We start from the raw sequence: 48,425 nt of genomic DNA on the forward strand, positions 1-48,425 counted from the left end.
TAAGGGCAAGAAGCGTATTGACGAAAACAAGCTTCATGCCATGACCATGACTGCCTTGCGGGTTGCTCATGGTGAGGAACAGAGACTGGAAGTTGAACATGACTTCAAGGAGCGGTTTCCCCGTATTTCTGCTAATGAGTTGTCCGAATGTCGGCGAATCGCTATTGCCAATTACGAGAGCTATTTGGCCCTGCGCGCCAAGAAGTGGAGGAAAGCCTCCCGACCTGCAGAGACCAACAGCGAAAAGCGGATACCTCGTATGATGTACATCCCTCGGAGAGCGAAACTCGTTGAGCATGACACAACGATTGCACGGCTGTGGCTGGATATCCGTGATTCCTTGGACTCAGTGCAAGAGGGCCGGAGGATTCATGATAGGCTCCGCATCCCCTTGAAGATCGCTCCCTTTCATCTTGAAGAACTGGCGAGAGGGAAGCCAAAGGCTGTACAGGTATTCGCCGACCGACATGGTAAGTGGTGGACTGGTATAATTGTTCGCCTTACTACTGTCGAAAAAAGAAAGGACGCTGAGCTACCGCCTGCTATCCTTGGGATTGACCTGGGTATCAATTGCGCGGCATGCACGACGCTGCTTACTCAGCACAAGGTATCCAAAACCCGTTATTTCAAGCAGAAAGAGAAACATCAGGTGTTTCTTCGATATGAGGAGCGAATAGCAGACCTTCAACATGACCTTGATACGAGAAGAAGCAATGGGAAGAACTGTGATGGGTTGATCCGTAAACTTAAGGAACTCAAGACAAAACGAGCCGATGCGGCTAAGACCTATGATCGGGCCCTGGTCAGCAATCTCCTGTCGTATATCGAAAAGCTAAGCCAACGGTATCAGCTCTATGTTGGTATCGGGAGGCTCAAGGGTATCCGGAATGCCGCCAGACGTGGAAATTACAAAGGCCCTACGTTCAGAGGCATGGTACACAGATGGAGCTTCTCGCGGATCACTGAGGGGCTCAAACACGGGCTCGAACAGCTCGGGTGGGAAGTGGAAGGCAAGGATAGCCGCTTCCATGCGGTACCCGAGAACTGGACCTCGATCATGTGCTGGAAGTGTGGCAACAAGGGAGTGCGCCCCAAGCAATCGTTGTTTGTATGCCACACGTGCGGCTTCCGCACCAATGCCGACCGCAATGGCTCCCTCAACATCGCACGTCGTTTACTTACACTCATTCCTTCACTTAAGGATGAGACCGGACTAGGGCGGTGGGCCACCCCCGAACGGGGGAACGGTTCAGCCCCGAAGGCTGCAAGGCGGACACGTTCCGCTAAGCAGAAGTCCTCACTCTCCAAACAAGGGACATCATCAGCCCCTGGAGAGTCCGCGGTTGTTCGCTTTGTCCAACTGGACCTGTCTGGTTTCGGCGACGAGACTGGGCGGAGCGATAATAACCCCGCCGTGGCAAAAGCTGTGGAAAACCTCGCTGCCCCCGGGCGTGATGTGCCTGGAACCGGGCAGGAGACAGAAGCCGAGACCGCAAGAGGGACTGTGTCCTGCTGATGGTGGTCAAAGTCCTTGCTTAGCCGGGGGTAGCGCCCTGGTGTAGTGGTGACACTGGGCAAGGAAAGGGTGGAACATAGGAGTTTCATCAGTTGGGTTCACTCACCCAACCGCGAAAACAGGTTATCCAGGAAGTCGCGTGTTCAAATCACGCTCGGTCCACCACTTTCCTTTTTTCGTCCATGTTTCAGTTCTCAAGGATTGCGTAGTTATGAGCTGTCAATAGGTCAGACTGTAACTTCTTTACAACTATTGAAAGGTGATTGAAATGAGTGAAGACATGAAGCTGATTTTCCGGAGTAACGTTACAGGCTCTGGGGTACCAGTTGTGCATTATCAGTGCGATTTTCTGGATAAAGGAGGTCATACGGACCCGACAAAAGGAGCGAAATGGATGCCCCAGGATACCACACCACTGTTGTTCTCCGCAGAGAAAGCCGCTGAGGAGCTTGGTTGCCAGCTAATGGTTGTCGATGTCAATGGGCTTGGATTCATGGAGAAACTGAAAGAGCGGCTGTCTGGAAACCCCATTCCACGGCTTGTGATTGGATCTCGTACAGTAACAGGATTTCCTACGAAGAAGGAAATCGTAAAGATATATCGAGAAGTCTGCAAGTAACGGTATCGCCCCCTCTCTTTGGAATGTCATCTCCGTTGGTAATCCAACATGTTGCTATTCGTTTCCTATGCCGAGTCACCTATAAGTGCGGGTTAGCCGGACAACCACGAGGGGGATATCAGTCCTCAGAGGTCACCACCAAAAAGGGCTCTTCTCCTCAGAGTCAGAAAGTATAATTGGAGTCTTTAGTTTGATAGAACAGTCACATGATTCTTTAGCCACAGGTGACAATACCATGAGTCCTGATACCAACAAGCCGAAAGCTGCCGTCTTCTGGGATGCTGAAAATGTTACTTCCGTACGAGACGAGCGCATAGCAGAAGGTTTCAAGAATTGGCTTGATGAGGTATACGACGCCGAAGTCAAATACGCATTTGCTGATTGGAACGGTCCGTATCAGGATGTGGGAAAGCGCCTGTATCGCATTGATTTTGATCTTATTCACGTTCCAGATGATTTGAAGGATAGTGCCGATTGTCAGATGGCCACCTATGTTGTGGACTGGCTCGTGCGCTCGCCTGAAACGGAATCGTTCATCTTGGTTTCATCAGATGCTGTGTTTGAGCCTCTGATGATTGCACTTCAGAAGCAAGGAAAGGACGTTGTTGTTGTCAGCAGTCCAATGATCACACGCCCCGAAACAGTGATTCGGTCAGATGAATACTTGGACATTGATTCGTTCCGTCCAGTTGCCTATGATTTAGAAGTAATCGGCGAGGAACACACAAAACAGCGTTCTCCCGAAGAACTACGAGCTATCGGCTTTAGGAGATTGCAGGAAACCATTGTCAGAATCAAAAAGCTGGGAAAGGCAACCTATCCCCGATATGTAGAAGCAGTAGTCAAGCATCTTAATCCAGAAATAGACATCACTCGATTGGGCTTCGACGACTGGGGACAGCTCATTTCACAGGCTCTCATTGAGGAGCTTGTTGTGAAAGAAGGAGAGAAACCATATGCAGAGCTGAAGCTTCGGAAGTCGGTTGCTAAGCTGACCGAGGATCAGACTGATACGCTAGATGCAACCTTCGAGAGATTTAGAGAGCTTGTAGAATCAATGGCCAGCCAAAGTGATTACATGGGCATGGAACGAGTTGTCCAAAAAGTCCGAAACGCTGGTATCGATTTCACAAAGCATGGCTACGATAAATTCGGTGATTTCGTGAGAGCAGCTGAAAGCCGCAATCTTGTACGCATAGAGCCTCAGGAAGGAAAACCTCCTGCAGTTAAACCAGTATATAGTGTGGAGCAAATGAAGAACTGGTACGAAAACAATGTCAAAGATTACTTTGGGTCGGGTGCGAAAGTTCCCCGTGATCGATATATCCAGCGAACTATCCAAATGCTCTACAAATATGATGTGAGTATCCATGAGATGGAGAAGTACTTGAAGGATAGCAACATTCAGCGTAAATATCAGCGCATCCTCAAAGCAAGTGGCCTGTCATTCATCCCACCGTATGAGCAGATAATAGTGAGCATACTATTTGGCAAGGGCTGGAGTTGTGAGGACGTTATTGATGTCGTCAACTCAGAATTGGAACCGCTAGGATACGCTGTTGAGTGTCCCTAGGAAACATTCATAACTCTCGTTTAGTTTCATAATTGTATTAGTTCGTTTTAGAACAGAAGATGTCAGGGCCCGCGGAGCGAATAAGAGAAAGTAGGTTCCAACGGAGGCATCAAGCTTCCGCGGAGGTATTCGCGTGGTTAGGAGGGGAGATATGATTCTGCTCCGCATTGGGCCCCGTATGACCTAACAGAGAAATTTGATATAAGACACACGTTGCCGGAAACGAAAGAATCTGATTTCCTAGTTCCACGTGACCAAGCAATAAGGCATATCATCTGAGAGAAGGGTTTTGACTCAAATCAATAACCCCATTCCTGACCCAATCTTTGTCTGTACCAACGCCTGCCTTTCTTAGTCAATGTATATTGATTCCCAGAATTCCTAATGAGCCCCCTGTCTTCCATAGTTTGGAGAGCACCAAACAGGCTATCTTCTGAAGCATTTGTGGCGTTCACTAGGCTGGAGAAGTCCATTGAGCCGTTGCGCTTGAGACGCTGAGCGATTTCGAACTTCCCTACCGATCTGGTTTCCTTACGGACGATGATATGACCGCAGTTGGTACAAAGAAGTTCACCCTTTCTTGAATCGTGAGCGACTTCTTTGCATCCGCAGATTGGGCAGGTTGCCTTGCTAAATCTTAGGCCTCGTTTATCTGCCATCTTTGGAACCAATTGTTTCACGTTTGGTTCCCTTGATAAAATTAGTGGATGCACACTATTTGCCGATATCTGTTTTTGTCAGCTTTCTGAAGAACGACTCATAGTCTATTTCGGAAGCCACTCTGTATCCTGGCCGAACCTTCTGATTTTCATCATCAAGCTGGGCGAAATCCAATTTTTCCAATTCACGCAAATCGGATTTTACACTGCGGAGCGACTTCTTCCTGAATTTCTTCACGCGTTGTATCGATACCCATCCCCCCTCTTGATAGGTAAGCGTCAGAACGACAAGAAGAGTGGCTGCCAGACGGTCGGGCAAATGTCCTTCAGTTATGGGAACTTCGATGTTCTCCTTTATGTCAATGTAGAAGACGTGATGGATTGGGTCGTGCTTAATCTGCAAACCAAGTTTCGTTAGTTGTCGTTCCAGCTGACCAAGCTTCTTGAATAGAATGCTTCTGCCAGTCTCGTCGGGAAGTCCCATGCCATCCAGCATGTCTTGTACACCAGCTCCTTTGGGAACACCTGGTTGCGTGAGAAGTCTCATCAGGACCGCGAACTCATTCACCGTTCTTCTATCTCCGTTTTTCTTACTTTCTCGCCATCGTACCCTAGAAGACCCCTTGATATCAAAAGAACTACGTAGAGAAATCTCCTGAGGAATTCATCCATGTTTGGGCTAGCAAGCAGCTCCTGTAAGCCAATTGGTTGATTTTCCGGGATTTTCTTCAGAAACTGGTTCAAATCTTCAATAGTTACTGAGTCTTCCATTTCCATTTTCTTGTCTTCTGGTTCTGTAATTGAAGGTACTTGCTCTTCCTGTAGCATGCTTTCCTTCCTTGCTGCCATCATGTCTTGGATTCGCGAGAATGATTCCTGCATACAATCCACATCAAGCTGCGAATAAGTCACTGGCTGTCTGTATGAAATCAGCTTCGCCAGTTTCATCGGTTTGAGTATTTTTATTCGGTTTACATAAACCTCAGGCGAAGCAAGAATCCTAGCAAGCTCCTGGATTCTGGTTGTTTTGTTTTCAAGTAATGTATTCAGGGTTTCATCAACATCGATTTTTCGGGCAACAGCTGCTTCTAACTCTCGGAGACTTCTATAGGGCTTCTCTAGATTGATGGCTAGCGGATCTTGTTCGCCTATCTCTACTTGACTGGCTAATTTCTGAACTGTTTTTTCGAGTTCGTCTATACCGGCCATGTCTAAGCCACCTTCGGCTCATGGGATTTTAGAAATTCTGGCCCCTCAATGATAACGGATGGTTCTGTCCCCTTTGGGGATACGACTCCAATTCTCTTGTCTGCATGTTTCAGAAGATAAGTAGTTTTGGCTGGTGTGAAGAGAATGAACTGGCTACGCCTAGATGAGTCATAAAGAAGTTCACTGATCATCTCAGTATTGGTGGCATCAAGAAAGGTATCCACCTCATCTAAGGCATACACTGGACCTGGATTAAGGTCTTGAAGTGCCAGTATAAGGGCAAGAGCAATCAGAGAACGCTCACCACCAGATCCCGCACTCAGGCTTCTGAACTCTCCCTCCCTGATTCGAGTCTGAAAGGATACTCCGTAGTCCTCTCCGTCTTCGAGTGAGAACCTTACCTGACCAGCGAAAGAAACCGTTGAGAGAATGCTGTGGATTTTGCTTTCAATCTGCCGAAGCACATCTTTCATGCCTTCCTCATATTGAGCCCGAATAGCAGAAACTGTTTCTTCGGCTTCCTTCAAGTCAGATTTCGTTTCATGTACGCGAGCCTCCAGTGCATCAAGTCGTTTTCGTAGCTTCGATTCAGTATGAGCTACCGCCTCGGATACATCCTCATAATCATCAAGCCGATGTCGAGTCTTCACAAGCTCCTCGGTCACAGTTTCATAATCTCTTAGCACATCTGGCTTGACTGATTCGGTAAGCTGTTTCTTGGCTTCTTTGAGCTCATCTCTCATGTTTTGTAGATGTCTCTTACTCTGCATCGTCTCTAGTTTGCTATCTCTGATTTGAAGATTGAGCTCTACAAGCCTCTCCCCAACCTCCTGTTGCTTATCTCTTGCTTCCTTAAGAGATGTCATGGTTGTTTTGTGTTTTTGCTCTAGTTCGCTTTTTCTTGCTCTCATCGCTTCTACTTTTTCTAGGAGCCCGGTTGTTTCCCTTTCAGACTCTGCAATTTCGTCTTTCAGCTGTTCTATACTCTCGGAATAGATGTTCCTATCATGATTCAGCTGCTCAAGTTCCTTTTGTAGCCCATCTGCTTTGTGTTGAGCTCGTTTCAATCTTGCATGGATGTCATTGATTTCCTTTCTTGTCCTTCTTCTCTTGCTTCTAAGAGCTGAACGCTGCGCCATCAGATTGCTCCGACCCGGAGGCTGGTTCAATTCAAGCTCCTTCAGTTCTCTCTCACTTTCTTTCAGGTCTGTTTGTATTTCGGCTTTTTCTTCTTCTACTGCCGCTATCCTTTCTTCGAGATCCTGGATATTCTCTCTCAGTTCATTCCGCTTTTCCCAGGTATTTCCCCACATGTGGACCTGCTCTATGAAGTCTACAATTTGGTCTCTTTGTTTCTTGAGTTCCTCGGACTCTTGTTCAAGCTGGACAAGCTTAGCATCCTTCTCTTGCAGTTCATCACGTAACAACTCTAATCGATCTTTCAACGGTGCCGTTGAAAGCAAACCTCTGTTCTCTTTTCGGGGGTAACTGATAACAGCATCAGTTTCAACATCGAAGAAACTGCCGTTCTGCGATACTGCTCCTACTTTCTGCTGAGATGCAACTTCTGATGCTGATTCCATATCACGGGTTACTGCGTAGCTACCGAATGCTCTACGGAATCTCCACAGCATATCATCAGATAGTCCAAGAAGTTCCCAGAGTTCTCCAAGTACCTGATCCGTACCATCAAATTCTATCTCAATAAGATCCTCTTGATTTTCAATATGTATGAGAGGAGCTGGTGCATTTGATTGCTCCCGGATTTTCTGTAGAAGCTGATAATCAGTTCGTTCTTCCACAATGAACGCAAATGGCATATCTCCATGAAGAACCGAATCGAGTATTGTTGAAAACTCCTCTTCTGGTCGCAGGATTTCTATTATCGGACCAAAAACCTTCTCCAAACCATGTTTCTCAACGGATTGCTTGAATCTCCTGATAGAAGCTGGTATCCTCGCCGAGAACTCTGCAAGCTGAGTTTCTATACCATCAATCTCTTTCCGGATTGTGGCTGATTTGCTTCTAGTTTCAAACTGTTTCTCCTTGAGCTGATTGATTCTTGCTTCGATTAATCTTCTTTCCTTCCGAAGCCCCTCTTCATCTGTTTTCTCAAGCTTCGCCCATACTTCTTTCCATTTCTTCTCAATGCTATCCAATTCTGCTTTCTCAACTTGTAGGCGTTCCATTAGACTCCTTGAGAGAACGTCCTTACCTTTGAGTTCAGTTTTTAGCGTTTTATACTCTCCATGTACTCTTGCTCTCTTAGCATTCCATTCCGCGTATGCTGCCAATTTCTCTTCGATTTTATCTTGTTCAGATTCGATTTCATCGAGAGACTGTCGAAGCTCTTCTTCTCTGCTTTCATAGCTTTCAATGACGAGATTCTGATTGTCGAGCTGTTGTTCTACTGTATGCGCACGACTATTGCTTTTCTTGATTCGCTCTCTTAGTTCCTGAATCTCCTCAAGATTACTTTGGTTCTCCCCGTGGACCGCCTCCAATCGGTCCTCCTCTTGGTCAATTCGTGCTTCTAGTCTGGCCATCTCCATTTTCATATCATCTGTTTGCTCAGTCAAAGTACTTACTTTCTCGTCCAGACCTTCCTTTGTCTCCTTCATAATCTCTGACTGTTTAATCACCTTGCTTAGAGATGCATTCTTCTCTTCAAGGTCTCCTTGAAGTGACGCTATTTCTTCTTCCAAATGTTCAATTTTTGCCCAATTCAGCTCTTCCTGCAGTCTTCTCTTCTTCTTGAGCAAAACCCTCTTCTTTTCAAGCCTGTCGAGGTCATAACTAAGAAGATGGAGCTCATTTCGCACGGTTTCCGATTCACTCACTGCGGTCTCAAGTTTCTCTTTTGTTACTGATAGCCTTGAAACCTCTGCTTCAATTTTCTGTCGGAGCCTATTGAGCCCCGTTCCCTCTTCTATGAGCTTACGAACCTCAACGGGATTCATGTTTCGTAGAGCATTGATACGCTCCTGTGGCATGAACACCAAATTGCTGTCCACATCAATATCGAAAGAATCCACGAGCATTCTGAGTTCTGAGGCTTTCACACGTTTCCCATCGATGTATGCTCTAGGAACTCTCCCCCTCGAAATTTTCCGAGTGAGAGTTCGTTTCTCTTTTCCAGAATCAACAGTGATTTCAACCTGCGCTGTTCTCGCACCATGACGAATGAAGTCACTCCACTTACTGTATCTTTTCTCTCTTTGATTGGAGCCCAGAGCAAATTTCATGGCATGGAATATGGAGGTCTTCCCTGCCCCATTCGGTCCTACAACGACATTGAGTCCTGGATCAAGTTCTACCTCTCCCTCATAGAAGCTGAGGAAGTTCTTGATAGATACCGAATGAATTCTCACCTCATCAGACAATGCTTCTCAATGACCTCCTATCTTCCTAACACTCTGCTTAATCGATCGCGTGTTTTCTTAGCCCTCAGAAGTCTGGTTAGTCTGTCCTCTGCTTCTCCTTGAAGCAGGAACGGATACTTGTTCAGAAATTGTTGTTCATCAGCTGAAAGTGGCATGCCTTTGTTCAGGTTTTCAATCACTTCTTGAGTCCGTACGTAATTATCTCCCACGGCCATCAAGTAGAGCTGATCCAGCAAGGAGTTGGGGTAAACTTCTTCTACATCCTCTAGCTGGGGCCTATACCCCCCCTCAATCTCTTTGAAGACAGCTTCTACCATCTGCGGTTGTCCCACTGGCAAAATTCTTGCTGCTTCGATTTTTCCCTCAAGCGTCACAGGGGCTTCTTGATTTTCTTCGCCTGGTTTTCTCAGAAGGAAGTATCCCACCAGATGCCGCAAATCCGAATAGCTCCAGCCTTCCGTAGCCTCAGCCACCGACTTAGGATCCAGATCTTCACGTTCGGCAAGCGTTGCTTCTAGGAATCTGATTCTATCTTCGGTTGTTGTTCTCTCAAATGTGTATGTTCTGTCAACAGAAGCTCTGATTTTCTTGTCAAGACGCCGTGGCATTGTTGTGCTACCAATGAATACAACTCTGTCTTGTGCCCAGTCAATTCGCGATAGCTGAGCGTTCAGGAGCGCGGCCTTATTTGTGGTATCTTCAGCAAAAATTTCCAGTTGCTCCAGAAAAATCAGACTGGGTTTGTTTCGAGCTGCAAATTCGAACAGCGTTCTCAGTACTAAGGGAATGTTAGCTTCCTTTGACAGAGCCTGAGAAAGCCTGAGGCTCACAATATTGGCCTCGATATTTAGAGCCACATTCTCAGCGAAACCTAGGAAATCCGTTCCTTCTCTTCCAATCAATAGTGCGGAGCCGGAAAACACCTTCACTCTGCGATTCAGGTCTTTTCCGATTCTTTGGTATTCTTTCAAACTGGTAATGAAGTCCTGAGATTCTTGAACTACGCTATACTGGCGAATCCTTTCGGAATCCACTTCTTCGTTTGGTAGGAAATCAATGACTTCGCCAATATCTTCTGTGCTCATAATACATACCCGGCGCTAACTCTTTTTGAACTCTCTCGCTGTATACTTAATACCTTTGTAAATGGGTTGTCTTTTCGCGCCTTCTTTGCAGAACATGGTCACGAACAGAGCTATAACCATAGTAGCCATAAGCACATCTCATACTATTGGTGAATAGTGTAATGGAGAACCATGTAATGGAGAGCACTTCAGCTGACCTGCAAGATAAAGCGTGGCAGGTTATCACAACACTCGAGAGCCGAGGTCTTTTTGTCCACTCTACCGATCTTGATTTGCGGTATCGGCCAGCTGGTGACTCTTCAGTTCGCCCAAAAAGCAGGAGACTGCCACTAGTTGTAGGTGCATGTGTCCTGAATGCGTTGGTTCCTCGATCTGCGATGTTATTGGTAGGCGGGCATGGCGGTGGAAAAACCACACTCATCAAACTTCTTGGCCGTATGATGACGGGGAAAAGCCTAGACGAAATCGATGATGGGGTTTTGAGGGGCCATCCACAACTGACGGAAGAGAAGATGGTTGCTACGCTTCGACCCGGTCCTCTAATGAAAGATGGCATCGAAGAAGTAGTATGGCGGAAGTTCGTAACTGGCTTTTGGAAAATTCTTGATGAAATCAATCGATTGACTCCACATGCACAAAATATCTTGCTTTCAATGCTGGCGGAAGGCGAGCTCAAATATTATGATGAAATTAAGAAGTGCGAAGAATTCTGTTTGTATGCAACTATGAATCCTGCTGATTCAGGCACGTTCGAACTTTCTCCTCCTTTTCTTGACCGATTCGGGATTGCAGTACCGATTACAATGCCCACAGTAGATGATTTGGAATTGATACTCTCCACTAGGGATGAGAAGCTCTTCGGATATGATGAGCTTTGGCAGGTTCCCGCAGTTTTGACTGAAGAGAATCTTTTGACCATTTGGAACCTAGTTGACAAAGTCCCCGTTACCGAAGACGCCTCCGAGTTCATGAGGTCTCTCGTGCGTGAATTCGGTGCTTGCATTAGAGTTGATAAGAGTCAATCTGAAGAACTAACGGTTCAGTCTGGTTTGTGTGATGGATGCCACTTCAACACTTCGAAGAGTATATGCAATAACGTAATCATTCCTTTGAGTGTTCGAGCGGCGAAAGACTTGAACAGATATTCGAAAGCGGCTGCTTGGTTGGTTGGAGCAGGTGAGGTTAGTGTTGAACTGGTCAAATCAATAGCTCCACTGGTGTTTTGGCATCGCACAGAATATGTGCGAGACAAAGTTCAAGGGTCCCCGTACTACGGAGACCGTTTTGCTTTTACGAAACATCTTGTAGAACTTGCTGCAAATAGATTCGCTCAACGCCAACCGGCCATAGAATTACTTCACGATTTCAAGGAGGGAAGAGCAAGCGATTCTGCGGTTCGCCAAATTAAGGATATGGCACGAAGCGATCTTCTGGTGAAGATTGATTATGTGGAACTTGCTTCTGAATTGAACAAGTCCCGATACAAGAAGATGGTCCGCCGCATTGATTCAGCGATTTCCTCTGAAGATGTGGAAGAGCTTAGCAAAGTGCATGACAAGCTTCAGTCAGATACTGACTTTCCGAATCGAAGTAAATTGGTTGGGAGAGTAAGTGACGCCCTCCACCGACTGACGCTTTCGCAATACACTCTCACGTTCGAACAATGGAAAAACCTCTGGACAACTGTTAGTATGAAATTCCCCAAACTGACTCCCTTGCTGAAAGAGACACTGAAGGCCCCTAAGCGCAAAGTTGCACGAACAGACAACATGACTATGATCGTTTACACAACTGGTTCTTCTCCGGATTCATCGGTTTTCTTTGAGATTTCTGGTGGGCAGTCCGCCGTTGAACTCAAGGCGGAAGTAGAGGATATTCTTGCTGATAATAGGTGAGATTCATATTGTTTGACCGGCTGAAGGATAGGAATCGTATACAGAATCCCAGACAGCTGGCCAAGGAGGCTTGGGCACATGCTATAGATGATTTTTATCACCCCCCGCTTCCAGAACCCGTCATCGAGGAGAAAAGGGATGCATCCAGTTATTTCTATATTGACCCAGCTAATTGGACCGTTCATGTCAATCTCAAAGGAGTACCACCTAGCCTAAAGGCTGAAGCAGTCATGTCTTTTCTAAGATCTATTTGCCATCATGAAATTCAGCATTATTTGTTGTGTCCATATGATGGTGTCACTAATGGCATGATGTTTGCCAAAGCTCGGAAGCATGTTGATGATGCCAATGCTATGTTTGCATGCAATTTGTTTGCAGATTTGGTTGTGGATTCCGAATTGATGAATCGTTTTCCTGCTATTACAAAGAATCGAATAATTGAGTCAATTAGACATTCTTCTACTGTACGACGCTCGAATTCTAACCTTTGGCAACTCATTGTTGGCTGCTATCATCGTCACTGGGGGTTAGAGTTTCCTAAAGGAGTCTCTCTGGATAAGAACACAGCATCAGCAGCGAAAGAAATAACCTCTATTGCGGAGAAATATATGAAAACCGAAAAGCACTGGCCAACGGCAGCTGGTGAAATCGCACGGATTCTGGCTGACTGGTCGGATGAATCGGACAAGGATCTGCTCGAATCTGGTGAAGACTCTTCGGCTCAGGAAAATGGCTCCTCTGGTTCTTCGGCTAGAAGGGTAAGTATCCCTTCTGATGTAGATGTGATGATGGGAAGTCCTATTGAAATCAGAAACCGAGATCGAATGAAAAAGTGCGTTGATGAAAATCAGTCTGAGAGTGAAGAGACCAAAATGGGTGGACTAGCCAAACGGGTGGTTGAGAGAGGTGGCGATCTTGACGATTTGGAGGCTGTATATTTTCTCGCTGGGAAAGACCTTTCCAAAAGCAACTGGATTCGCTTCTGGTACCGTGCAGCGGTACATGGAATGTTGAGGATTGACGTAAAATCCAAATCGAACCAAGGTACCGTTCCGCTCAATCCTTTTATATGGCGAATAGGAGATCCTGTTGAGGAGCTAGATATCGTTCAATCTCTGCAAGCCTTTCCCGTCCTTATTCCCAATATGTCTACTCGTAGATGGCTGAGAACTGAGGTTTCGGGCTCTGGAGCTCCTGCGTCATTGCCAAATCTGCTAGTTGTGCTAGATTCAAGCGGTTCTATGCACTGGTCCATAGACCGTGGTATGCCCAAGGGACCGTTCCATATTGCTCTTCTTTCTGCCTTTGCGGCCATCGATTTTGCTTTCAAGAAGTCCAAGAAGGTTGCGGCTATCAACTTCTCGGAATCAGTAAAATCCTCGAGCCTGACAAGGGAACGTGCAAGAATTGAGAACATTCTGACGTCTTATCAGGGTGGTTCTACTATCGCACCGGTAGAAGAGATTCGCAACATCTGCAGATCGTCAGAAGGCAATCTTCTGGTGATCATGATGACTGATGCTGAAATTGCAAATTGGGATGGATTACTGAAAACAATCAAACGAATTTGTTCCAATGGCCATAGATTCTTCCTGTTTCATATCCGTTCTTCGAGATATTCAAGCGACGATTTGGATGCGGAATTATCCGAGGCTGGCGCTCAGGTCATCCCGCTAGATTCTGCTGAAGATCTTTTCGGACTGGTTGTACGCGAAACCAAAAGAATCTACGCTTCATAAGAGAACCTCAATTCATCTTGGCGTTATCGTTTTCTGCCCGGATTCTATCAGAAGGTTGCTTCTCCCATTATATCCTATGTTCTATTCATCATGTTGAGGTAGCAAGGATTCTGACGGGCTATGATTGGTTCTTTGTACCTTCTTCCCTTAGCTGTTGGATTTCCAACCATTCTTCAATACTTTCTGCTGAGGTTCCAGCAAGACTGCTCAGCTTGCTCCTTATTCTGAGTAGCCTTCGGATAAGAGAGCTGAAGCTTTCATAATCCTCTCGTATCTCATTTAGCTGCTTGTAGACATCATCTGTTACAGGTATGTTCTTTGCCATATGCCCATTACTTAGCTGATTCCCCGTATAAGTCCAAGCATGCAGCTGATGTTTCCCTTGGAACGGTCATCGTGCAGTTTTTCTCAAAAGTCGAAACCCAAACTTTTATCTCTAATGTGAAGTGGCATCGCCATGTGTCTGTAGGACCATCGAATGTCCTTAGAGGCGATTTGTGATGCCATACGAGATCCAATTCAAAGAGATACTGAATCCAGTCACAAAAATGAATGTTATCAGAGCTCCCGATATCGCCAAGGTTTGCAAGCCTGGGCAGTTTGTCATCATTCGGGTGAATGAAACAGGTGAACGGATTCCGCTTACCATTGCCGATTTCGACCGCGAGAAAGGTGATATTACCATTGTGTATCAAGAAGTCGGTAAATCAACGAAGCTACTTGGAACACTCGAAGTGGGTGATGAGGTTCTCGACGTAGTAGGGCCGCTTGGGAAAGCAACCCCAGCTGATAAACACTACGGAACTGTTGTTGTGGTAGGTGGAGGTTGTGGAAGTGCTATTGCGTATCCTGTTGCCCGAGCCTTTGAACAGGCTGGCAACTACATGATTACTATCAATGGCGCACGAAGTATGGATCTTCTGCTTTATCGTAAGGAAATGTACGACCTCAGCGATGAATTTTATGAAACGACAGACGATGGAAGCTGTGGACGCCACGGCTTTGTCACTACTGTCCTGAGCGATCTTATCGAAAAGGGTAGGCAGATTGATCTTGTGTTCGCTGTCGGTCCAGTTCCTATGATGAAATTCGTAAGCAAAACCACTGAAGCACAGGAGATACCAACTATTGTCAGCCTTAACAGCATCATGGTAGATGGCACCGGTATGTGTGGAGCCTGTCGTGTTTCAGTAGGTGGCGAGATGAAGTTTGCATGCGTGGATGGTCCAGAATTCGATGGCCACAAAGTTGATTTTGACGAGCTTATGGGCCGCCTAAACGCATACTGGGAAGAAGAGGCTATAGCCGACTCACGCTTTGAACATCAATATGGATAATTCGAATCTTGTCCCACTTGCCCAACTCTTGGTTAGATGCCCAGTTTTTCACTGGGAAGACAATTCCTTCCGAATTGTGAACTAACGATTCGAATGCATCCCTTTTCCAAGCCCTTGAATTGCAGTTTTGCGAATGATACTGCTTCAATATCAGGCGAGCAGAAGAGCGGCAAGTAAAGGTAAGAGTATTATCATCAGTATTGCGCATGGACACATAGACGGAGTTTCATGTGGTGGTCCCTGGTATGGCTCCTCTTCTTGAGGTTCTTCTTCTTCTGGCTCTTCGAATATGGGAGCTATGCTATAGTGGCTATCAGTTTCCGCTCCGCCGCTTCCTGGTGGGTCTCCTTTCTCATCTTTCGGTGAAGCCGATATTGATTCATCTAAACTTGATTGTGGTCTTTCTTGTTTTGCACCTGGCTGGAAACGAGCTGCTTTCCTATCTACGTAGAGTCGTCCACACGATGGGCATTCATTTTCTCCAGCTGGAACTGTGGCCCCACAATTCCTGCACGTACGTGAGTCTGGGGACATTTTGCGACCTCCACAATATTGGCACATCTACAAATATAAGGATGGTGAGGAAGCAAGAACACCTTCGCCACGTCTCGAAGGATTAATAATTCAATTTTTCATAATTTAGGCAGGTTGTAGATATAGTGCAGCTAGTTGGTGCAATTATAGCGTATGCGATTGCCATCTTTTGGATTGTTACAATAATATACGTCGCATTCCGCTATTGTACTGGTTGGAATAAGAAAGAAGAATATACACACCCTCCAAAAAGGCCTACAGATGGTTCTGATGGCATTTCTGCAGCACATGGAGCTGAGGTTTCCTATATGCCCGCCCGTCGGGGCGGAAGCAAAGGTGGTCTTCCAGTAAGTGGGTTGGGAAAATCTGGAAGAGGCAGACTTGGAGCGAAACAGGCTAAGGAAGACGAGTAGTTCATTTTTCCTGAAGCACATTTATTGTAATGTAATGAGGACAACGATCATCAGGGTCGGTAGGCCTGCTTCTTGAAGTTGTAGACCCAGAATCATCATTATGTTGTTTCGTACTCTCCCTTCTTTCACACTGGATACAGACCGAAGATGCGATTCATTGAATGATTTGTGCAAGTGTTTGCATCAAATTTTTGGTTCTTTCCAACCCCCCGTTTCTTTCTCAAGATGCCGACCTATCCTTACAGCAAGTCTTTCTTCAGCGTGACCTGTGATGATTTGAAGACCAATTGGCAGGCCATCAGAAGAAATCCCGCCCCTAATGGTAACTGCCGGCAGCCCTACTAACGAGTATGGATGTGTGTAGCTAAGGAGTTCAAGTCCATTGAATGCATGTGTGTTTGGGTCTCCATGATTGAATGCTGGTTTTGCAGAGACCGGGCAGATAATCGCATCGTGCTTATCCATGAATTGCAGGATCTTGGTTCTATACGTATCCCATTTGATACTCCAAAAGAAGAATTCCAAACCAAGCATGGCTTGCTCACCCCTTGCTTTCTGGGATTTCCTCAGCCACTTGTCCGCCGAATCAAATATTTTTGTGGGATAGAGCTCAACGGGATTTTCCCAGTCATCTATTTTGGGTTCTGTCTCTTTATCGATATTCGCAGCAAATCTATTCAGCCCGCTTGATAGTTCCCTGAACTCCCGTGTACAGTCCGGATATCTATGAATGAGATCTATGTCTTTTTCTCCCAGCAGATTTGCCGCTTGGGATACCACCCGTCTCACCTCTGGATCTGCTTCAACAAAGCCATTATCAGCGTAATAGGCGATTCTAGACTTCTCAAAGTCAACTTCGTCCACCTTCTGATCCTTCATAGGAACACAGCGAGAATCCCAATTATCCGGTCCCATTATGATTGGAAGAACAAGCATTAAGTCCTTTGCGCTACGTGCCATTGGACCAATCTGCGTGGTATCTAAGAAGCCCAAGTAAGGTGGTATAGTTCCGGTGCGAGGGACTCGACCAAAGGTTGGTACCAGACTTGAGATTCCACAATATGAGGATGGCCATCGTATGCTTCCACCAGTATCAGAACCAATGCCTATGTAGGATCCACCTGCAGCAATCAGGGCAGCCTCGCCTCCACTACTGGAACCGACTGTTCTCTCCAAATCGTACGGATTATTCGTTCTTCCGTAGATTTTGTTTTGTGTCTCATATCCCGAGCAATATGCGGGACAGTTAGTCTTGCCAACAATAATGGCTCCAGCCTTCTTCAGCCTTTGAACAACCGTAGCATCAAAGGCCGGAACATACTCCTCTCTCCCCTTTATCCCCGCAGTCGTCGTCATGCCCTTTACTTCTATGTTGTCCTTTATTGTTATTGGCAGTCCGCAGAGTGGTCCAATCTTCTTTCCGTTCGATATCCGTTCATCTGCTTCTTGGGCTTGCAACAGAAGGTCTTCAGCATTGTACTGGACAAGAGCATTGATTCTAGGATTGATTTCTTCTATTCTGTGAAGGAGATTTGTCATGACCTCCTGTGCTGAAATCTCTTGGCTGTGAATCATGTTTAGAATGGAATGAGCGGGCAGGAAATACAATTTCGGCATATGATGGGTCTCTCCACTTGGTATGGGTTCTCCCTTTTCTGTGGCAGGATGCAGAATGACGGAATCGATTTGATTGTATTGGTACTAATGATGTAATCGAAACATTCCCGCTTCATTATCAGGCAAGTGGAATCAATGATGTTGACTTGGTTACACACGCCCAACAATGTGGTGAATGATAGCTTTTATATCTCCGCACACTAGGCCCGGCATAGTCCAATCTGAAACCAGCAAGGCGGTCAAAATGGGCAAGAGTAAGAAAAAGTCAAAGCAACCTACAGAGAAAGTACCGATGCCTGAACAAGATCCAAGCAGGAGACGTCGAAATTTCGATGAAGTTGCGCTTGGTTATACGAAAGAACAGGCTCTTGAAGAAGCCAAAAAATGTCTACAATGCAAAAACCCTCGATGCGTCAGTAACTGTCCTGTAGAAGTTCCTATAGACGAGTTCATAGCATTGATTCGGGAAGAAAAATTCATGGAGGCGGCTCAGAAGGTCAAATCAACAAACAGTCTCCCAGCCATTTGTGGAAGGGTATGTCCGCAAGAAAGTCAATGCGAATCTGGGTGCGTTTATGGCATTAAGAACGAACCCATTGCTATTGGTAGACTGGAGCGGTTTGTAGCTGATTATGCTCGCGAACAGGGGGAGGAAGTACCGGAGATAAAGGAAACGCGAGATGGCAAGGTAGCTGTCGTGGGTTCGGGACCTGCCAGTCTAACTTGTGCTGGAGATCTAGCCAAGCTGGGGTATGACGTTCAAATCCTTGAGGCATTGCATAAGCCTGGGGGCGTGCTAATGTATGGCATACCTGAGTTTAGGCTGCCCAAGGATGTTGTGAAATACGAGATTGAGCAACTGGAAAAGATGGGTGTTGACATACGCTGCAACTACGTTGTGGGTAAGATTAGAACTGTCAAGGAGCTCATGGAAGAAGATGGTTACGATGCTGTATTCCTTGGTACTGGGGCTGGCTCTCCTAATTTTCTAAAAATCCCTGGAATCAACCTGGTTGATGTGTTTTCAGCAAATGAATTCTTGACACGAGTCAACATGATGAAGGGCTACAAATTCCCTGAGTATGACACGCCAGTCCGAGTTGGAAATCGTGTTGCCGTTGTTGGGGGTGGAAACGTTGCTATGGATGCAGCACGAACCTCCTTGAGGTTGGGAGCAGCAGATGTCTATATCGTTTATCGACGATCACGAGAGCAGATGCCCGCTCGAGCTGAGGAAGTAGTACATGCGGAAGAAGAAGGCGTTCAGTTTAGGCTCTTGACAAATCCTGTTGAAATCATTGGTGATAACAGGAGCAGAGTTATCGGCATGAAATGTATCAAGATGAAGCTCGGCGAACCAGATGAATCTGGAAGAAAACGGCCAATCCCGATTGAGAAGTCTGAATTCATTTTCGATGTTGATACTGTCATTATTGCAATAGGCAATCGACCGAATCCGATTGTTGCCAATACCACTCCGGGCCTTGAAGTGACCAAGTGGGGTACTATTGTCATTGACGAAGAAACAAGGATGACTTCGGTTCCTGGTGTTTTTGCTGGTGGAGATATCGTTACAGGAGCTGCAACTGTAATCAGTGCTATGGGTGAGGGGCAAGCTGCAGCATGCGGCATCCACAATTACATCCAAAACGGGAAACAGGAACCCTCTGAAGAAGAGGAACCTGACGAATAACCACATCAGATTTGGATATCACGAAATCTGACCCGAGAATGTGTGGGCGCACTTCTCTCGGGTCTCTATTTTTTTCATCTCTGTACATTCGACATGTTGATTTTGTGCTTTTCATGACTAATGGAGCATTTGAAAGCCTTCATTAGGAATGCTTAATGTCCTAATCAACGGCAAGGTGAGACAACATGCAGAAAGAAGCCTTGACAACCGAGGAGATGCGCATCCTTGAACTCAATTGTGAATATCTGGGAATAGATCTTGGAACACTCATGCAGAATGCTGGAAGAGAGGTTGCACGTGAAATAGCTAAACGGATTGAGGTTCAAGGCCGCAAGATTCTGATTTTATCTGGAAGGGGTGGAAATGGGGGAGATGGTATGGTTGCTGCTCTTCATCTGCACGAAACTGGAGCACTTGTTGAAATATGTCTTCTCGGTTCTGAAGACCGAATTACAAGCAAGGATACCGAGGCTAATTGGAATATTGTAAAGAATTTGGATGGTATACACGTACAGGAACTGAAGACCGAATCCGCTGTTGCAAGCTGTTCCACAATGGACGAAGCGGATATCATCGTTGACGGGATGCTGGGGTTTGGTTTGGGCGGCAATGTTAGAGAACCTATCAAATCGGCAGTGAAGCGTGTCAATGCCTCTGACGCGGCAATTTTCTCAATTGACATTCCTACTGGTATTGATTCAGATACTGGAAAAGTGTGGGGTACAGCAGTAAAAGCTGGTACCACAATTACTATGCATGCACCGAAAGCTGGCCTGTTGAAGGCCAAGGAATATACTGGTGAGATTGTAATTGTCCCAATTGGTATGCCTCCTGAGGCAGCTCGGATATGTGGTCCCGGAGACCTTTCAGTGGTGGCTGGGAGAAGACCACCGCACTCTCACAAGGGCGACTATGGTCGGATTTTGGTTATTGGCGGCAGCGATGTGTTTTCTGGAGCGCCCGCACTATGTGGTTTGGGTGCACTGCGAACCGGGGCTGACTTGGTTGAGATTCTTGCTCCCAATCCTGTGGTACCTGCAATCAGATCCTACAGCCCAAGCATGATTGTACATGATTTGGGAACAGACGTCCTGTCAATTGAATCTACAGACAAAGCCACGAAACTTGCAGAGAAATGTGACGTAATAGCAATTGGCCCTGGTCTAGGGCTTCAGAAAGCTACGGCTTCAGCCGTTCGCAAGATACTTGAATCTATTACTGATATGGGGAAGAAGATTGTTGTTGATGCTGATGGCCTGAAAAGCATAGCTGGAGAGTTCACTTCTTTCAACGCACAAGATTCGGTGCTTACTCCGCACTGGGGTGAGCTGAGTGTTCTCCTTGAGAAAGAGCTCAACAATCCGAAAGATTTGGATAGCCGAATCAGCTATGCACTAGAAGCTGCCAGTCTGTACAACTCTGTAGTTCTCTTGAAAGGTCACATCGACGTAGTTGCGGAGCCAGGTGGACAATACAAGCTGAATAAGACTGGAACACCTGCTATGACGGTTGGCGGAACAGGAGATGTGCTCACAGGAATCACAGCTGCTTTTCTTGCAAGGCATGAGAATTCCTTTACATCTGCCTGCGCTTCTGCTTTTGTCTCTGGAGTAGCAGGCGAGAAGGCTTTCAATAACCTCGGATATCATATCCTTCCAACCGATTGCATAGAGCAAATACCAGCGGCTGTTCAGTCTTTTAGTCACTGATAACCGGCATAGATTCTAAGAATTCCTTCGCAAGTGCTTTGTTCTCTTCACTGACCGGTACCCACACAATTCCAACATCTGGCTGTCCGTAAAGCATTACGGATCCTACGGATGCTAGTACCGTTGCAGGAAAGCCCATAAGATCCTCTTCGCCTTCTATAAAGACGACTGATTTCCTATCATCATGGATGGCTGTATCTATTACAGACCAAGCTTCTGGATATAGCATTCCTGCAGGATTGTACGCATAGTAGTCCTTTTCCCCTGAAAATGATTTATCGAAGGGTCCACGTTTGGTCTTGCCATCAACAATAGATACGTCTGGCACGAACTCCTCTTCTAAAAGAGTTGCACTGGTTACGTCTCCAACTGCAATCACACATGCGGGCCCCTCTTTTTTGATTCGAGCTACTACTTCTTTTTCTGGCGTACAATCCGCAACATCATACACTGTTCCTTTTGGCGTTTTGAGGTCTTTGCGTGTTTCAAGATCTAGCTTCCTAGGTGGTTCTTGAGTTCCACGCAGGCGATGACCTTCGTGATCGATTTCACCTTTCCGTATTCTGGCCGACGAGAGCTTCTTGCCGTCGTCTGCTCTGACTGGTTTGAGGTACTCAATCTCATCCTTGATGCCTAGTTGGGTCTTCCTCAGATCGATTCCGCGTTTTTCCACGTCGGTGCAACAGGGTCCTATGTACATCATGAAAGTCGTTTTTCCTGGAATCTCAAGGAGCTCCTCATATCTGTGAATTTCTTTGACTTCTATTCTATCCGACAATTCTATTCTTTCGAGAAATTCGTTCAGCTTTTTTATCCGGTATGATGTTGGCTGAATAATCGGTGCGAGTTCAAGTTCATGTTCAATGAGTTCCCCTGTAGTAACCGCAGCCACAGGCTCGGGTTTCTGAGAGAGTCTTTCTAGAAGGATTTCGTGACCCAAATGGAGTCTATCAAAGAGATTAAGGGCCCATGTTCCAGACATTGGATTCTCACAGCATTTCAATTTCATCTCCAAGCTTTAAGTATATGTGTCTCTACCCGGTTTAGTAATCCGATGATGTGTTGAACACATGAGAATACTTGCGGTTGCTGATGTTCACTGCCCACGGTATCTTCACAAATTTGAGAAAAGCTTGGAACTACTAGAAGAACCGGATTTGTTCCTCATGGCAGGCGATATGATAGACCGCGGACGGATTTCTCAATATGACGTGGTTCTCAATACTATTGAGCGTCATTTCGGTGACAATTTCCCGATTGTGGCATGTTTTGGAAATGAAGAATATTTGGAGGTCAGAGAGGAGATATCAGATATTTTTGGGAAGCGAGTCTTGTTTCTCGATGATCAATCTGTGATTCTTGATATCGCGGGACTCAAATTCGGAATCGTTGGGACGCAGGGATCTCTTGATAAGCCAACAAGATGGCAGAAACGGAATCTTCCTCGAATCAAGCGAGTGTTCAACAGGAGGCCATCCCGTGTGGAACACCTTCTCAAGAAGCTAGCAGAGAAAGTTGATTATCGCATTCTACTCATGCACTATGCTCCCTGTCTTGAAACATGTGAGGGTGCTGATGACCGATCCTTTGGCGCCTTTGGAAGCAAGAAATTCTACAGCATGATTGAAGATGAAAAACCTGATTTGGTGATTCATGGCCACGTCCATGACGCAACAAGGCAGGAGGCAAGAATCAACCATACTCTCGTTCGAAATGTGGCAATTCCCGCTGCTAAAGGTGTGACTAGTCTAAAACTGTCTGTAAAAAAGAAACGGGAAAGGTGAAGGCCGAACGAGTGTCTTACTCGTGGCCTGTTACTCTCATCGTTGGCTCGAATTTGTAGCCATAAACGATGATTCCACCTGGTCCGTATTCAGTTATTTTTCGGAAACAAGCTCTGACTCGCATGCCGACATATACAGATTCAATGTCACAATTAACAATCTGTGCTGTCAATCTCGGCCCTTCATCTAGTTCAACTTGAGCTACAATGTAAGGCACTTGCCTTTTGAAGTCCTCCGGGGCCTGTCGGACCACAGAAAACGTGTGGATTTTTCCAAGACCCTTGAACTTGTAGGTCTCTAAATCACCTTTCCTTCTGCATTCCGGACAGACAGGTCTCGGAGGGAAGAAATGTCGGTCACATGTTTTGCAGTGATTTCCTTGTATCCTGTAGATTTCCTGTTGCTTACGCCAGACTTTTGCTACTCCGTGTTCTGCCATTTGTCATCATCTCCCCACGATATGTACTATCGAGGTCGCACCTGTTCCGCCGATGTTCACGGCTAGGCCGCGTTCAGTATCAGGCACCTGTCGTTTTCCAGCGTCACCTTTCACTTGGTGATATAGCTCCACAAGCTGCGCGACCCCTGTTGCTCCAACTGGATGGCCACGTGCTTTGAGGCCACCAGAGGGATTTACGGGGTATTCACCATCAATTTGAGTCAAACCTTTCTCTACTGCTTCACCGCCTTTACCTTTCTCCACGATGCCCACGTCTTCGGTGAGCATGATTTCACTAATTGTGAAGCTGTCGTGTAGTTCAAACACATCAATATCTTCTATCGAACATTTGGCCCGATCAAGGGCGGTCCCCGTTGATTCAACAACGGCGCCCATCGTGGTTATGTCTTCTCGTTCATGGAGGGCGAGAGTGTCGCTAGCCTGAGCTGAAGATTCGACGTAGATTGGAGTGTCAGTGAATTCTTTCGCCTTTTCTTCTGTGCACATTATTACACCGGCTGCCCCGTCTGTGATTGGGGATGAGTGGAGCAATCGTATTGGGTCGGCAAGATATCCTGAATTCATTACTACTTCTAATGGGAGCTCTCTTCTAAACTGGGCATATGGATTATCAACCGCATTCTTGTGGTTCTTTACGGCAACCAGGCTGAGTTGTTCATCTGTGGTTCCGTAATCCAACATGTGTTTTCTTGCCATAAAAGCATAAAGAGCAGGGAATGTTGCTCCTAGCATTCCTTCCCATTCCCAGTCTGATGCAACACTAATGGTCTTCATGGCTTCTGTCTGATTGACATCACTCATTTTCTCGCATCCAAGCACGAGAATAACGTCATGCTCACCAGATTTTATTGCCATGTACGCGTGACGAATCGCTGCTCCGCCACTTGCACATGCGGCTTCAACACTGTACGCAGGAATATCTCCGAGCCCTCCCATATCCACTGCCAGCGCTCCAAGATGCTCTTGACCAGTAAATCTTCCTGCACTCATATTTCCAATGGTGACTGCTTCTATATCTGCTCCCGCTACGCCGGCGTCGATAATCGCTGCCATACCGGCTTCCAAAGTAATGTCACGCAGATTCTTGTTCCACAGCTCACCAAACTTCGACATTCCTACGCCTGCAATCGCTACTTTTTTGCTCATGAATACTCCTCCTATTCAAGTGATTTTATCTTGCGCCGGTATTTGGCGTATATTGCGTAATTGACATACGTCTTCCGCGTAATATAATCGTCCACTGTTGGAACTTCCCCTCTTCGTTCAGTGATTTCCTCTTCGACCCGAATATCAAAGGCGTCGCTTCCTGCTCCGGATCCATATGAGACCATGAAAATCCGGTCATTGGGTTCAGCTATATCTAGAATGCGAGCCAGACCAATCATTGCTGAGCCTGAGTACGTATTCCCGATTTGACGAACCACTAAACTTTCCTCTAGCTTCTCCATAGGAACACCAAGTTTCCGTGCTACAGAAACTGGGAACTTTCCGTTTGGCATATGAAAAACAAAATGATCGTAGTCGTCGACGGTCGTACCAGTTTTTTCCCAAAGAAGATTGGCTCCTTCCATGACATGGCGGTAGTATGCTGGTTTTCCGGTAAATCGTGCACCATGACTAGGGTAGTCCTCACCTTCCCTGCGCCAGAAGTCAGGTGTATCAGTGGTGAATGATGCCGTGTCTTCAATGGTAGCAAGCACGTCTTTTTCTCCAATAAGATATGCTGCACCACCAGCAGCAGCAGAATACTCAAGCGCGTCTCCAGGTCGTCCTTGGGCAGTATCCGAACCTATGGCCAAGCCTATCTTGATCATATCGGATTTAACTAGTCCCATACATGTCTGGATTGCTGCTGTTCCAGCTTTGCACGCAAACTCAAAGTCTGCAGCTGTCATGTTGGGTGAACAACCAACCGCCTCTGCTACAATTGTGCCAGTTGGTTTGACTGCATAAGGATGTGATTCTGAACCAACATAGATCGCCCCGATATCTGTCGGGTCTACTCGACCGTGTTTGATTGCGTTTCTTGCTGCTTCAACAGAAATCGTTGCGACATCTTCGTCGGGACCCGGTAGCGATTTCTCATACACTCCAAGTCCACTCGCCATTTTCTCGCCGTCCTCACCCCATACTTCGGCAATGTCTTCAGTCTTAATCCGATAGCGTGGGATGTAGACGCCGTAACCTACGATACCTACCATAACACTTCTTATCTCCTATGTTAAATTCGGAAATTGCCGAAACTTAATACGTCAATATTCGAGTTAAACTGCTCGCCGAGCAGTTATATTTTAACGTTGTCATACCGAAACCTCCTCACCATCGTCTTTCAACGATTGAAAGATTCGACTTTGGTATGCTGTCGACATGTGTTATCCTGTAGAAACTCGTATTTATCACTAACGCCCTAGTAAAAGTTGCATAATGACGTATGCTGAAAGGTTTGCATTATCTCCCGTTGTTTTAGGGGAATACACTTCTCTTGTCCTCATTTGTCCGTGAAAATACCTTCAGTATTGATACTGAAGTTTAGTGCTTCATCTCTAGGTGCAACTGATGGAATTCCCAATTTCAATCCGATGTCATTCAAGACTTGTTGAACTCGCCTGCTAACCTTGCTTTTCCCAAGGTCTGAAAGCTGTGGTACATTGTTTCGTATTGATTCAATGAGAAGATCCGAAGTCCCCGAGCTATATTGGGTTGCTTTCTTTCTGGCCGAGGTCAATTCCTCTGGTAGACCAATAGAATCGGCGAGCTCCCGGAGTATCCTTTTTCGAGAGGGTTTATCACTGAGAGATACTTTGTAGTTCACTGGGGTTGCCAAGCCTAACTCTACGAAATTCGTTGACAGATATGGGAAGAATGCACGCCCACCTGCATTGGCGATGGCAAGCTCATCACGTTCTATGTTTCTCTTGTAAGTACTGGAAATATCTGCTTTCATTTCTTTGACAAGATTCTCTGGATTTTCCGGATCGTACATCTTAAGATACCTATGATATCCTGCAAACAATTCATCTGGTCCTTGTCCTGAAACCACAACTTCGTAGCCTTCTTCATTCGCCTTCAATGTAGCAAGAAAGAAGGGGATTGCAATCTCAACATCCATTTTGTCCGTGCTTTCAATAGAATAGATGATGCGAGGAAGGATTTTCCAGATGATTTCCTCGTTCAGGTCTACTTCCAAGTGCTTCATTTCAAGGATATCCGCGGCTCTGGATGCAGCATCTTCATCATGTGACTCTTCAGCCTTGGCGGTGATGAGGACAACATCATTTGCTACTTTTTCTGCCATAAATGCTGCTAACGAGCTGTCAATACCTCCTGAAAACAGAACCGCACAATTAAGAGATCTCAGCCGGTCAAATGATTTCTCGAGGGAGGTCCTGAGCTGGGCGATGATTTCGCTTTTGAAACAACCATGCAAATTGAGGTTTCGGTAGCGTCGTATTAGCTTTGAATGAGAAATCTCCTGATTCCAGTCAACCTGGAGAGTATGGGATGGCTCGATTCTATTGCATTCTACAAACCCTGCATTCCAAAGTCCTTTTCTCTCTGTGGAAAAAGCCACGATTCCGTCTTCTTTAGCATAGAAGACAGGTTTTGTGCCATCTACCGACCGGAAAACCCAGAGCCCATCTTCATTGATATAGACTGCTACAGTGCCAAAGAGAATCCGCAGCAGCGAAGATTCACCCCCAGAGGTTACTCGATTGAGATCTTCTGCACAGCCCTCTCTGATCTCTGGTGGGATTGTCTCAGGCAAATTGCTGTCGAGGACCATAATGGTATTATCATGAAAGCGGAGGTAGGGACTGTGTTTCTCCTTTTCTAGAATTGAAATCCCGATGATTTTGGATTCATTATTGGGCTCACTGGAAGGATCAATCTCCTTCAGGTGATCAGTAGTAAAGATATGACTATGAAATCTACCTCTGTGAGATATAGCAGAGGTTATTCTTTCGAGTTTTGATAATGCTACTGAATGGTCACCATCCAGTAATACTCCGTTGACTCCAGTCATTTTATTCGTGGCCACTCTCCGCAGAATACCTGCAGAAGCCGGAGCTGGTTAGAGATTCCTATTCTCCGCCCACGGGGACAGCTTGGAGCAAGACTTTCTTGACTCCGGGTATATTGTCCAACAAGTCTCTCATGTCACTGGAACTGATTTTCAGCTGCTTGGGTGTGAAATAGCATTCGTAGTAGCATTCATCCTCAGATTGACATATCCCACTTGTGAAGAGTATATCCTCAAGCCCCGCCTGTTCAAAAACCATGGTAAGCTCTTCCAAGAAACTCTTACTGAGTTTCTGGATCTCGAGGCGGAGATAGCTTACTTCGCTACTTTCTACCGGATAGAGTTTCACATTATGGTCTTTCATCACCAGTATTGCTAGTCCATAATCTTCGTTGATTTCTCCAACAAAATCAGAGGGTAGAGTTATGGTATCTCCGGTTTCAATTTTGAGTACCTTAGCATGGGTCATATCAGATTCGGACATTTGTCACATCAGCTCCGGGCAAAGGACACTACCAACCTCTTGCATTCTATTGGATTATATTTCTTGCGCCTTATAGTAGATTGGGTTGAAATTGCATTACCTGCTGAACCAACCCTTGATATCCGATACTATCTTAGGTTCTGGCTTGTGCAACTCGTGCAATCTCCATTCGGATTCAAGATTCTTGTTATATTCAAGAAAACCTAATGAGTCCTTATGCCGTTTTTCTTCTATTTGCTTGAAGATGCTTTCTAGCCAGACCTTCTTAGTAACGGGCATACCCTCTGAAGCTAAGTCAAAGAGTGTTGGATGCAAATCGAATATCAATGCTTTTTCACTTATGAATCTGAGAACCGCGTCTTGTACCTGCTCAGGTATTTCTTCTAAATCAGTAAAGAAATACGTAGCCAGCGATGTATTGGTGTACGTTTCAGGAATAGAAAGCACAAACTCGAACGATTTTGAAAGCTTGGAAAGGTATGTTGCTGAATCAAGGAAGATATTGATTCTCGGTTTTCCTTCGAAATCCTGGGAATCAGGAGGAGCTTCTTCCTCATCAATGCCTTGAGCTACCTCCATGAGTTCTTCTCCAAATTCGCGAAGTTCTTCTTCTTCAACTTCTTCCATATCATCGCTTTTGGAAATATTGGCTTGTTGAGCCTCCTCATCTGCATCAGGAGCTACCCGCTTTCGTTTATGCGGCGGTACATATCCCTCAAGTTCCATGAGATGATGAAAGATTAATGGAAGAAACAAATCATATAGGGTGTCACGGCTTTCATTGATGATTAGAATTGTCTCTTCGTTATCTACTGCTTGAACTAATGGGCTTTGGTACTCTTCGGTCTCATCGAAGAAGTTCAACAAGTGCTCTCTAGAGAAAGTCTCCTTGACTCGTTTCTCCCATTCTTCATAGACCTCTTTGACCTCTTGTTTTCTACGATCCTTGAGCAGGTTCATGAACTTACCTAGATACTTGACTCCCCTAGATACTGCAGTTGTCGGACTGACAAATACTGTCATGAGTCCTACAGCTTCGCCGGCATATTCACTTGCTTCTGTTTTCTTGATTTTCCCCATTACTTCCTCAGTGAGCGAAGGTGGTCCCAGTTTCTCATTCAGTACTTCAATCATGCCCGCGACGTTCTCAAAAGAGGCATCTCCTGGACCAATCTCTTCACCCACGGGAGACGCATCACTGAGAACCTCAGCAAATACATTTGGTCTCTTCGTCAGCCATGTGAGAGGTATCTTGTGTTGCTCGTACTCGTGCAACCATGTACGGTCTGAGGTTTTTGAGCCGAAATAGAGCTTTTTCGAGTCCGGAAATTCTCCATTAAACAGTTGAAGGAAGTTGTTGAACCCTTTTTCAGTTACTACTGTCGTTTCCCGTTCACTAGTTATGTCTAGAATGAAAACAGTCGCCCCTTCAGATTCACATCCATGTTTGGCCATGGCTAGCATGGTCTGTTCCGGTGAAAGATGAAGGTTGTCTACGTCGAGAAATGGTGTTTCATAATACGAGAATATACCTAATCTTCTCCAGGGTTGATTATCCAGCTTCTGTTTTATCGTACTGGAAAACCATTCATAACCCCGTTGATAGGCTCGGCTCCGACCATTTTCGCTGTTTCCTTCTGACATTCTATCAACTCACATCAGCGACGGGCTGAAAGTGTGTTATGTTCTTGATTCAAAGCAACTTGTGATAAAGCTATTGTGCTTTCTAATCACTTCTAACGGAGAATACTGCTACCACCAGACCAATTATGAGTAGTGATGCTATGAACAAAACCCTCCAGTCAATCAGTGGTGGTGCTGGATTATTAGGATCCTCTTGGTTGAGAATTGATGCTTCATCTAGAGTCGTTAGAGTGCGTGCAGCATAGGCCATATAGACAATATCACCTTCTTCTAGGCCTGGCACGGCTCCCCAGCTCCCATCCGCTGCCTGACAACCTGCTACGAATTCTGCAATAGCTGAAGTATCTTCAGGTATTGTGTCAAGGAGGTTTAGTGCCTGAATAGCGAAGTAGGTGCTGATCAAGTTAGTGTCGTTGGTTCCGACACCCTCTTGAAATCCACCTATGAATTCTCCTGAGGCGGATTCTATGATTTGTCTGTCCTTGATCCAATTTGCTATGCCTTGGAGATTATCCGTACCTTGAAACTCTCCTAAAATATCAAGGGCGAGAAGAGCTGCCGCTGTGGGAGTCACACCGACTGTTCTTGCACTGGGAGTTAGTGTAAATGCATCCCCTTGCCTACAGGATCGAATCCATTCAGTTGTCTTTGTTTTGTTCTGCAACCACTTGTCCATTGTGTCACCAGTAACCGAAGCTGCATGTTCCATGATCGAGAGGGCTCTGTAGGTGGAAAGCAAATCAGGCGAAGCGTCAGCTTGTGGACCAAAGCCTCCACTGGTTGATTGAGTTTTGTTGACATAAATGAGTGCAGCTGTGAAGTTGGTAGTTACATCCTCCATGCCTGGAATATCATTATGGTCATTGAGTATTTTCCACGTTTCTACAGCTCTGAACGTGGAGATGATTGACACCGGACCTGCGAGGTATGCTGCAAAGCCACCGTATCTATCATTGTCTTCATTACCTGATACCCATTGCACCTTTTGTGTGAAGTTCTTTGTTTTAACCAAATCGAATGGTGGGGGTCTTGAGGCCAAGTATCCTCCGTCAACATTTGGTGGCATATGATGCCTGAATACTATCGCTCCGAACGTACCTGCTATCCTAGAAGCACTGGCACCCGGAACTGTGAAGCCGCCTTCATCACCGTCATACATATCATCGAGGTATCGATTTGCGGTTTGCAGCCTCGTTGCTGGATTCGCTTGGGCTGGTTGAGCGATCATTGCTAGAAATAACAGAGTGAATGACACGGCTAATGCAAATATCTTAACCTTACTCATGGGTATATCACGGCCATGGAAATGCTGCAAACTGTGGTTTGCGTTGCTGTTTTGCATCGGACTCGGTGTCGGTAATTAAGCTTTCCCATCAACAACGATTGTACACTATCTCGGACCTTTTTCCATATGCCGTATGTAAGCGTATGCTGAATCTGCGGCAATGGCTCCGTGGCCTACAGCAACAGCAATTTGCTTCAGTGAATCGACAACATCTCCTGCTGCAAATACTCCTTTCACATTCGTCGCCATCTTGTCGGTCACGAGGATTTCTCCACTATCGTTGGTCTCCACCCCTATGTCTTGGGCGATTTCGCTGTTCGGGCTTGATCCAAGGGCAACGAAAGCCCCATTTACTTCAAGTGTCTCTTGTTCACCGGTTTCCACGTTCTCGATGAGAAGTTCTTCAAGAACCTGATTGCCTCTGAATTCCTTTACGATTGTGTCCCAGAGTATCTCAACATCAGAATTCATCAAGGCTCTTTCCATGGCATGTTCTGCTCTGAGTTCATCACGCCGATGAATCATGAATGTTTCTGATGTGATTTCTGATAGGTACACTGCTTCAGTAGCCGCAGTGTTTCCTCCACCAACGACTGCAACCTTTCGATCTCTGAAGAGAGGACCGTCGCAGGTAGCACAATATGATACTCCTCGCCCTGTGTATTCTTCTTCACCTGGTATACCAAGTGTTCTATGACCTCCGCCGGTTGCAATAACAATAGCATCTGCAGTATACTTTCCACGCTGGGTTTCAAGTATGAATTTGCGGCTGTTACCATCCTCAATTTCGATGTTATCGACCTCGGTGATTTCCTTGATTTTGGCACCGCATTCTCGAACCTGTTCCTTCATCCGTTCTGCCAATTCAATACCCTTAATCCAGACAAAGCCTGGATAGTTCTCGATACCCGGGCTCGTTGCCTGTGCACCACCTAGGACTTTGGCTTCCAATAAAAGTGTATCAAGACCGTATCTTCCACCGTATATGGCTGCGGTCATTCCAGCGGGTCCACCGCCTACAACTACGAATTCCCAGTCGCGTTTCTCTTCAGACATCCCAAAATGTTCTCCTAGAAATGTGTTGCTCTTGTTATTCCAGAAATACTGGCTATGTTTAATCTTTTCTTGTGACTATTGAAATTCTGTGCAAGTCTTCAGCATTCAGTCCCTTGTTGGGTAACAAATCAACGCGTTCTACCGGGGTCAGCAAATCATCAACTCGATTCATCGTAACTTCTCGAAGCGGTTCGTTACCTCTTTTCATCAAAAAAGCTGCTTTGCTGAATTTCTCTGGATCATATTCAAATGCTTGTGCAGGCCCAACAACAAACACTTGGTCTACCTTCTTCAGTTGCTCCCATGGCCATATTGAATTGTTGAATGATTCAATGATTACAACATCAGCTTTAGATTCTATTGCTTGAAAACAGCTTTCCACACAGCTCTCAAAATGTTGTTGCTCGTATTGTCTTACCTCTTTAAGAGAGGATATGGGTACAATTTCACAATTCTGGGTTAAAGATTCCATCGTATCGGATTTCATCACGGTTGTCCCATTTTCAATAAGCTCAGTAGCAGCAACTACGCTTGATTGTGGTTTTCCATCATTATCTTTGGTGAAACGCTGCAACACCAATACCGAATCCCATCCTGCCAATGCAAGAGAAGTAAATGGTAGATTCCCCGGTTTGTCGATGATTGCTGGAGCAAACATACGATGCACCGGATTTGTGACCGTGACAGGGAAACTGGATCCTAGTTCATCCCTCACACGTCGGGCATCTAGTGAGAACAACTCGCCTTGCTCAATACAATCTTTGGTGTGATCATGATGAAACCAGTAGCTATGACCACTTATTGGTTTGAAGTATTCTGGATTGATTCCTTGCTCCTGCAAGAACCGACCAAGTTGAATCGTGAATGTCGTCTTACCTGAACGAAACGGATTAACGCCGGAAATCAGTATTCTTGTGGTCACGGGCTATTCTCCTCGAAAAAAGAAAAAGTAGAGGTTGGAGCCCTGCTGGGCTCCTTGCTCTTCATTTCAATTAGCTTTGTACTAAACTATCACATCGGAGGCATGCCGCCCATGCCGCCCATGCCACCCATACCGCCCATGCCGCCCATGCCGCCAGCGCCTCCACCGGGTGGACCAGCGGGAGCCTCTGTGGCCTTGGCTGCGATGACATCGTCAATTCGCAGTATCATTTGGGCAGCTTCTGCTGCGGATCGAATGGCCTGATGCTTCACACGAGCAGGCTCGATAACGCCTTCTTTCTGCATATCAGATATCTCGCCTTTGAGTACGTTGACTCCTGCCCAGATACCTGCCTTGCCAGAATGTTCTTTGTTGAGGTCAGCGATGATATCGATTGGGTCATGACCGCCATTCTCGGCTAGAGTCTTTGGTACGACTCTGAGTGCCTCAGCGAATGCCTCGATAGCAAGCTGCTCACGACCGCCAACTTTCTTTGCGTAGGCTTCAAGTCTCTTGGATATCTCTGCTTCTGGAGCTCCACCGCCTCCGACATATGTACTGTCTTCAACGACGTTTCTCACAACACAGAGAGCATCGTGAAGGCCTCTCTCGGCCTCGTCTACAACATGCTCGGTACCACCACGAATGACAATGGAAACTGCCTTGGGGTCTTTGCATTCTCTGATGTAGACCAGCTTGTCGTCAGCAATCTTGACTTCCTCGACAATGCCAGCTTCACCTAACGCGTCTGCGTCAAGTTCATCCAAGCTACTAGCAACGTTTGCGCCTGTAGCTTTGGCAAGCTTCTCTAGAGTGCTCTTCTTGGCTCTGCGAATCGCCAAGACGCCTGCCTTGGAAAGGTAGTGCTGGGCAACGTCATCAATGCCCTTCTGACAAATCAGGACATTGGTGCCTGTCTCAATGATTCTGTCGACCATCTTCTTGAGCATGCGCTCTTCTTCGTCAATGAATTGCTTGAGCTGATCAGGTCTATCAATCTTGATTTCAGCATCGAATTCGGTCTTCTCGACCTCGATGGGTGCATTGACCAGCGCAATCTTTGCCTTCTCGACCTTCTTGGGCATGGCTGCATGGACGACTTCTTTGTCCACTACCATACCATCTACGAGCTCTGTCTCGAGTAGGCTCTTGCCCTGCTTCTTGATGACTTCAATCATATCAATGTCAGCGACAGTCTTGCCGTCAACTTCTTCTTTCACTTGAAGAACCGCATCGACAGCGATGTTGGCAAAGTGATCTTTAGTTCCAACAATGGATTTGCTGTTCATGGATGTGGAAGCAATCTTCTTCAGAATCTCCTTGTCCATCCCTTCCATGGATACTGAAATCTCATTGAGAATCTCTGTAGCTTTCTCTGCTGCCTTCTGATATCCGCCAACAATGATGGTTGGATGAATATTCTTCTCTAGAAGGTCCTGTGCTCTCTTCAGCAGCTCACCCGCAATCACAACAGAAGTCGTTGTGCCGTCACCAGTCTCCTGGTCTTGGCTCTTAGCGACCTCTACAAGCATCTTCGCAGCCGGATGCTGGACATCTATCTCTTTGAGAATCGATGCACCGTCATTGGTGATTGTAACATCACCAAGCGAGTCAACCAGCATCTTGTCCATACCGCGTGGGCCAAGGGTTGACCTGACCGCCTCCGCGATAATCCTGCCTGCATTGACGTTGTTTTCTTGCGCGGATCTGCCGCGAGTTCGCGAGGTACCTTCCTTCAAAATTAGTACTGGAGTGCCACTCAATTGTGCCATTTCTTATACCTCTATTTTGTCTTCTATTTACGTACGAAAGCGCACCACAGAATGCCTGAAGTTTCGGTTGACAAAACTGTACATGCGCTTCGCGATGTACTTGCTGATTTCCAACGGTACATTTCAGTTTTTAAAGCTTGCTTTACCCACTATCCACTTTCCTTCTGGCCAAAGAAAGGCTATTCGTTTAGGAATAGGTCTTTGAACAAACAATTCTTGGTACGAACACGCTAATAAGCAAAGCCAGCGTGGTACATATCAAAATGTTCTTTCGAGACGGAGTTCTTTCTGTATGGATTTAAGTTTCAACATAGGTGGCGCGGCTGGTCAGGGAATCAATACTATCGGAGATTTGGTCGCACAGGTTTTTGTGAAGAATGGCCTCTATACGTTCACCATAAAGGACTACATGTCACGCGTTAGAGGGGGTTACAATTTCACGCAAATTCGTGTTTCTGATGAGCACGTTCATGCTCCAGTACATGGCGTAGATGTGATAATCGCCCTAACGAAGGACGCCATTATCAATCAGAGAGATCGCCTTGTGGAAGGGGGGGTCATTATCTTCGATGAATCGCTTGGTTTTGAAGAGTGTGAGAGGTGTCATTTACCGTTGCCACTCGAAGAGACGGCAGAAGAGGTTGGTGGCAACGTTCGTATGATGAATGCTGCTGCTCTGGGGGCATTGCTTTCCGTTCTCAAAATGCCGATTTCGTTGGCGGAAAACGCACTAGCAGATATCTTTGGTGACAAGGGTGAAAGCGTGGTCGAAGGTAACGTCAAAGTAGCACGAACAATGTATGAAGAAGTAAAAGGTGAACTTGCCCAACGCTGTGATCACGATTTCAGTAGCGTTGAGAAAGGTCCTTCCGAAGACCGATTACTGGTAACTGGAAACCAAGCTATTGCGCTTGGGGCTATGGCGGCAAACCTGAAGTGGATTTCAGCCTATCCAATGAGCCCCTCTACATCGTTGTTCCAATTCATCATACAGAATTCGCGGCGCCTACAAATTGGTGGTCTGCAAACCGAGGACGAGATAGCAGGACTCAATATGGCTCTTGGTGCTTCACATACTGGGGCACGATCCATGGTGACGACCTCGGGTGGTGGGTTCTCGTTGATGGTCGAAGCGGTTGGACTGGCGGGTATGGCAGAGATACCGATAGTCATCTATAATGCTCAACGCCCCGGTCCAAGTACTGGTTTACCAACCCGGACTGAACAAGGTGACTTGCTGTTCATGCTTCACTCCTCACAAGGCGAGTTTCCAAGGATTATGATTGCTCCGAAAGATCCTCTTGAGGCATACTATCTCACAAAGGATGCCTTTCGTCTGGCCGACAAATTCCAGGTTCCAGTGATGGTGCTCGGTGATCAGCATTTGGCAGAATTCACCATGAATATCCCCAGAATAGAAATTGGTGAGGTTGACATGGACCGTGGAAAACTTGCTGAAAAGCCCGATAAACCCTACAAGAGATTCAAAGTCACCGATGATGGAGTTTCCCCTCGTGCCTTCCCTGGTGATGAGGAAGTTGTCGTTGCAGCTTCTGGGAACACACATAACGAATTTGGACACATTTCTGAGGACCCAGATAATCGAAACGCCATGGTTGAGAAACGATTAGCCAAACTACCTTGGATACTCGATGAATTGGAAGAACCCAAAGTCTACGGCGATAAGAAGGCAGACTACACGTTGCTAACTTGGGGGTCTACTTGGGGAGCCGCTTATGAGGCAATGCAGCGTTTGTCGCAGGATGGCATATCTATTAATCAGCTTCATTTTGCTTATCTGTACCCTCTCAAAACGGAAACATTGAAAGAAATCTGGGAAAAGGCAAAGAAACTCATATCCGTTGAACAGAATGCTACATCACAGTTCGCGAAGCTTGTCAGGATGGAATCGGGGTTGAGTGTCGATGAAGAGATTAACAAATATGACGGGCGTCCGATGACGCCAGAATGGATTATCAAACAGCTCGAGGAGGTTGGTGTACAATGATTGAAAGAGAGGATTTGGAACCACCGCAGGAAATCCAGTGGTGTCCAGGTTGTGGCAACTTCGGTATTCTGAGAGCACTGAAGCAAGCTGTCATGGAACTTAGTAATTCCAAGCATGAATTCTTCCTAGTATCTGGCATTGGACAATCAGGGAAGACACCACATTTCATCAATCTTAATGGATTCCACACACTTCATGGGCGGGCCATTCCGGTTGCTACAGGTGCCCATGTAGCCAATACTGACTTGAAGGTCATCGTGCATGGGGGAGATGGAGATTTGCTTGGTGAAGGTCTCGGTCATCTGATGCATGCTGCACGGAGAAATGTGAACATTACTTGTCTTCTTCACAATAACGGCGTGTATGGTCTAACCAAAGGGCAGTACTCACCAACATCACCACACGGATTTGTTAGTAAAACCTCGCCACCACCAACCGGTGTTCCCATGGATCCAGTCAATCCGCTAGGTGTTGCTCTGATTGGCGGCGCTACGTTTGTGGCGAGAGGATTCGCGGGGGACATCAAGCAGTTGACTGAGCTGATAGTTGATGCTGTGAAGCATCCTGGTTTTGCTTTGGTAGAGCTTATGCAACCATGTGTGGTTTTTAATCCAAAATGGGGCTGGGATTTCTTCAGAGAACGGGTATACAAGCTTGAGGATGACTATGATAACAAGAGCAAAACAGCCGCGCTTGAGAAATCATTCGAGTTCGGAGACCGTATTCCCACTGGAGTGTTCTACAAGCAAGAAAAAACCCATTTCGTTCAGGAATTACAGCTTCCTGAAGGACGCCTAAGAGACCATACCAACGACCGTGAAGAAATTCAAAACATAATTGACGAAATGCTAGTCTAATCTAAGTATTGATGTGACCTGTCATGGTGAAGGAAACACGGACCGAAACTGATTCACTCGGCGAGGTTGAGGTTCCTGATGATGCATATTGGGGTAGCAACACCCAGCGAGCGATTCACAATTTCCAAATCAGCGACCGTCGTTTACCAGAGCGGTTTATCCGTTCTCTTGTCATAGTCAAGAAGGCTTGTCTCCTAGCGAATTATAATCTGGAACAAATAGACGAAGAGCGGTTTCAAGCCCTGCTAAAAGCGATTGATGATGTCTTGGATGGGCATCTGAGAGACCAGTTTCCCATTGATGTTTTTCAAACTGGATCCGGCACACAGACCAACATGAATGTGAACGAAGTGTTGGCCAACAGAGCCAATGAGATTCTCGGTCACCCTCTTGGAAACAAAGCACCAGTTCATCCGAATGACCACGTCAATATGGGCCAGTCTTCGAATGACACGATTCCTACAGCAATGCATCTTGCAGTAATTGCTGACATACATGATAATCTTGAACCTTCTTTGGATTTCGCGATAACGACTCTGGAAAGGAAAATCCAACAGTTTGAAGGTATCGTGAAGGTTGGCCGGACGCACCTCCAAGATGCTGTTCCAATTCCACTCTCTCTTGAATTCTCCGTCTACCGCGACAAGATGAAATCGACAAGAGCGGAAATCATGTCTGCATCGGATAATCTTCTTTCAGTCCCCATTGGAGGAACCGTTCTCGGTACCGGTATCAATTCCTCGAAGATATTCTCAAAGAAGGCAGCCAGGCATCTTCAAGATCTCACGGGTTTCGAATTCAAAGAAGATGACAACAAAGCTAGCGACATTGCTTCTCATACAAAGGTTGTATCATTGAGTGGCTCTTTGCGAACATTGGCTCTGGTTTGTCTGAAAATGGCCAATGACATCAGATGGATGGGAACAGGTCCAAGGGCGGGCCTTGGAGAACTCCAGCTCCCAAGAAATGAGCCTGGTAGCTCGATAATGCCCGGAAAAATCAACCCTACCCAGTCAGAAGCATTGATTCAGGTATGTGGTCAAGTACTAGGAAACGACCATGCTATCAGCTTTGGAGAAGCCTTTGGTAGCGTTCTGGATCTCAATGTTGCCAAGCCGCTTATTATTCACAACGTTCTAGATTCAATACAGCTTCTGTCAAACGGCATTCGCTCATTTGCCAAGAATTGCCTTGCTGACCTGAAAGCCGATGAAAAACGAATCGAGGAGCTTCTTGATCGTAGCTTGATGGTTGTTACACGTCTATCGCCTTTCATTGGATATGATCGAGCAGCTGAAATCGCCAAAACAGCACTCAGCAGGGGATTGACAATCCGTGAAACACTCGAAGAAATGGATTTAGAAATCAATGGAAATCTTGATGAAATCCTTGATTTCAAGGAAATGGTGTAGCTCTATCGGTTGCAAAGCTCCTATAAGCGAGTTATGGATATGCTAGACGCAACGGGATGGAGAGGAATGGTCAAAGAACACGATATTCTTATTATTGGTGCAGGTCTATCAGGGCTGAGAAGTGCAATAGAACTTGTAGATGACTATGACGTTGCGGTCCTAAGTAAAGTACATCCGCTCAGATCTCACTCGGTTGCTGCTCAGGGTGGAATCAATGCAGCTATACGAGAAGAAGATTCTTGGCGCGACCACGCCTATGATACCATCAAAGGCTCCGATTTTCTGGCTGACCACGATACAGTCGAGCTTCTGACAAAAGAAGCTCCAAGAGCCGTTATAGAGAATGAGCAATGGGGAACAGTTTTTTCGCGAACCGAAGACGGGAGATTAGCCCAACGACCATTCGGGGGGCAGCGCTATCCCCGAACATGTTATGCTGCTGATCGAACTGGTCATAATCTCCTTCACACGACCTTCGAACAAGCTCTTCGCAAAGGGGTCAAAATCTACGACGAGTGGTTCGTAACTTCAATTGTGACTGAACGAGACCGTGCAATTGGACTAACAGCACTCCAATTGGCTAGCGGCAAAGTAGAGGGATTCGCGGCAAGAGCCCTTGTTGTTGCGACTGGTGGGTATGGCCGAGTTTACAAAAAAAGCACAAACTCGATAATAAATACCGGAGATGGCATAGCACTGGCATTGCGAGCCGGGGCATCACTGAAAGATATGGAATTTGTGCAGTTCCATCCTACAACTCTTGCAGGCACCTCGGAATCTCGTTACAGCTCTAACATACTTATCACGGAAGGAGCTCGTGGTGAGGGCGCTTATCTGATTAATTCTAAGGGAAAACGATTCATGCACAAATATGCTCCAGAACAGAAGGAACTTGCTGAGCGAGACGTTGTTTCCAGAGGGATCCTAACAGAAATCAAGGAAGGTCGCGGTCTAGAAGGGGGCTTTCTCCATCTTGATTTGACACATCTCGGTGCAGAAAAGATCAAAGAGCGGCTTCCGGGTATCAGAGAAATCGCCATGACGTTTGCCGGGATAGACCCCATTGAAGAGCCTATTCCAGTAGAGCCCGCCCATCACTATTCCATGGGTGGAATAGACTGTGATCGCTTTGGACGTAGTCCACTTGAAGGCCTATACGCTGTGGGCGAGTGTTCATGTATGAGTGTTCATGGTGCGAATAGATTAGGAGGAAACTCACTTCTCGAAACACTCGTTTTTGGGAGAATTGTGGGTGAGACCATCGCCGAGGATTTTGATGGCTTGGATGATACGAAAGAGGATGCAGTGGATGACGCCGCATTTGAAATGCGACAGAAGCTTCAGCGATTGATGTTGGGAGAGCGTGGAGAACCACCAGCTGAAATCCGGGACGAACTGAACGAGACGATGGATGAGAAAGTGGGAGTCTTTCGAAACGGCGATGATCTTGAGAAGGCTTTGTCGCGGATTAAGGAACTAAAATCGAGATTCAATGAAATAGCTCTAGGCGATATGGACGAGCGATTCAACTACACACTGATACGCACCCTTGAACTAGAGAATTTGATTGACGTTGCTGAGGCTATTACAAAAGGTGCTCTTATGAGGAAAGAGAGTCGAGGAGCTCACTATCGAGAAGACTTTCCTGAGCGCGATGACGAAGAGTATCTTCAGCACTCTATAATTCTGCGTACTGATGAGGGGTTAGAAGTTGATTATCGCGATGTGACATTGGGGCTATTCGAGGTGGAGGACTAGAATCATGCTATTCAGAATTGCTAGAAGCAGAGAAGGCGGCGAAATCACCCACTATGATGTGTACAAAGTTGAAGTATCTGAAGGAATGACTGTCTTGGATGCGCTATTCCAGATTCAAGATCGAATGGATCCATCGCTCGCGTTTCGATACGGTTGTAGAGGTGCAGTGTGCGGAAGCTGTGGAATGCTCGTAAACAAAATGCCTGTCTTGGCTTGTGGAACCCAAGTTAAGGAGATTCGTGATTTGAGTATGAATCTACACGACTTCCCGCCGCTAACTGATATACCAGCAGGTTGGGACCCCGAAAGGTCAGTTCTGATTGAACCTCTTCCAAATTTTCCTATTCTCAAGGATCTGGTCGTAGACTTGTCCAAATTTTATGATGCGCTTGAGGAGCTAAAATTGTGGGCTGAACCCCAACCCGGAAATGAAGCGCGTAGCCAGTTTCCCGAAGATCGGAAACGTATCGAAAGATATGTTCACTGCATAATGTGTGCTATTTGCTTTGGAGCGTGCCCGGTTAATCATGAAAAGGAGGAATATGTAGGCCCAGCAGCCCTTGCAAAAGCTTGGCGGTTCTATGATGACGCCCGATTGACTCAGCGTAGGCGATACTTGGAAGCTGCAAAGCAAGAACATGGGGCCCCCCTTTGTGAACTGATTATGAACTGTGTGAGAGCGTGTCCGAAAGGGGTTGCACCTGGTGGTGCGATTCGCAAAATAAAGAGCGAAAGTATTGAGTGAAATCTAAGCGGTATCAGGCCCCTGAATCTTCTCAAGATTCCTTGACAGAAACATATCGAGCAGGCTTTGGACCGTCTTTCCACCCGGTGGAGCTCGGAATAGCTTTACCGCTTTGGCGGTGAGCAATTCATATGGCCCTTTTCCAACCTCTCCACAGATCATGGTATCCACTTCTTCTGATTCAAGAGCCTCAACTGCTTTGATGCCTTTCCTTCTCTCCAGTTCGTGTCCTGGGTTCTTGACAAACCTGGTGCTTTCGATTTCATCTTCTCGAACTAGTGCGATTGCAAAGTATGGGGCTTTTGCAAAATGTGGAGATACTCTTGAATCTAGACCTTTGCGTTGAGAGACTGGAATTCCAATGCGATGGACTGCTTCTTCTGTTGGGTCAATATGGATGGTAACATTTTCTAGGCTCTCAGTGTTTTCCATGATTCTTGCTTCTGCTTGATCTGCTAGTGCATGAGCTTGTTTTATATTGAGATTCCTGTTGACGGTAATATGGAGTTCGCCGAAGTATACTGGACCCGTCCTGCGGAGACGCGCATCGTGAGCATCCGTGATACCCTCAACGTCGGTTGCAAGCTCGCGCATTTTGGAAACCATTTCCGGATTGAGACACGCATCCATAAGATACAGGACAGCATCTCCTGCTTGCTCGAGCCCCTCTTTTACTACGATGAGTCCTACCAAGATGGCGACGAGTATCTCTGCAATTGGATATCCTATTCCTGAAAGAAAAATACCTGCGAATACTATGGACCCCGCAGCTACATCTGCGAGTGAATGTTTCGCATCTGCCAACAGGCCCCTACTGTCAATCTGCGAACCAACCCGCTTCTTGTATCTGAAAAGTGCGTAATACAGTATCATTGAAACAGCTGCTGCTGCCAAGGGAGGGATCGCAAGAGGAACTGAAACCGGCGCGAAAATGCTTTTTGCTGCCTGCCATAATATCTCTGCTCCCGAGAAGGTAATGAGGGCAGAAACGACAAGGGATGCCAGAGTCTCTGCCCGGTAGTATCCATATGGGAATCTTTCAGTAGGCTTCTTTTGAGATAGTTTCAAACCTGACCAAACAAGACCTGATGCCAGAATATCTGAGAATGAATTCACTGCGTCTGCGAGCAATGCGATACTACCGTAGAGAAAACCGATAATTCCTTTCATAATCGCGAGGAATGCAACTACAACAAGAGAAACAAGTGCAACCTTCTGTCCCTTAGCGAATCTTTCTCCCGGATCGGATTCCTCACCTTGGTTAACATTGCTCATCAAAGCAACCCTGTTCTAGTCTGACAAAAGGTACGCATAACTGTTTGGTAATCCGAGGTTCTGTAGAATAATACACGAATTAAGAGGCGAACCGGCCCGGTCACATGATTCATGCACTACGATGTCTCATACAACGCGGCCAAAGCTCGCCGCTATCACTTTCTCCTTGATGAGCTTATGAGCCTTTGCAATACCATTCCCGATACGAGATCCCAGCATGGACGTCCTGTTGAGTTTCCCCTTCCCACTCTCTTTGTCCTCCTCGGGCTCAAGTTTGACACTGGTCTTGGATATCGTGACTTCATTGCCACTCTCACCTTCAACACACTCCTGCTCCAGCGACTTGGACTTGAGCGAGTCCCTCACTTCTCCCTCCTCCAGAAGGCAGTGAGGCGGTTGGACACCCAGCTTCTCCATCAGATGTACCAGCTCCTTGCCAACAAGCGTTCTCCTCCAAAGACGATTGCTGTAGATTCTTCTGGGTTCTCTCACTCGTCCGGTGGCGAGTGGATGACCTTCCGGTTCAAGAGAACACGGAAACGCCGTTTCCATGCCCTTCACAACGCCGTTGACACCGACACCCTGATGATCACCGCAGCTAGAGTGAGTGCACGACCAGGTGGTGATGCCAAACACCTGGCCTCTCTTGTGAGGAGGGTGGATTGCAGAAGACTTGAGACTGTCTACGGGGACAAGGCCTACATCTCACGACAGAACGTCCAGTTCATCCATGACCTTGGTGCATACCCAGCTATTGAACCAAAGAAGAGGTTGCGAGCTCGATCCCGAGGACATCGAGGATACAAGGAGTTGATCAGTGAATATCGCTCTGATCCTGATGAGTGGAAGCGGGTTCATGAGTATGGAACGAGGAGCCTGGCGGAGACTGTGTTTGGGATGATGAGGGTGAGGTTCACGGAGCGTCTGGGGTCACGAGGATTCAGAGAACAACGTCGCGAGTTGTTGATCAAGGTGGTCCTTCACAATATCGAGCGACTCAACTTCTTGGAGTGTGCCGGGAGGTGACTTTTTCTACAGAGCCGAGAATCTGGATATCTTTATACTTGGGCGTAGGATTTTGTCTAGTTCAAGTTCTTCATTCCTATTACGTTTCAGATCGCTATGGAGAGCTTCGTTCGATACTATTGGGAGGAGGTCAGGATCCTCTGTTCGGCTATATTGGAGGGGTTCTTCTCGGAGTCTCAATGATTCCCCTCTCTTATTTTCTGCTGTTTTCCTCCACAAATCTTGAATCGGTCTTTTTTCTTCCATTAATTTGTGGAGTATTGATTATTATAGGTACTGAACTCTTCTTAGCCCAGAGTTATTCCACGGCTCTCCTTCAACTACTCATTCTCTTTGTCTCAATTCTTCTTCGTCTTTTGTCTCCTCAGGTTCTAGAAGAAGTCCTGAAAATCTTCGCTCCCAATTTGAGTAGAGATATAGTACTTCAAATTTCTTTAACTTTCTTGTCACTTATCGTTGCTGTTGGAGTGGGATTCGCCTCCATTTTATCCTCTCTTACCAGTATTTTTATACAGATAAAAACTCTTTACAGTAAATCATTGCTCATCTATTTATCCTTTACAGCCCTGTATATCAGCATAGGGTTGTTTCTCGGTATTTTTGAATTACTTCTAACAAGCAGCAGACTATTGTAGTGTGGATGAAACATGGAATTTCAGCGTATTTATTGCTGTCCAATCTCAGATGTGTTCCAGACTGCACAAGTAATTTCCATAGCTCACCGCTACTACTGTCTGAGGCGAGCGGACGGAAAATGTAGCTCGTGCGGTACCTAAAGTTGCCAAGATTTGAGAGGGAACCTCACAAAAGCAGTACCTCCATCCTCAACATATTTCATTTAGTTTTGTCTCGGGGGGGGAGGTAGTGTTCTCGTACCCGTGAACCGTTTTTGTTGCATTTGTTTTCAATCTAGGTTATTTCCTTATTACGAATATATTGAGATATGAAAGAGCCCTCAACCTAGAACCTTTGCCCCAGCTTTGCAAGCATCACATTGTCCTTGCTGAGGATAACCTGGACTAGGTCTATGGTTGTGCTTTTTACCTTTTTCAATACAATAGTTAGAAGAAAGAAACTATGCTTATAATGTAATCACATAGATTTGAGTTAAAGTACCAAGCCCAATTTTACCTCCGCAGTGTTCTTTGACCTCGTGCTGTCTACCTTCTCAATTCTAGTAGGCATATGGGATTCGGAATTGGACTAGAACACATATGAAAAACGTTCTCTGAAAGTAACATTCGATATTCTCACAAAATTCTAAACAAGAACAGGCTCCAAAAAAGAAAGACTTCAAAGTTGCCGATCAGCAACCTTGAAGAGAATATAGAATACTAGACAAGGTACCCCCAAGATATCTCGTCGACTGTCAGTTTAACTGGATTACTATCGGAATAGTAGCTATGTGCCATGACTGCTCCCCCGTTAACTACTTTGACGCGAAGTTCAACACAGAATCTGTATGTCTTTCCATCGTCAAGATCTTGACCGAAACCTTGGTCGGACTCCTCACTATAGGTACCCCTTTCCGTTACCCAGGAGGTCCCATATGATTTACATTCATCATACCATATCTGAAAACCCCATACCCAGCCACCCGAGCTGTCACGAACCGAATACCATACTTCTACTCGAATACAACCCCACCATTTAGCCTTCAATTCGTATTCAATGTCCCAATCAGCAGTGATTTTCCAATTGTTGCTGATTTCCTCTGTCATTGTCGCAACACCCGCGACATATGCCTTATCTGTCGTATAGTGCATTCACCATCGGTCAAATCAACACCAGATTCTGCGAAATGGCCTCCGAGTGTTTCGCCTGCCGCAAATGCAGGGGTATCACTGCCACCGAAAGATGCAGCAACTGGTGCAACAAGAAATGAAATCGCAATTACTGCAACCATTAGAGGTAACAAAATTCTTACGTTTCTTCTTTTCGCTAACATTCTGAAATTCTCCAAGGCAAAATGGGCAATTCCTCATAATCCTGTTTACACAACTACCCCTTTACCACACCTAAAATACGCCCTATTCTACCATTAAGTATATCGATTTTGTTTGATTTGAATAGATACTGTCTAAGTCTGCCCCTCTTGAACCAACAAAGAGTTCACTCTGGATTCAGATACACCTCAATCCTCGCAGAAACAACATATGATGCGTTTTCATTTGAATCGTCAGTTATCCTAACCCCCCAGAGATAGGTACCTGCTCCATCCAGTTGACAATGGACGCCAGTTCCTGTGGATGGACGCTCTGGGGTGATGCCCCATGTCATGGAGGTCATGACATCCTCTTTTTCTGAGTTGTTCAAGGCTGCAAAGTCTGAGAGACTGTACATGAGAAATCCGTATCTTATTCGGAGCCCTTCTCCCCCGTCATATTCTCCCCAATCAAGTATGGTAACCTTGAGTGTCCACCCTTCTGCTTCAGATATCTGTGTCGCCGAAACTTCAACGGTGTTATACGTCCAAGAACCAAGAGTGATAGCCTCCCCGGTTTCTGGACTCTGATAGAGATACATGCTTTCCGGGATTCCAGGTGGGTTGTTAACGAAGAGATTGAAGGATGCAGTGGATACAAATAGCAGAATGACGGCTATAGATGCTATTTTCTGCCGTTTTTCAATGGAAGGGACTGTTTCCACTGTTGGTGTTTGGGTGAATTCTGTTTTTCCTCTCGAGGTCGTGTCCTCATGAACCCATCGTTCCATGGAGTTTCTAAGCAGGATAACCGAGAGTGCTATACCTCCTATGGATACAACGGACCATGTGAGCAATGGTCCGAGAAGATTGATAGGTTGCACAATCACTCCCAGGTAATTCTCCATTACTGACTCGTTGGCGAACTCATATCCAGTTAAAAAAATGGCCAAGAACCTAAAAAGATGATATGGTGCATATAATGACGCCACACCAGTAGCTGAAAGAGCTGAGTAGCCATGATAAAACGAGAAATAGACAAAGATTCCAGTAGTCACACAGATCGTGTAAAAAGGGGAATCAACAGCAATGGCAATGAAAAATGTGAATGCATTAAGGATGAGTGAAATCCCCATACAGGCAAGAATTATACCTGGAAGATGTGCTGGATTTGCAGATGCAGATGAGAATCCCCAAATGCATACTGCAGCCATGAAAAGGAACGTTAGGGTGTTCGCGATGATATATCTCGTTACATAGCATCGAATACGATGATGCAATGATGCATCCTTTTGGGCCATGGAATTATGGGCTTTCTTTGTGTTCCATGATATGACAGAAGCAATCATAAATGGAACTCCAAATGTCAAGATATTGCCTGTAAGGTTTACTGCGTAAAGAGTTGACACGAATTCCCCCACCTCGCTCGGTTCCGCAAGTGGTTGGAAGAAGAGTACCAGAACCCCAGAGACTCCTACTAGTACTATCACATGGATTGGGTTGATCCAACGGATCTTCTCCATGATTTGGTTTACGTTGCTCACGATTTCACTCTCCCACTCAGTCTCTCTATCATAGTGTTCCACAATCAACCAAAAATGTTTGGTCAATGAGATAAACAGGCTGGAACAAACTAGACACAGAATGAAGGTGTCTTTCACTAATCAGAAGTCACAAATAGATGACTGTGTCCAAGATACATCTGAACAACCCATTTTCTTTCTCTTTCGATAGAACGCTGGAAGCCACACCAAAAAAGAAACATCCACTTCGCAGATATCGCTTTAGAGTGGCGTGGCACTGGTGACCGTGACGTGTGTTTGGAAACGAGGACTCTCGTAGAAGACGAGGTTAATAGGCGGGGGTGTAAGCACCGAGCTCCGGCGAGGTGTTCAGCTCACCGTTACTACTATCCGAGGTGAGCAGACCGAAAGTATGACTCGTGCTGCACCTAGAGTTGCCAAGATTTGGTGAACACCTCAGAGAAACAATACCTCAATTCTCAGCATCTATCGCTGATCCTTCCCTTAGGTACCCCTTGCAGCTAATAGCATAATGAGGTTCAAGTACCATCTCGAGAATCATATAGTCGGAGAACACAGAATCAGGACCGAGAAATACCTCACCGATGAGATTCTGCTGTTCAGGTATCTAGAGTGGCTGCGGGACGACAAGGACGTGGTCCGAGCAATCTGTGATAGGATTCTAAATGATTCGATACGTATCTGGTCCTCGCTGGCCAAAGTGATCCACTCTAACCAGATGTTGAAACATCCGGAGCTTGTGGAGGCGCTCAACGGTTGCCGGGAAAGCGAACGGGAAACACTACTCTTGGGAGGATTTCCGATTGCTTGATGATGTAGAAGCAAGACCCACACTCCCCATACTCGTGGATTGGTCATGCACCGGTTCATACAGGAATAGCACTTGGTATCACAGCCGCGTGAACCATAGAGATCATGGGTGCTTCGCCATCGGTTTGTCAGCCGGTTGTCGGTATTGGAGAAGGTAGGGAAGTACCGGTCAAGGTCAAGCCACTTGTTGACCGGGCTATCACCGCGGATTCGAAGCGGCTGCTGAAACGCACGGTTCAAGGACATGAGCTCATCTTGGACTTCCCACAGGTCAGGCCAGTCGTCTGAAAAGCACGCCGTGATGACTCTTGGAACGGCAGATCCCCAACCTGTTCGTATTGCCAGAGATTGCGAAGAATGCGTTCGCGATGCTGAGGTGGATCTAGAGCGCTAACAGACCCGTGCATGATGGCGCCGATTCGGGCAAAGCGGCAATGGACAGGATTGTCGGCTTCCACCAGGAACCGTGTCAGGATGACGGTCTCCTTGTCATACAGGTCACAGAACTCTGCAACCCTCACAGCAAGCAGCCAGTCAAGAGAAGGGTCGCCCATGACCCCGTTCCTGACGTAGTCCCACTCCAAGCGCTCTAAATCCTTTGCTAGCAGCTGTCCGTTGAAGCGATTTGGAACCGGTATCCAGTGCTTGATGTGATAC

At 46.2% G+C, this 48,425-nt stretch carries 41 protein-coding genes (1 of these 41 only partly in view); 18 read left to right on the top strand and 23 right to left on the bottom strand.

The features are described 5' to 3' along the window. The 3 genes from GF309_09665 to GF309_09675 all read left to right on the top strand — a co-directional run. Window positions 1–1,516, top strand: partial view of a transposase gene (locus tag GF309_09665; GenBank protein ID MBD3159042.1) — the 3' portion only. Its footprint begins 167 nt before the window's first position; 1,516 of the gene's 1,683 nt are visible here — the last part of the coding sequence; its start codon lies off the left edge, out of view; the stop codon is at window positions 1,514–1,516. Between the two features lie 268 nt (window positions 1,517–1,784). Then, the gene (locus tag GF309_09670) at window positions 1,785–2,135 is read left to right on the top strand and encodes a hypothetical protein (protein ID MBD3159043.1); all 351 of its coding nucleotides are present in this window, start codon (window positions 1,785–1,787) and stop codon (window positions 2,133–2,135) included. A gap of 235 nt (window positions 2,136–2,370) precedes the next feature. After that, window positions 2,371–3,708 carry an NYN domain-containing protein gene (locus GF309_09675; protein MBD3159044.1) on the top strand — a complete coding sequence of 446 codons (1,338 nt, stop codon included), beginning with the start codon at window positions 2,371–2,373 and terminating at the stop codon, window positions 3,706–3,708. A gap of 299 nt (window positions 3,709–4,007) precedes the next feature. Here GF309_09675 and GF309_09680 read toward each other — a convergent pair whose 3' ends face one another. From GF309_09680 to GF309_09700, 5 genes are read right to left on the bottom strand one after another with little or no spacing between them, the layout of a single operon-like run. Next, window positions 4,008–4,367: a hypothetical protein gene (locus tag GF309_09680; protein ID MBD3159045.1), complete on the bottom strand. Its 360-nt coding sequence runs from the start codon at window positions 4,365–4,367 to the stop codon at window positions 4,008–4,010. 55 nt (window positions 4,368–4,422) lie between these two features. Continuing rightward, window positions 4,423–4,935 (bottom strand): hypothetical protein, encoded by a 513-nt coding sequence (locus GF309_09685; protein ID MBD3159046.1) that lies wholly within the window; start codon window positions 4,933–4,935, stop codon window positions 4,423–4,425. Then, on the bottom strand, window positions 4,932–5,576 hold the full coding sequence (locus GF309_09690) for a hypothetical protein (GenBank protein ID MBD3159047.1): 645 nt from the start codon (window positions 5,574–5,576) through the stop codon (window positions 4,932–4,934). Before GF309_09690 ends, GF309_09685 begins: the two co-directional genes overlap by 4 nt. Window positions 5,577–5,578: 2 nt before the next feature. Beyond that, complete coding sequence (locus GF309_09695) at window positions 5,579–8,959, bottom strand: AAA family ATPase (protein ID MBD3159048.1); 3,381 nt, start codon at window positions 8,957–8,959, stop codon at window positions 5,579–5,581. A gap of 17 nt (window positions 8,960–8,976) precedes the next feature. Beyond that, the gene (locus tag GF309_09700; GenBank protein ID MBD3159049.1) at window positions 8,977–10,044 is read right to left on the bottom strand and encodes an AAA family ATPase; all 1,068 of its coding nucleotides are present in this window, start codon (window positions 10,042–10,044) and stop codon (window positions 8,977–8,979) included. A gap of 161 nt (window positions 10,045–10,205) precedes the next feature. On the opposite strand from GF309_09700, the gene GF309_09705 reads away from it, so the two are divergent. Together GF309_09705 and GF309_09710 are read left to right on the top strand one after the other, a co-directional pair. Then, window positions 10,206–11,939 (top strand): AAA domain-containing protein, encoded by a 1,734-nt coding sequence (locus GF309_09705; GenBank protein ID MBD3159050.1) that lies wholly within the window; start codon window positions 10,206–10,208, stop codon window positions 11,937–11,939. 8 nt (window positions 11,940–11,947) lie between these two features. Next, window positions 11,948–13,678 carry a hypothetical protein gene (locus GF309_09710; protein ID MBD3159051.1) on the top strand — a complete coding sequence of 577 codons (1,731 nt, stop codon included), beginning with the start codon at window positions 11,948–11,950 and terminating at the stop codon, window positions 13,676–13,678. Between the two features lie 118 nt (window positions 13,679–13,796). Here GF309_09710 and GF309_09715 read toward each other — a convergent pair whose 3' ends face one another. Then, window positions 13,797–14,003: a hypothetical protein gene (locus GF309_09715; protein ID MBD3159052.1), complete on the bottom strand. Its 207-nt coding sequence runs from the start codon at window positions 14,001–14,003 to the stop codon at window positions 13,797–13,799. 175 nt (window positions 14,004–14,178) lie between these two features. On the opposite strand from GF309_09715, the gene GF309_09720 reads away from it, so the two are divergent. After that, complete coding sequence (locus tag GF309_09720; GenBank protein ID MBD3159053.1) at window positions 14,179–15,015, top strand: sulfide/dihydroorotate dehydrogenase-like FAD/NAD-binding protein; 837 nt, start codon at window positions 14,179–14,181, stop codon at window positions 15,013–15,015. A gap of 150 nt (window positions 15,016–15,165) precedes the next feature. On the opposite strand, the gene GF309_09725 is transcribed toward GF309_09720, so the two are convergent. Beyond that, entirely contained in the window at window positions 15,166–15,549 is a 384-nt protein-coding gene (locus GF309_09725) for a hypothetical protein (protein ID MBD3159054.1), read from the bottom strand. A gap of 125 nt (window positions 15,550–15,674) precedes the next feature. Between GF309_09725 and GF309_09730 the strand changes: the two genes are divergently transcribed. Beyond that, window positions 15,675–15,962, top strand: a complete 288-nt coding sequence (locus tag GF309_09730) for a hypothetical protein (GenBank protein ID MBD3159055.1) — start codon at window positions 15,675–15,677, stop codon at window positions 15,960–15,962. A gap of 183 nt (window positions 15,963–16,145) precedes the next feature. Here GF309_09730 and GF309_09735 read toward each other — a convergent pair whose 3' ends face one another. Next, a complete protein-coding gene (locus tag GF309_09735; GenBank protein ID MBD3159056.1) occupies window positions 16,146–17,579 on the bottom strand; it encodes a hypothetical protein in 1,434 nt (477 codons plus the stop codon). A 244-nt stretch (window positions 17,580–17,823) separates the two neighbouring features. On the opposite strand from GF309_09735, the gene gltA reads away from it, so the two are divergent. Next, window positions 17,824–19,272, top strand: coding sequence for an NADPH-dependent glutamate synthase (gltA, locus tag GF309_09740; protein MBD3159057.1), 1,449 nt, complete (start codon window positions 17,824–17,826; stop codon window positions 19,270–19,272). Between the two features lie 185 nt (window positions 19,273–19,457). Then, on the top strand, window positions 19,458–20,981 hold the full coding sequence (locus tag GF309_09745) for an NAD(P)H-hydrate dehydratase (protein ID MBD3159058.1): 1,524 nt from the start codon (window positions 19,458–19,460) through the stop codon (window positions 20,979–20,981). Here the strand turns inward: GF309_09745 and GF309_09750 are convergent. After that, window positions 20,971–21,990, bottom strand: coding sequence for a DUF359 domain-containing protein (locus GF309_09750; GenBank protein MBD3159059.1), 1,020 nt, complete (start codon window positions 21,988–21,990; stop codon window positions 20,971–20,973). The two genes, GF309_09745 and GF309_09750, sit on opposite strands and share 11 nt — an antisense overlap. Before the next feature lie 61 nt (window positions 21,991–22,051). Between GF309_09750 and GF309_09755 the strand changes: the two genes are divergently transcribed. Further along, complete coding sequence (locus tag GF309_09755; protein MBD3159060.1) at window positions 22,052–22,765, top strand: hypothetical protein; 714 nt, start codon at window positions 22,052–22,054, stop codon at window positions 22,763–22,765. Window positions 22,766–22,781: 16 nt separating this feature from the next. Here GF309_09755 and GF309_09760 read toward each other — a convergent pair whose 3' ends face one another. From GF309_09760 to GF309_09805, 10 genes are all read right to left on the bottom strand, one after another. Next, window positions 22,782–23,204 (bottom strand): transcriptional regulator, encoded by a 423-nt coding sequence (locus GF309_09760; GenBank protein ID MBD3159061.1) that lies wholly within the window; start codon window positions 23,202–23,204, stop codon window positions 22,782–22,784. A 6-nt stretch (window positions 23,205–23,210) separates the two neighbouring features. Further along, window positions 23,211–24,371, bottom strand: coding sequence for a thiolase domain-containing protein (locus tag GF309_09765; GenBank protein ID MBD3159062.1), 1,161 nt, complete (start codon window positions 24,369–24,371; stop codon window positions 23,211–23,213). Between the two features lie 11 nt (window positions 24,372–24,382). Beyond that, on the bottom strand, window positions 24,383–25,426 hold the full coding sequence (locus GF309_09770) for a hydroxymethylglutaryl-CoA synthase (GenBank protein ID MBD3159063.1): 1,044 nt from the start codon (window positions 25,424–25,426) through the stop codon (window positions 24,383–24,385). Between the two features lie 287 nt (window positions 25,427–25,713). Continuing rightward, entirely contained in the window at window positions 25,714–27,264 is a 1,551-nt protein-coding gene (locus GF309_09775) for a hypothetical protein (protein MBD3159064.1), read from the bottom strand. Window positions 27,265–27,307: 43 nt separating this feature from the next. Beyond that, window positions 27,308–27,730: a hypothetical protein gene (locus tag GF309_09780; protein ID MBD3159065.1), complete on the bottom strand. Its 423-nt coding sequence runs from the start codon at window positions 27,728–27,730 to the stop codon at window positions 27,308–27,310. A 96-nt stretch (window positions 27,731–27,826) separates the two neighbouring features. Beyond that, a complete protein-coding gene (locus GF309_09785) occupies window positions 27,827–29,374 on the bottom strand; it encodes a hypothetical protein (protein ID MBD3159066.1) in 1,548 nt (515 codons plus the stop codon). 82 nt (window positions 29,375–29,456) lie between these two features. After that, window positions 29,457–30,716, bottom strand: coding sequence for a hypothetical protein (locus GF309_09790; protein MBD3159067.1), 1,260 nt, complete (start codon window positions 30,714–30,716; stop codon window positions 29,457–29,459). A gap of 48 nt (window positions 30,717–30,764) precedes the next feature. Then, window positions 30,765–31,715, bottom strand: coding sequence for an FAD-dependent oxidoreductase (locus tag GF309_09795; GenBank protein ID MBD3159068.1), 951 nt, complete (start codon window positions 31,713–31,715; stop codon window positions 30,765–30,767). Between the two features lie 58 nt (window positions 31,716–31,773). Then, window positions 31,774–32,637, bottom strand: a complete 864-nt coding sequence (locus GF309_09800; protein ID MBD3159069.1) for a hypothetical protein — start codon at window positions 32,635–32,637, stop codon at window positions 31,774–31,776. A gap of 89 nt (window positions 32,638–32,726) precedes the next feature. Next, entirely contained in the window at window positions 32,727–34,409 is a 1,683-nt protein-coding gene (locus GF309_09805) for a thermosome subunit (protein MBD3159070.1), read from the bottom strand. Between the two features lie 292 nt (window positions 34,410–34,701). Between GF309_09805 and GF309_09810 the strand changes: the two genes are divergently transcribed. From GF309_09810 to GF309_09830, 5 genes are all read left to right on the top strand, one after another. Next, entirely contained in the window at window positions 34,702–36,417 is a 1,716-nt protein-coding gene (locus GF309_09810) for a 2-oxoacid:acceptor oxidoreductase subunit alpha (GenBank protein ID MBD3159071.1), read from the top strand. Beyond that, on the top strand, window positions 36,378–37,274 hold the full coding sequence (locus GF309_09815) for a 2-oxoacid ferredoxin oxidoreductase (GenBank protein ID MBD3159072.1): 897 nt from the start codon (window positions 36,378–36,380) through the stop codon (window positions 37,272–37,274). Before GF309_09810 ends, GF309_09815 begins: the two co-directional genes overlap by 40 nt. A gap of 23 nt (window positions 37,275–37,297) precedes the next feature. Further along, a complete protein-coding gene (locus tag GF309_09820; protein MBD3159073.1) occupies window positions 37,298–38,686 on the top strand; it encodes a class II fumarate hydratase in 1,389 nt (462 codons plus the stop codon). A 66-nt stretch (window positions 38,687–38,752) separates the two neighbouring features. After that, entirely contained in the window at window positions 38,753–40,444 is a 1,692-nt protein-coding gene (locus tag GF309_09825) for an FAD-dependent oxidoreductase (protein MBD3159074.1), read from the top strand. Between the two features lie 4 nt (window positions 40,445–40,448). Next, the gene (locus GF309_09830) at window positions 40,449–41,189 is read left to right on the top strand and encodes a 4Fe-4S dicluster domain-containing protein (protein ID MBD3159075.1); all 741 of its coding nucleotides are present in this window, start codon (window positions 40,449–40,451) and stop codon (window positions 41,187–41,189) included. A 3-nt stretch (window positions 41,190–41,192) separates the two neighbouring features. On the opposite strand, the gene GF309_09835 is transcribed toward GF309_09830, so the two are convergent. Continuing rightward, window positions 41,193–42,464, bottom strand: a complete 1,272-nt coding sequence (locus GF309_09835; GenBank protein ID MBD3159076.1) for a cation diffusion facilitator family transporter — start codon at window positions 42,462–42,464, stop codon at window positions 41,193–41,195. Window positions 42,465–42,575: 111 nt separating this feature from the next. On the opposite strand from GF309_09835, the gene GF309_09840 reads away from it, so the two are divergent. Both GF309_09840 and GF309_09845 read left to right on the top strand, forming a co-directional pair. Next, a complete protein-coding gene (locus GF309_09840) occupies window positions 42,576–43,490 on the top strand; it encodes an IS5 family transposase (GenBank protein ID MBD3159077.1) in 915 nt (304 codons plus the stop codon). A 38-nt stretch (window positions 43,491–43,528) separates the two neighbouring features. After that, window positions 43,529–44,125 carry a hypothetical protein gene (locus tag GF309_09845; protein MBD3159078.1) on the top strand — a complete coding sequence of 199 codons (597 nt, stop codon included), beginning with the start codon at window positions 43,529–43,531 and terminating at the stop codon, window positions 44,123–44,125. Window positions 44,126–44,824: 699 nt separating this feature from the next. Here the strand turns inward: GF309_09845 and GF309_09850 are convergent. From GF309_09850 to GF309_09860, 3 genes are all read right to left on the bottom strand, one after another. Continuing rightward, on the bottom strand, window positions 44,825–45,211 hold the full coding sequence (locus tag GF309_09850) for a hypothetical protein (protein ID MBD3159079.1): 387 nt from the start codon (window positions 45,209–45,211) through the stop codon (window positions 44,825–44,827). After that, the gene (locus GF309_09855; GenBank protein MBD3159080.1) at window positions 45,208–45,438 is read right to left on the bottom strand and encodes a hypothetical protein; all 231 of its coding nucleotides are present in this window, start codon (window positions 45,436–45,438) and stop codon (window positions 45,208–45,210) included. The genes GF309_09850 and GF309_09855 overlap by 4 nt, the downstream gene beginning before the upstream one ends. A 164-nt stretch (window positions 45,439–45,602) precedes the next feature. Continuing rightward, complete coding sequence (locus GF309_09860) at window positions 45,603–46,958, bottom strand: hypothetical protein (protein MBD3159081.1); 1,356 nt, start codon at window positions 46,956–46,958, stop codon at window positions 45,603–45,605. Window positions 46,959–47,469: 511 nt separating this feature from the next. Here GF309_09860 and GF309_09865 point away from each other — a divergent pair. Beyond that, window positions 47,470–47,769, top strand: coding sequence for a hypothetical protein (locus tag GF309_09865; protein MBD3159082.1), 300 nt, complete (start codon window positions 47,470–47,472; stop codon window positions 47,767–47,769). The last annotated feature ends 656 nt before the right edge of the window (window positions 47,770–48,425 follow it).

Source organism: Candidatus Lokiarchaeota archaeon (genome assembly GCA_014730275.1).
Lineage (GTDB): Archaea > Asgardarchaeota > Thorarchaeia > Thorarchaeales > Thorarchaeaceae > WJIL01.

Excerpts from the sequence above, each read along its gene's own strand:
- GF309_09850 (MBD3159079.1), bottom strand. The coding sequence starts at position 45,211 with ATGACAGAGGAAATCAGCAACAATTGGAAAATCACTGCTGATTGGGAC.
- gltA (MBD3159057.1), top strand. The coding sequence starts at position 17,824 with ATGGGCAAGAGTAAGAAAAAGTCAAAGCAACCTACAGAGAAAGTACCG.
- GF309_09825 (MBD3159074.1), top strand. The coding sequence starts at position 38,753 with ATGGTCAAAGAACACGATATTCTTATTATTGGTGCAGGTCTATCAGGG.
- GF309_09795 (MBD3159068.1), bottom strand. The coding sequence starts at position 31,715 with ATGTCTGAAGAGAAACGCGACTGGGAATTCGTAGTTGTAGGCGGTGGA.
- GF309_09855 (MBD3159080.1), bottom strand. The coding sequence starts at position 45,438 with ATGTTAGCGAAAAGAAGAAACGTAAGAATTTTGTTACCTCTAATGGTT.
- GF309_09770 (MBD3159063.1), bottom strand. The coding sequence starts at position 25,426 with ATGGTAGGTATCGTAGGTTACGGCGTCTACATCCCACGCTATCGGATT.
- GF309_09805 (MBD3159070.1), bottom strand. The coding sequence starts at position 34,409 with ATGGCACAATTGAGTGGCACTCCAGTACTAATTTTGAAGGAAGGTACC.
- GF309_09700 (MBD3159049.1), bottom strand. The coding sequence starts at position 10,044 with ATGAGCACAGAAGATATTGGCGAAGTCATTGATTTCCTACCAAACGAA.
- GF309_09680 (MBD3159045.1), bottom strand. The coding sequence starts at position 4,367 with ATGGCAGATAAACGAGGCCTAAGATTTAGCAAGGCAACCTGCCCAATC.
- GF309_09760 (MBD3159061.1), bottom strand. The coding sequence starts at position 23,204 with ATGGCAGAACACGGAGTAGCAAAAGTCTGGCGTAAGCAACAGGAAATC.
- GF309_09725 (MBD3159054.1), bottom strand. The coding sequence starts at position 15,549 with ATGTCCCCAGACTCACGTACGTGCAGGAATTGTGGGGCCACAGTTCCA.
- GF309_09670 (MBD3159043.1), top strand. The coding sequence starts at position 1,785 with ATGAGTGAAGACATGAAGCTGATTTTCCGGAGTAACGTTACAGGCTCT.
- GF309_09735 (MBD3159056.1), bottom strand. The coding sequence starts at position 17,579 with ATGCCGAAATTGTATTTCCTGCCCGCTCATTCCATTCTAAACATGATT.
- GF309_09750 (MBD3159059.1), bottom strand. The coding sequence starts at position 21,990 with ATGAAATTGAAATGCTGTGAGAATCCAATGTCTGGAACATGGGCCCTT.
- GF309_09840 (MBD3159077.1), top strand. The coding sequence starts at position 42,576 with ATGCACTACGATGTCTCATACAACGCGGCCAAAGCTCGCCGCTATCAC.
- GF309_09830 (MBD3159075.1), top strand. The coding sequence starts at position 40,449 with ATGCTATTCAGAATTGCTAGAAGCAGAGAAGGCGGCGAAATCACCCAC.
- GF309_09715 (MBD3159052.1), bottom strand. The coding sequence starts at position 14,003 with ATGGCAAAGAACATACCTGTAACAGATGATGTCTACAAGCAGCTAAAT.
- GF309_09675 (MBD3159044.1), top strand. The coding sequence starts at position 2,371 with ATGAGTCCTGATACCAACAAGCCGAAAGCTGCCGTCTTCTGGGATGCT.
- GF309_09705 (MBD3159050.1), top strand. The coding sequence starts at position 10,206 with ATGGAGAACCATGTAATGGAGAGCACTTCAGCTGACCTGCAAGATAAA.
- GF309_09720 (MBD3159053.1), top strand. The coding sequence starts at position 14,179 with ATGCCATACGAGATCCAATTCAAAGAGATACTGAATCCAGTCACAAAA.
- GF309_09820 (MBD3159073.1), top strand. The coding sequence starts at position 37,298 with ATGGTGAAGGAAACACGGACCGAAACTGATTCACTCGGCGAGGTTGAG.
- GF309_09815 (MBD3159072.1), top strand. The coding sequence starts at position 36,378 with ATGGATTATCAAACAGCTCGAGGAGGTTGGTGTACAATGATTGAAAGA.
- GF309_09790 (MBD3159067.1), bottom strand. The coding sequence starts at position 30,716 with ATGCAAAACAGCAACGCAAACCACAGTTTGCAGCATTTCCATGGCCGT.
- GF309_09835 (MBD3159076.1), bottom strand. The coding sequence starts at position 42,464 with ATGAGCAATGTTAACCAAGGTGAGGAATCCGATCCGGGAGAAAGATTC.
- GF309_09690 (MBD3159047.1), bottom strand. The coding sequence starts at position 5,576 with ATGGCCGGTATAGACGAACTCGAAAAAACAGTTCAGAAATTAGCCAGT.
- GF309_09765 (MBD3159062.1), bottom strand. The coding sequence starts at position 24,371 with ATGAGCAAAAAAGTAGCGATTGCAGGCGTAGGAATGTCGAAGTTTGGT.
- GF309_09780 (MBD3159065.1), bottom strand. The coding sequence starts at position 27,730 with ATGTCCGAATCTGATATGACCCATGCTAAGGTACTCAAAATTGAAACC.
- GF309_09755 (MBD3159060.1), top strand. The coding sequence starts at position 22,052 with ATGAGAATACTTGCGGTTGCTGATGTTCACTGCCCACGGTATCTTCAC.
- GF309_09745 (MBD3159058.1), top strand. The coding sequence starts at position 19,458 with ATGCAGAAAGAAGCCTTGACAACCGAGGAGATGCGCATCCTTGAACTC.
- GF309_09865 (MBD3159082.1), top strand. The coding sequence starts at position 47,470 with ATGAGGTTCAAGTACCATCTCGAGAATCATATAGTCGGAGAACACAGA.
- GF309_09810 (MBD3159071.1), top strand. The coding sequence starts at position 34,702 with ATGGATTTAAGTTTCAACATAGGTGGCGCGGCTGGTCAGGGAATCAAT.
- GF309_09785 (MBD3159066.1), bottom strand. The coding sequence starts at position 29,374 with ATGTCAGAAGGAAACAGCGAAAATGGTCGGAGCCGAGCCTATCAACGG.